This is a genomic window from Pseudomonas sp. Z2-11 (assembly GCF_054161305.1).
The window spans coordinates 3,244,576-3,302,085 of record NZ_CP096395.1; the positions used below are offsets into that span (position 1 = coordinate 3,244,576).

The window sequence follows — 57,510 nt, forward strand, 5'->3', positions numbered from 1 at the left end:
GGATCTCCTTGAACTGTGTGCCCGGCACGCTGAGCAACTTGACCACATCGGTCGGCCCCTGGGCATTGGCAATGCCGTTGCCGCCGTAGAACAGGCTTTCGCCGTAGATCAGGCTGTGGCGTCCAAGACGCGCCACGCCTTGGGAGTCCTCCCCGAGGTCTCCGCGCAGGAACACGAAGGCATCGAGAATCTCAGCGTCGCGTCCATGCAGCTCGCGGGTTTCGCTGAGGAAATGTGGCTGCTCGCTGCTGTCGGTGTCCTGGTTGTAGATATCGTCGTACCAGGCCGCGCCGCTGACCCGCAGCCCGTAGTTTTGCCGGCTGAGGTCCATTTCGGAAAACAGGTCGAGACGGTTGGAGACCAGGCCGCGACTGAAGTTCTTGTCGCCCTGGCTCTGGATCGAGGGGTACAGGCCATTGGCGGTCGGCGCGTTGACCAGACGGCTGTCCTGTCCGTGCAGGCGCCAGGCCTGGCTGTACTTGATCGTGTTGTCCCAGCGCAGTTTCCAGTCGGAGTCACCCAGGTCCATTTGCATGGCCTCGGCCCTCTCGCCCATCACACCGCTGCTGCAAAGCGCCAGGAATAGCGCGCAATGCTTGAAACCAAAGCTGTCTTTGAGGTTGTCCATGGGGTGCTCTCATTATTGTTATTGTTTGGCATGGCTTTGCTGCAACCCGCTCGGGTGGCGGCTTGGGTTCTCAAACGTAGGTGGAGGCCAATCCACCATCGACGGGCAGGTTGACGCCGTTGATCCAGCGCGACTCGTCGGCACACAGGAAGGCGATCACCGCCGCTACCTCATCGGCGTAGGCGGGACGTTTCATGCGATGGGCATCGGCCTGGGTCCGAGCCTCGCCGAGCATGCTCACGAAGTCTTCGAGAATGGGCGTGAAGACCGGCCCCGGCGCGACACAGTTCATGCGCACCGAATGCTCCAGGAACCAGGGTTGGGCCTGCAGGTAGGTCCAGACGATCAAGGCTTCCTTGAAATACTGGTAGCAGGTCTGGTCCGGCACCGGGTAATCAGCCAGCCAGGCTTGCCCGGCGGCAAACCCTTCGCTGCGCGCCAGCGCCTTGTGCTGCTCTACGCGTAGCGGCCATTCGGCGCCAAGGATCGAGGCGATATTGACGATGCTGCCGCCCGCATTGATGCGTGGCAGCAACGCCTGGCTGAAGTGGCGCAACCCGAGGTAGTTGACCCGCGCCAACAGTTGCGGACTGGCGGTGCCCGGCACCCCGGCAATATTGCACAGGCTATCGAACCGTGCGGGTAGCTGCGGCAGCAGGCGGTCGATGTGCTCGGCGCTGCTCAGGTCACCCTGTATAAAACCGTCCAGGGTCTGGTGCGGCGCCTTGAGGTCCACGCCGATCACCTGGGCGCCGTGGGCACGCAGCAGGCTCGCCGTGGCGGCACCGATGCCCGACGAGACGCCGGTCACCAGCACAATCTTGTTGTCGAGTTTCATGTTGAGTCCTCTTGTTATTTTTATCTGCCCCGTTGAAACCGACCGGTCAGAACGGATAGACAGGCGCCTTGTCCTTGACCGTGACCCACTGCCACTGGGTGTACTCGTCCCAGTCCGCCGGGCCGCCGACGCTGCCGCCATTGCCCGAAGCGCCGCGCCCACCGAACGGGTTGATGCACTCGTCGGCGACAGTCTGGTCGTTGATGTGCAGCATGCCGCACTGCAATCGCTCGCCAATGGCCATGGCCCGGCCCACCGAGGGTGAAATGACCGCCGCCGACAGGCCATACTCGCTGCGATTGGCCAGCTCGATGGCTTCCTCGTCGCTGGCGAAACTGACCACGCTCGCCACCGGACCGAAGACTTCATCCTCGAAGGCACGCATGCCCGGCTTCACGCCGCTGAGCACCGTCGGTTGATAAAACAAACGGTCGTAGTTACCGCCGGTTTCCAGCCTCGCCCCCGCGCGCACGCTGTCATTGACGATGTCGTGCACGCGCTGCAACTGGCGTTGGTTGATCAACGGCCCCAGCGCGGCTTCCTCGCGGGCGGCGTTGCCGACGGTCAACGCCTGGGCTTTATCCACCAGTTTCTGAATGAGGGCCTGAGCAATCGACTCGTGGGCGAGGATCAACCCGGTGGCCATGCAGATCTGCCCCTGATGCAACCAGGCGCCCCAGGCCGCATTGCGGGCCGCGAGGTCCAGGTCGGCGTCTTCGAGGACAATCAAGGGGTTTTTGCCGCCCAGCTCCAGCGCGACTTTCTTGAGGTTGCGCCCGGCCACTTCGGCCACCTTGCGACCGGCGCCGGTGGAACCGGTGAAGGCGATCATCTTGACGTTGGGATCACGGCACAGCGCTTCCCCGGCGTCGGCCGCACCGGGCAATACCTGCAACAAGCCCTTGGGCAGGCCCGCGGCTTCGAAGAGACGGGCAATCAGAAAACCGCCACTGACCGGCGTTTGCGGATCCGGCTTGAGCACCACCGCATTGCCCGCCGCCAGGGCCGGCGCCACGGAGCGCATCGACAATACCAGGGGAAAGTTGAACGGCGAGATCACCCCGATTACCCCATGGGGCAAGCGCCGCGCATAAGACAGGCGCCCTGCCTCGCTGGGCAGAACCACGCCATGGGCCTGAGACAGCATGCCGGCGGCCTGATGCAACAGCACGATCGCCTCGCGCACCTCGTGTTGGCCCTTGAACAATGCCGCGCCGGTTTCCCGTGCGACGTACAGCGCCAGTTCTGCGAAGGAGCGTTCGGCGACGTCAGCCGCCTTGCGAAAGATCGCCGCCCGTTCCCGTGGACCGAGGGCGGCCCAGGCCGGTTGCGCCAGGGCCGCATCGCGACTGGCCTTGGCGATATCGGCAGCATCGGCCGAAGCACTGCGCATCAGCGCCTCACCGGTGGCCGGCTCGATGATGGTCAGCAACGGGCCCGAGGCAGGCACCCAATTCCCGTTGAAGACACATTCGGACGCGATCATCTGGGCTAGCAGGTGGTTTTCGGATGCAGACATTTAAAGCTCCCGGCTCTTTGTTGTTGTCATCGTTTGCCACGCCTTGCCGACGCTGGCGCAAACGCCGTAGGAGTGGCTGAGCAAGCCGTGTGCCGTATTCACCCGCGGTCCTGCACAAACTTGGCGCAAGGCTCTGGATCAAGGCTCTCAGGCTGGCAAAGGGCAACGTTGCTGGCGTCGAACCAGCCGCTGGCCGATCGCCACTTGTTCATTTGATAAAGTTATGCTTAATAACTATCTGGCCAGGTGTTCATTTCGACTACCACCATCAGGGGCAATAACAATGAATAATCCCCACTGTCCGCTGCCGGAGCGGATCGCTGCCGAGCCGTTTCGTCCACGCGGCGACAGCAAGGAACTGAGCGACAGCAGCTCGCCAACCCCGGCAGAACTGACCAACTGCCTGTTTTTCTCCCCCGATGACGGGCGTATCTGGCTCAACGACCAACGCATGTTGCTGCTGCATAGCTCATCCTTCGGTGCACTGCGTCGAGAGATCATCGAGCGCCAGGGACTGGAGCAGGCCCGGGGCATGCTCACCCGCACCGGCTATTGCTCCGGCGCCCGCGACGCCCGGCTGATTCGTGAACGCTGGCCGCACGCCGATGCCGCGGCGGTGTTTCGCGCAGGCACGCACCTGCATACTCTCGAAGGCATGACCAAGGTCGAGCCGCTGCATTTCAAGTTCGATGCGGAATCGGGGTTCTACGAGGGGGAATTTCTCTGGCACCACTCCTGCGAAGCCGACGAACATATCGCCGCCTATGGCACCGGGCAGGATCCGGTGTGCTGGACCGAGCTGGGGTACGCGATCGGCTTCGTCAGCGGGTTGTTCGGGCAACTGGTGGTCTTTCGCGAAGTGGAATGCCGGGGCATGGGGCATGAGCGCTGCCGTGTCGTCGGCAAGACCGCCGAACAATGGGGGGACATCGAGCGCGACCTGAGCTACCTCAATGCCTCACAACCGTTGGCGGCCCAGCCATCCGGCGCGAGGCCTGACCCCATGACTGCCAGCGACCCGTTGCCGGACAGCGAGCAACCGCTGATTGGCGCCAGTGCGGCGTTCAACGCGGCGACGCTGGCTCTGCAGCGGGTCGCCTTGACACCGGCCACTGTGCTGGTCACCGGCGAGTCTGGCGTGGGCAAGGAAATGTTCGCCCGCCAGTTGCATCAGCTGAGCCGTCGCCGCCAGGGGCCGTTCATCGCCCTCAACTGCGCGGCGATACCCGACAACCTGATCGAAGCCGAACTGTTCGGCGTCGAGCGCGGCGCTTATACCGGCGCCACCCATTCGCGCCCCGGCCGTTTCGAGCGGGCCGATGGCGGTACGTTGTTCCTCGATGAAATCACCTGCCTGAGCCTGGCCGGCCAAGGCAAGCTTTTGCGCGCGTTGCAGGAGCGGGAAATCGAACGGGTCGGTGGCGGCCATGCCATCAAGGTCGACGTGCGAGTGGTCGCGGCGACCAACCTCGATCTGCGCAAAGCCGTGGCCCAAGGCGAGTTTCGCGAAGACTTGTTCTATCGGCTTAATGTCTACCCCATCGCTCTCCCGCCCTTGCGCGATCGCCGCGATGACATACCGTTGTTGATCAATGCCTTTCTCAAGCGCTTCTGCCTGGAATACGGCCGTACACCGGTGGGCCTGACCATGCGCGCCTTGAAGATGCTGCTGCGCTATGACTTCCCGGGCAACGTGCGGGAACTGCAGAACCTCATCGAACGCGGCTTGATTGCCAGCGAAGAAGGCCAGGCCATCGACCTGATGCATCTGTTTCGCGACGAGCGATTGCCAGCGGATGCGTATTCGGTGGACGGCAATGGCGGGCTCACGTCATTGGCGCTGACAGCGAGCGACGCTACGGCGAAGGCGCCGTTGTTGCCGTCCCTCAGTCAATGGGACGCGGACTTCTCCATCGACGGCCTGGAGTCGCGCCTGATCAACGAAGCCCTGCAACTGAACAGCGGCAACCTGGCGGCGGCAGCCAGGTCGCTGGGCTTGAGCCGGGCGCAGTTCGCCTATCGGTTGAAGAAACACCAACGCAATATCGACGAATAAACACAGAACCCGTGGGAGCGAGCCTGCTCGCGAAGACCTCGGCCACCACAAACCCCGTGGCGAGGGAGCTTGCTCCCGCTGGCCTGCGCAGCAGGCCCCTGCATTTCTTCAGGCAGACCGCAGGAGCCTGTTTACGACTGCTGCGCAGCCGAGCGGGAGCAAGCTCCCTCGCCACGGTTTTTTTGTCAGTCCGATACTGCCCAGCTCTGGAAGCGCTCAATCCGTCGTGCTCGCCGTCAACACACCCAGGGACCGGCGCTCGGGATTCCAGATGCTCAGGCACCACACGCCCCACCACTCCAGGCCATCATCGAAATAGTCGCTCCAGGGATCCCTGGCGGGATCGGGCTCGTCGCTGGCCAATGCATTGAAGTTGAAGTTGTCAACCCAGTCCAACACCACCACGCCGCCAACCGGCACAAGCCCGAGCAGCTCAAGCCACTCTTTGAACAGCGCCTGGGGCGTGTCGTTGATGAAGCGGGTGCCGTAGGGCGGGTCGCAAAACGCGTCGTACAAGGCATAGGATCGGGGATTGCGTTCAGTCTTCCCCGTCTGCATCAGCCGAATGATCTGATCCTGCCCCAGCGCCTTGGGAATGGCCTTGGTCAGGTCCCAGTGCATGCTCGGCGGGATGATATCGACATAGCGCGGATCAAGGCGCAGTTGGCGGTCTCGCTCGAGCCATTGCCCCTCGATGTGCTGGAACAGTCGGTCCACGGCCTCGCGGTGCAACGACTGATCGACGATTTCATCCGCCTCGGGAGCAAGCACCAGGAATTCGAAGGCGCAACCGGCCGCCTCCATTCGCTGGCGCAACGCTTCACTGGCTGCCTGCTCGACGATGCTCAACATGCTCGCTCCGCTAACCTTTCACACAGACGACCTGGCGCAGGGTATGCAGCACTTCGACAAGTTCACGTTGTGCATGCATTACCTTGTCTATGTCTTTGTATGCCATCGGGATTTCATCAATCACCGCGGCGTCCTTCCGGCATTCCACATGGGCGGTCGCGCGGACCTGATCCTCGACGCTGAAACGCTTTTTCGCCTCGGTCCGGCTCATGACCCGGCCGGCACCGTGGCTGCACGAACAAAACGATTGCTCGTTGCCCAGGCCGCGCACGATAAAACTTCTGGCGCCCATCGAACCGGGGATGATACCCAACTCGCCTTTCCTGGCCGACACCGCGCCCTTGCGCGTCACCAGTACGTCGTGTCCGAAGTGTCGCTCCTTCTGCACATAGTTGTGATGACAATTCACCGCTTCCAGCGCCACTTCGAACGGTTTGCCGATGACCTGCCGGGCGGCGCGTATCACCGCGTCCATCATCAAAGCCCGATTCTGCCGGGCGAAATCCTGGGCCCAGCCCACCGCTTCGACATAATCGTCGAAATGCCGGCTGCCCTCCTCGAAGTAGGCCAGGTCACGGTCCGGCAGATTGGCGAGGTGCTGGCGCATGTCGGCCTGGGCCAACTGGATGAACAGATTGCCGATGGCATTGCCCACGCCCCGGGAGCCGCTGTGCAACATGAACCAGACCCGGTTGGCCTCATCCAGGCACACTTCGATGAAATGATTACCGCTGCCCAGCGTACCCAGATGCTGCCGGTTGTTGGTCCGGGCCAGCTTCGGGTATTTGTCGGTAATCGCCTTGAAGCGCGCGGCCAGCGCGACCCACGCCTGGTCAGCCTCGCGTGGGACATTGCTCCAGGCGCCCTTGTCGCGTCCGCCATGGCTGAGACTGCGCCCATGGGGCACGGCTTTTTCGATAGCGCTGCGCAGGGCCTGGAGGCTGTCCGGCAAATCAGCGGCATCGAGCGAAGTGCGCGCGGCGATCATGCCGCAACCAATATCCACCCCCACCGCCGCCGGAATGATCGCGCCTACGGTGGGGATGACACTGCCGATGGTCGAGCCCTTGCCCAGGTGCACATCGGGCATCACCGCCAGGTGTTTGAAAATGAACGGCATTTTTGCCGTGTTCAGCAATTGCTGGCGGGCTTCGGCCTCCACCGGCACGCCCTGGGTCCAGAGTTTGATGGGCTTGCCGCTGGCGACTTCCAGCAGTTCGTAGGTTTTCTCGTGCATGGTCGCGGTTCTGTTCAATGACGAGCCGCGCTTGATTGCCGGCTCACAATTTCGACACTGGGCATGAACGCAGATTCAGCGAGGATTTGTCGAATGCGGTTGCGTGTCTGGATGTGGCGAGCCGGAAATAAGACGATGGAATGGACCTATTCGCCTGAAAATTGATCCCACTACGTGAGGAGCGTCCCGAACGGTACCAAACGGTGCCGTCCAAGGGATTTCAAGAGAGCGTGAATACCGTTGCCCCAGCGGGGCAAAAATTGCGCATCATAGGCGCCGTCCGCTCAAGGGAGATTTACATGCGTGCGATTTTTTCCGTCATGCGTCTTGCCGCGCTGTCGCTGGGGCTGACGTTCGCCGTCAGTGCGGTAGCCACCGAAGAGACGAAACTGGTCGAGTCCATCAACCTCTACCGCAGCCAGTCCCAGAGCTGCGCCGGCCAGGCGTCCCTGGAGCTGCCGCCGCTGGCGATGGATTCGCGGTTGATCCTGTCGGCCAATGGCATCGGCGATCTGCAACAGGCGTTGGCCCGGGCGGCCTATCCGATGGTCAACGTGCAAGCGATCAGCCTGTCCGGGCCGCGCGACGCGCAAGCGGCGATGAAGGCCGTGCAGGAAAGTTTCTGCCAGGTCGTGCTGGACCCGCAGTTCATTGACGTCGGTGTCAGCCGACTGGACCGCGAATGGCGCATCGTGCTGGCTCGCCCGCTGTTGTCGGCACGACTGGGCGATTGGCAAGCCGAAGGCCAGAAACTGCTCAAACTCATCAACAGCGCCCGCGCGCAACCGCGCCGCTGCGGCACCGAGGCCTACACCGCGACCACTCCGCTGGCCTGGAACGCCACCCTGGCCCTGGCGGCGGTGAATCACACGCGCGCCATGGCCAACAACAACTTCTTCGACCACAAGGACCGCGATGGCCGCACACCCGGCGACCGCGCCGAACTGGCCGGCTACCTGGGCCAGACCATCGGCGAAAACATCGCCGCCGGGCAAGACACGGCTTTGAAAGTGGTGGACGGCTGGCTGGCCAGCCCCGGGCATTGCGCCAACCTGATGAACCCGCAATTTCGCGAACTGGGAGCCGGGTATGCGGTGGACCCGAAAAGTGATGCGGGGATCTACTGGACGGCGATGTTTGGTACTCAATGACCGGTGCTGACCGGGCTTGCGCCTTCGCGAGCAGGCTCGCTCCCACAGAAGAGCCCCTGAAGCGTCATTCGGGTACGCCGCGATCAATGTGGGAGCGCGAAGGCGGCAGACCGCCCCACATCAAGCGCCCGCCTCATCCTCCCGCAAAACCCGCCGCACATGTCCCATGAACTGGCTCAACGACGGCGATTGTGCCACCGGCTTGCGCTGCAACAGCCCGATCGAGCGCTTGGCCGGCTGATCGATTGGGGTTACAGCGCACTGTTCGCCGATGTTGAACACCGCCGTGCAACTGGCCGGCAATAAAGAAAATCCCAGCCCCTCCCGTACCAGCGCCGTGGCCGTGCTCATATGCGCCACCTCCCAGGCTGGGACTGCATCCACGTTCAAATAGCGCAGCGCCGCGTCAGCCAAAGGCCGGATACTCGTGTCAGGCGTCAGGGCAATGTAGGGCTGGTGCGTCCACTCCTCCTGGCCGTCACCCTGCGAGTGCTTGTGGCTCAGCAGTACCAGATTGTCATCCAATAGGCGCTCGAAGCTCAGCCCAGACAGGTCGTCAGGCAGCGAACTGATGCCGGCGTCTACCTCGCCGCGCTGCACCCAGCCGAGGATTTCTCCGGCGCGGCCATCCAGCAAGCTCACCGTCACACCGGGGTTTTCACGCTGGAAAGCAGCCATGGCGATCGGCAGAAACGACGCGGCAGCCGTGGGCAAGGCCGCGAGCCGAAGCGTGCCGCGACTCAGGCTCAAGGTGTCGCGAGCATCGCGCACGGCATCGTCCATGTCCCGCAGCATGCGCCTGGCCTGGGGCAGGAAATGCTCGCCGGCTGGCGTCAACTCGACGCTGCGGGTATTACGCGCAAGCAGCTGCAACCCCATGCTCTCTTCCAGTTTGCGGATGCTGTAGCTCAGCGCCGGTTGTGACAGGTGCAGCTGTTCCGCGGTGCGGGTGAAGCTTGAAGTCTCGGCGATGAGGATGAAGGCGCGAAGCTGTCGGAAAGAAACGTTCATGACCGGCTCATAAAATTACTGGATCAATTGATTCTATCTTTAAAATTCACAGATTAATTCTGTCTCTCCACTATGGGGCCACCCTTCAGTGGAACACGAACATGACAAAAACAATTCTCGTCGGGTGTGGCGCAGGTTTTGCCAATGATCGGCCCGACGCCGCGCTACGCCTGGCCCAGGACCTGGCGCAACGCAGCGGCCAGCGCTACATCATGCTGGAGCTGCTGGCTGAACGGACCCTCGCCGAGGCGCAATTGCGCAAGCGCCTCGATCCACGGTCGGGCTACTCCGCGCGCCTGTTCGACTTCCTCGAACCCATGCTGGACATTTGCATCGAAGCCGGCATTGCGATCATCACCAACGGCGGCGCAGCCAACCCCAGGGCCGCCGCGCAACGGTTGCGCGACGAATTGGCCGGCCGTTTCCCGGCGCTGAAAATCGCCTGCGTACTGGGCGACGACCTGCTCGAAGAAACGCCTCCGCGCTATGAACGATGGCTGTCGTCGAGTGCCGATGAACGGCCTGTTTCGGTGAACGTCTACACCGGGGCCGACGGCATCGTCCAGGCACTGGCCGAGGGCGCCGGCATCGTGCTGTGTGGCCGGGTTGCGGATCCGTCCCTGGCGGTAGGCGCGATCCGCCATGGATTGGGTTGGAAGGCCGACGATTGGCAAAAAATGGCCGTCGCGACCGCCGCCGGACATCTGCTGGAATGCTGCGCCCAGGTCACTGGCGGCTATTTCGCCCATCCCGGAATGAAGGACATCCCGGATCCGGCCAACCTTGGCTGCCCGATCGCCGAAATTCACCAGGACGGCCGCTTGATCATCGGCAAGACGCGCAACAGCGGCGGACGAGTCAGCGAGCAGACCGTCAAGGAGCAATTGCTTTACGAAGTCCATGACCCGCGACGTTATCTGACGCCGGACGTCGTGCTGGATCTGGGCGCGGCCTACGTACAGGACCTGGGGAACGACCGGGTGGAAATCACTGGCGTGATCGGCCATCCGCGCCCCGACACCCTCAAGGGCTTGGCGGGTATGCGCGGACTCTGGTTCGGCGAGGCCGAGATTTCCTATGCAGGCCCCGGTGCCGTGGCGCGTGCCGCCCTGGCGCGCGACATCCTGCTGCAGCGTTTCGATCGTTTGGCGCCAGGTGTACAGCCCTGGATCGACCTGTCGGGAGTCGCCAGCCTGTTCAACGACCAGGGTGGCCGTTATCTGCAAAAACACCTGGCCCAGGCGCCTTTGCTGGAGGACGTGCGGGTGCGTATCGGCCTGACCCACACCGACCGATCGCTGCTCGAAACCCTCCTGGCAGAAGTCGAGTCGCTCTACACCAACGGACCGGCTGGCGGCGGTGGCGTCCGGCGCCACCTCGCGGAAGCCGTTACCACCCGCAGCTTCCTGCTGCCGCGTGATGAAATCCATACAGCCCTGGAGTGGTACTGATGAGCCTGGTCACCCTAGCCGACTTTGCCCACGCCCGTGCCGGCGACAAAGGCAATATCCTCAGCATCGCGGTATTTCCCCACGACCCGGCCCATTATCCCTGGCTGCTTCGGGTGCTGAGCTGCGAGCTCGTCGCCGAGCAGTTCGCGACGCGCCAGCCCTCCAGGGTGCATCGCTATGAACTGCCGAACCTGAAGGCGTTGAACTTTGTGCTCGAGGACGCCCTGGAAGGCGGCGTGAATCGAAGCTGCGGTCTCGACCGCCATGGAAAAAGCCTGAGCTACCTGCTCCTGGCCTTGCGCCTGCCGGGACCGGAAGACTGACCGATTCGCCGCCTGCAACACCATCCGACAACAATAAAAAGAGAGGCTGCAACATGATTACAACCCTGGGTTTCCTGATGATGCTTGCCATTATCGGACTGATATTGCTGCGCCGGATCAGTCCGGTGGTGGCGTTCACCACCCTTCCCGTGGTCGTCTGCCTGCTCGCCGGCTTCAATCTCGCGCAGATCGGCGAGTTCATCAAGGCCGGCCTGGTCACCGTCGCGCCGACCGCCGCGCTGTTTCTGTTTGCCATCCTGTTCTTCGGCATCATGCGCGACCGTGGGCTGTTCGATCCTCTGGTCAACCTGTTGATCCGCAGCACGGGCGGCAAGCCCCTGGCGGTGGCGCTGGTTACCGTTCTGGTGACTTCAGTGGTGCATCTGGACGGCGTCGGCGCCGCGACGTTCCTGCTGACGATCCCGGCACTGCTGCCCTTGTACAAGCGCCTGAACATGAGCCCGACGATGCTGTTGTGCCTGGTGGGTACCACGGCCGGGGTCATCAACATGGTGCCCTGGGGCGGGACGACTGCGCGGGCCGCTGCCGTGTCGGGGCTCGATGCCACCGAGCTGTGGCTGGGGTTGCTGCCGGTGCAGATGGTGGGCCTGGTGTGCATGCTCGGGGTGGCGACGATACTGGGGTCGCGCGCCCAGCGGCGCCAACCGATGTCGCTGGGCGCGGCCGCGACGCGTGACATGGACGACCTGCAAATGCAAAGCCGCGAATTCAGTCTGTCTCCCCGGCAGCTGCGCTACTGGCTGAATGTGGCCCTGACCGGCGGCATTCTGCTGTGCCTGTTCACCGGTATCTTTCCGCTGTACGCCTGTTTCATGGTGGGATTGGGCATCGCCCTGCCCTTGAACTTCCCATCCCTCGACGCCCAGGCCGAACGCCTCAAGGCCCATGCGTCCGATGCGTTGCAGATGGTTCTGGTGATGATGGCCGCCGCCGTGCTGCTGGGCGTGCTCTCCGGAGCGAAGATGTCAGACGGCATGGCCTTGGCGCTGATCGACATCCTGCCCGCCGGTGCTGCCCAATACCTGCATGTGATTGTCGGGTTCTTCGGCGTCCCCCTTGGAATGATCTTCTCGCCGGACGCCTACTATTTCGCCCTGCTGCCGGTGATCAAGGACGTCGCCATCGCCGCTGGCGTTCCTCTCGAAGCGGTGGCCCGGGCCATGCTGATCGGTGAGAACACCGGCTTCTCCATCAGCCCGGTGGTACCCAGCGTGTATCTGGCCCTGGCACTGTCCGGCGTAGAGTTGCGCAAGCACATGGCCTACACGTTTTTCTGGGCCTGGGGGGTCAGCCTGGTAATGCTCGCCTTTGCCGTGGCAACCGGGGCTGTTCAAGTGTGAAACTCAAGGGTGGGCTTGAAAGATCAGCGACCGATGTGCCCCCGAGCCCGCCCTCACCCCATCGCCAACGGCCAGCGCGACCGAACCGAACGGCATGGCCGCATCGCCGCAGGCAAATATGCCCGGCACGCTGGTTTCCCGGGTCATCGGGTCGCTCTGGATGAACGCGCCAAGCGGACCCTCTTCAAACACGCAGCCCAGGGCTGCCGCGAGTGGACTGGCAACCCGCGTACGCGGCAAGACGAACAGGCCGTCGATGGCGACCACCCGACCGTTGGCCAGTACCACGTCGGCCCGCTCGCCTTCGATACGCGCCACTCGCTCGGTCACCACGGTGACGCCACGCTGATCGAGGCTCGCCTGTTGCTCCGGATCAAGCTCCAGCACGCCATTGGTGAAGAACGTCGTCGGCCCCCAGTCAGGCAGCATCAGGGCGTGGTGCAGTGACATCGGCGAGGTTGCGAGAACGCCGATCGGCCCTTGGTCCAACTCGTAGCCGTGGCAATACGGGCAGTGGAAGACGCTTTTTCCCCAGCGCTCAGTCAGCCCGTGCACGTCGGGCAAGTCATCAATCACGCCTGTGGCCAGCAACAGCCGGCGAGAACGGTAACGCAGGCCGTTTGCGGTCTCGACAATAAAAGCTTCGGCATCCCTGCTGGCTTGGGTCGCGGTGTCGCGAACCCATTCAACTGTCGGGTACGCCATGAGCTGAACATGGGCGTCGCCAGCTATATCGTCCGGGGCACGACCGTCCTGCCCGAGAAAACCATGGGATGTCGCGGCGAAGCGGTTGCGACGCTCGCCCGCATCGATCACCAGCACCTTGCGCCGGGCGCGGGCCAGTTGCAAACCCGCGGACATACCGGCATAGCTGCCGCCTGTAATGATGACGTCGTATTCCATGGGCGATCTCCAAGGGTGGTTTCGATGGCAGGGCAAGTCTCGACACATCGTAAGTTTCTTGAAAAGCCGCTGTCAACAGTCTCGTAACTTTTGCGATTACGGGTAATACTCCCACCTGCCCCAGCCATGGAATCTGTCAGTCCGATGAGAAACGATACACGCCTGTCCCGCATGCTCCATGTATTGATCCACATGGACCGCCACCAGCAATCCGCCACCTCCGACACCCTCGCGCAGATGCTCGGCACCAACCCGGTGGTGGTGCGCCGGACCATGGCATTGCTCAAGGAACAAGGTTACGTCACGTCGGAAAAAGGCCATCGCGGTGGTTGGGCCCTGGCCAAGCCGCTCTCGGAGATGACGCTGCTGGATATTCATCAAGCGTTGGGCAGCACATCGATCTTTGCGCTTGGCCTGTCGACCGACCACCCGCAATGCCTGGTGGAACAAGCAGTGAACGCGGCGCTGACGGACGCCTTCGACGAGGCCCAGGCGTTGCTGCTCAAGCGTCTGGGCAGCATTACCCTGGCGCAGTTGGCCGAGGATTTTGATGCGCGGTTTCGGGGCGCCCACGAGGTCGAGCCTCACCACTGATCCCTGTGGGAGCGAGCCTGCTCGCGAAGACGGCAGCACATTCGACATTTAAGCAAACTGACACAACGCTTTCGCGAGCAGGCTCGCTCCCACAGGGGGGTCTAGCCTGCAAATGAAAACGCCGCTCAATGAGCGGCGTTTTTGTACCTCACCAGACAGCGTCCGGTTTACAGCGCCATGTCGGCCGCTGGGTTGGCCTCGCGAGGAGCAGCCGGTTGGGCCGGTGCTACCGCGGTGCCTGGCTTGCCGACAGCCGGTGGCGGATCCAGTTGCAGGACTTCGCTGGTGTAGGCCCATTCCTGTGCGACGCGCTCAGGATTGTCGTTCAGCTTGGTGCCGTAGCTCGGTACGATCTGGCGCAGTTTTTCCTGCCAGGCCGGGGTGGCTACCTTGTCCTTGAAGACCTTCTCAAGCACGCTCAGCATGATCGGTGCAGCGGTCGAGGCGCCTGGCGAGGCACCCAGCAGACCGGCGATGCTGCCGTCCTGGGAAGCGACGACTTCGGTACCGAGTTTCAGCACGCCGCCCTTCTCTTCGTCACGCTTGATGATCTGCACGCGCTGGCCGGCTTGCCACAGGCGCCAGTCTTCCTGCTTGGCGTCCGGGAAGTATTCCTTCAGCGCGTTGAAGCGGTCCTCATCCGACAGCATCAGCTGGCCGGCAAGGTATTCAACCAGTGGGTACTGTTCGATACCGACCTTGGTCATCGGCCACACGTTGTGGGTCGTGGTGCTGGTCAGCAGGTCGAAGTACGAACCGTTCTTCAGGAACTTGGTGGAGAACGTGGCGAATGGGCCAAACAGGATCACGCGCTTGCCGTCGAGCACGCGGGTGTCCAGGTGCGGAACCGACATCGGTGGCGCGCCAACCGAAGCCTTGCCGTACGCCTTGGCCAGGTGCATCTGGGCGACGGTCGGGTTTTCGGTTACCAGGAACGAACCGCCCACTGGGAAACCGGCGTATTCACGAGCCTCCGGAATGTCCGACATCTGCAGCAGGTGCAGCGCGCCGCCACCGGCACCGATGAACACGAACTTGGCGTCGGTCTCGGTTTCGGTACCGTCTTTCAGGTTCTTGTACGAAACGCGCCAGGAGCCATCCTCGTTGCGAGTGATGTTTTCCACTTCGCTGGACAGCTTGAGCGAGAAGTTCGGCTTGGTTTGCAGGTGAGCAGCGAACTGGCGGGTGATTTCGCCGAAGTTCACGTCAGTACCCAGCGGGCTCCAGGTAGCCGCGACTTTCTGGCTCGGGTCACGCCCTTGCATCATCAGTGGAACCCACTTGCTGATCTGCGCAGGGTCTTCGGAATACTGCATGCCGGCGAACAGCGGACTGGCCTGGAGAGCGTCGTAGCGCTTCTTCAGGAAGGCGATGTTCTCGTCACCCCACAGGAAACTCATGTGCGGGGTGGAGTTGATGAACGAGCGCGGATTCTTCAGCACGCCGTTCTTGACCTGCCAGGACCAGAACTGACGGGAAATCTGGAAGGCTTCGTTGATTTCGATAGCCTTGGAGATGTCGACCTTGCCGTTCTTGTCTTCCGGCGTGTAGTTCAACTCGGCCAGGGCGGAGTGCCCGGTACCGGCGTTGTTCCAGCCATTGGAGCTCTCTTCGGCAACACCGTCCAGGCGCTCGACCATTTCCATGGTCCAGCCCGGCTCCAGCTCATTGAGCCAGACGCCGAGGGTCGAACTCATGATGCCGCCGCCAATGAGCAAGACATCCACTTTTTTCGGCTCGGCGGCGTGCGTGGTCGCAAGACCCATCGCCATCGCCAGGCCCAGCAGCGCCGTATGTGTTTTCTTCAACATGTGTGTATCCCTAGGGTGGAACGCCATTCCGTCCCCCAATCCTGTTCAAGCAGGGTCCGCACCCATGCTGGCATGGCCAGCGGGCGGGGATCGATGGACTGGAGGAAGGACCTACAGGGGCCGAGCAATATCGGCCTCACATTTATGTCTCTCCGGCGCTGACTTCTTGTAGGTCTTGGCTTCAGCTGGGTGAGGGACACTGCAAAACGGTCTGGATCGGGCCTGCGAAGGCCGTGCCCGATTGTCGCAGCGGGGGGAGTTTACAGAAGGAAATAAGCAGACCGAAGCGCATTTTTGCATTCGAGGTAAAAACGCCGACCAAATGACGGCGTTTTAATGGCTCGGTTGCGCGCCGTGGATACGCGCTCCGCCCCGAAATCAGAGGTACTTGAGGATCGCGATGTCGCGCCGACGTTGTTTCAACGCTGCGAACCAACGCGTTGGAAAAAACAGGACGACGCTCAACAACACGCTCCACAACCAGACCATCGGCAAGTGATCGAAGCCGAAATAAGCGCCCTGATTGGTGCCCCAGATAAACACTGCCACCAGATACATGGCCTTCAGCACGTACAGGTGCAGCAGGTAGAAGAACATCGGCGCGCCGCCATAAATGGCCAGAATCGCGATGCCGCCCTTCTCCTGGGCTTTTTCGAAAAGCGCCAGCAGGATCAGGCCCACCGCCAGCGTCGGCATCAGGAACATCAGTGACGGCGGGTACTTGGTCGCGCTCATGAAACTCATGAAGGTGCGCAGTGCATCTCCGGTCTGGACCCAGGGTTTGTCACCGTAGACGTTGAGATAACGGATAAACACGAACGCCACCAGCAAGCCGATGCCGACCTTGAGCAGGCGCCGCACTCGCGTGGCCGCTTCGATGTCCTTGCCGAACCATGGCCCGATCGCCCAACCCAGCAGGATCACGCCGATCCATGGCAACACCGGGTAGGTGGTGCGTGCCCGGGTGAACTCGGTGATCTCGATGAACGACCGCTGATGAAGAATCGACCACGGCACAAAAAACGGCGAGTCCGGCCCCAGCACCACACCATCCAGCAGGTTATGCCCGGCAACGATGGCCACGCCCAGCACGATCAGCCAGCTGCGTTTGAAGTGCAGCAACGCCGCCAGGGCGATCATGCAGATGCCGATGCACCAGATGACCTGCAGCCACAAAGTCTTCGGCGGAAACTCGGCGTTCCAGGCGAAACAGACGAACGTGAGCTCCAGGAACACCAGGAACAGACCACGCTTGAGCAGGAACACCGAAGTCTCGCTGGCGGTGTGTTTCTGGCTGTAGAGCCAGGCCGACAAACCGGTAAGGAAGATGAACACTGGCGCACAGAACGTGCTGAGCAAACGAGTGAAAAACAGGTCCGGGGTCACGCTCAATGCATCGATCGGGTCAGTGACCTGGCGGTGCAGCAGGAACGTTTCGCGGACGTGGTCGACCAGCATCAGCAACATGACAAAACCCCGCAAGGCATCGATGGCGAGCAGGCGCGTCGCGGTTGTTGCGGTACTGGAAGCGAGGGTTGGAGCGATGACAGCGGACGGGCTTGTCGCGCTTGGGGATAGGCTCATGGCGATACTCAGGAGTCGGGGGCTTTGCAGGATCAGGAATGAGAATTCCTGCCAAAAGAAAGGGGATAACATAACATATGCGACCGATAAGCTGAACCCTGTGGGAGCGAGCCTGCTCGCGAAAGCGGCGTGTCAGCGAAATAAGTCCAGCTGATCCAACGGCTTCGCGAGCAGGCTCGCTCCCACAGGGCTTTGTGTGCGGACTGATTACCCCAGCAACTGGCTCAACACCGCCCGCAACTTGCCCGGCTTGACCGGTTTGTTGAGCAGCGGCGCATTCAGCTTGCGCAAGGCACGGCGGCACTGGTCGCTGCGGTCGGCAGTGATGATCACAGCGGGGATCGCCTGCTGGAATTGTTCGCGCAGGTGCTTGACCACCTCGCAGCCGACCACCCCATGGTCGAGGTGAAAATCCGCCAGGATCAGCTCCGGTGCGCGGCCTTGCAGCACATCGAAGGCGCCCGCTTCGTCGGTGGCGGTCAGCACTTCGCACCCCCACTGCCCGAGCAGTGCCGCCATGCTCTGCAAAATGCTCAGCTCATTGTCGATGACCAGTAACCGGCGCCCAGGCAACGGGTTCCCGGCGACGGCCTGAGCAGGCGCGTGGGCCAGGGGCAGTGGCTTTTCGGCAGACAATGGCACCTCGATGCTGAACACCGAGCCGCGTCCCGGCCGCGAACGCACCCGCACCCGGTAGCCGAGGATATGAGCGATACGCTCGACGATCGCCAGCCCCAGGCCGACGCCCTTGCGGTCCGCCGCGCGACCGACATCCAGTTGGTTGAACTCGAGGAAAATCGATTCCAGACAATCGGCGGCAATGCCTCTGCCCGTGTCCCAGACCTCCAGGCTCAAGCGCCCTCCCCGTCGCCGCGCCGCCAGGAGGATGCCGCCCTGGTCGGTGTAGCGACAGGCGTTGCTCAGCAGATTGCGCAGGATGCGGGTCATCAACCGCAGGTCAGTCAGGACCGCTTCATCGGCGAATCGCACGCGCAATTCCAGGCCCGCGGCGCCGGCCACCGATTGGAATTCCGACACCAGTGGCGCGAGCAGCTCATCCAGCCGATACGGCGCCGGGTCGGGTTTGACGGCGGCCTGGTCGAGCCGGGAAATATCCAGCAGGTCGGTGAGCAGGTCCTCGGCGCCCTCGAGCGCCTGGTGCGTGCGTTCTACCAGCAGATGCTCGGCGGCTGGCATCTGGCGTTCACGCAATGTAGCAATCAGCAACCGCGCGGCGTTGAGCGGTTGCAGCAGATCGTGGCTGGCGGCGGCCAGGTATTTGTCCTTGCTGCGATTGGCGGCCTGGGCGGCGTCCCGGGCATCGCGCAGCTGTTGCTCGACCAACTCGCGCTGGGCGATCTGCTGTTGCAGGTGGTGGTTGGCCTCCAGCAGCGCATCGGTGCGCTCCGTTACCCGTTGCTCCAGTTGGTCGTTGAGTTGCTGCAGATGCTGGCGGGCCTGCTCCAGTTCGGCGAGACGCGCCGCCAGCTCCGGGTAATGGCTCTTGCGCGTCGAATGATTGCCCAGTCCCAGCAGCCCGGCGAGGGCCTTTTGCTGTTCGTCAGAGGGCTTCGCCATAGACGACCTCGACATCCCGCTGGCTCGACTCCCGTGGATTGGTAAGGATGCACGGGTCATGCATGGCGTGTTGCGACAGGAACGGAATGTCCGAGGTACTCACCCCGTGCAAGCCGAGGGTTTCGTGGAAACCGATGGTGTGCTTGAGGGCAATCAGGTGTTCCACCAGCCGCGTGCGGATCTGTCGATGGTTGAGCCCGCGACAATCGATGCCCAGGGTTTCGGCAATCACCTTGAAACGCTCCGGCGCCGAGTTGTAGTTGAACGCCACCACATGCTCCACCAGCACTGCGTTGCACAAGCCATGGGGCAGGTCGAGGAAGCCACCGAGGCTGTGGGACATGGCATGCACCGCGCCGAGGATCGCGTTGGAAAACGCCAGCCCGGCCTGCATGCTGCCGAGCATGATTTTCTCGCGCAAGGCGACGTCGGCCGGGTTGGCGATCATCTGCACCAGGTGGGTGTTGATCAGGCGCATCGCCTCCAGCGCGTGAGGATCGGTCAACGGCCCGTGGCCGGTGGAGACGAACGCCTCGATGGCATGCACCAGCGCGTCGATGCCGGTACAGGCCGAGAGGAACGGGTCCATGCTCAGGGTCGTCTCCGGATCGATCAACGACACATCCGGCACCGCCGCCTTGCTGACGATGGAAAACTTCATGCGCTCCTGCTGGTTCGAGATGATCACGAACTGCGACACATCGGCCGAGGTACCGGCCGTGGTCGGGATCAGGATCAGCGGCGGGCTGGGTACCTGCAGGGTGTCGACGCCTTCGAATTCGAGGATGCTGCGACCGTGGGCGACAACGATGCCGATCGCCTTGCCGCAGTCCATCGGGCTGCCACCACCGACCGCGACGATCACGTCACAGTGGTTTTCACGGTACGTCTCGGCGCCGAGCATGACTTCCTCGACCCGTGGGTTGGGCGAAACGTCGCTATAGATGCAGTAATCGATGCCCAGGGCTTGCAGGCTGGCTTCGACATCACCGACCCAACCGGCGGCGATGACCCCGGGGTCAGTGACCACCAGCACCTTGCGGGCGCCGAAGGTCTTGGCGTAGTTGCCGACATTGTGCCGGCAGCCGGCACCGAACATGATTTCAGGAGAAACGAACTTGCGCAGCGGGCTGAGGCTCATTTTTTCAGGGGGGCTCATCGGTAAGCCTGTTGTTATTGTCGTGGGATACCTTGAGCCTAAAGCATCGCGCCGTGAATGCAATCCGACCAATGGGTAGCCCGGCCCGAACGCGTCAGGCCGGGCCGGCACTCATCGGTTGGCGAAGTACATCGTCACTTCAAAGCCGATACGCAGGTCGGTGTACGCGGGTTTAGTCCACATGGGTCTTTCCTCTTCTTGTACCGGGCGATTCCGGCAGGTTCATTAATGCACGGGGGCGGCCTGGGGCCGAATGCTACTTTCGAAGGAGTGCACGGGGTGCGTTGGTATTAGCAACAGCGATTACCGTGGCGAGGGAGCTTGCTCCCGCTGGGCTGCGCAGCAGCCCCAAAAATAGCCGCTACACAGTCAATGCTTTGCCTTGAAGAAGGGGGCCGCTTACGCGGCCCAGCGGGAGCAAGCTCCCTCGCCACAGGGCTCAGTCAATGGATGCGGCGAGGATCAGAAGAACCCCAACGGATTGACGTCATAGCTCACCAGCAGGTTCTTGGTCTGCTGATAATGATCGAGCATCATCTTGTGCGTCTCACGCCCGACGCCGGACTTCTTGTAGCCACCAAACGCGGCATGCGCCGGGTAAAGGTGGTAGCAGTTGGTCCAGACGCGTCCGGCCTTGATTGCCCGGCCCATGCGGTAGGCGCGGTTGATGTCGCGGGTCCAGAGGCCGGCGCCGAGGCCGAACTCGGTGTCGTTGGCGATGGCCAGGGCTTCGGCTTCGTCCTTGAAGGTGGTCACGCCCACCACCGGCCCGAAGATTTCTTCCTGGAACACGCGCATCTTGTTGTGACCCTTGAGCAGGGTCGGCTGGATGTAATAGCCGCTCGACAGGTCGCCTTCAAGGCGTTCCGCCGCGCCGCCGGTGAGCAATTCGGCGCCCTCTTCCCGGGCGATGTCCAGGTACGAAAGAATCTTGTCGTACTGCTGCTCGGACGCCTGGGCGCCGACCATGGTTTCGGTGTCCAGCGGGTTGCCGCGCTTGATCTGCTGGATCTTCTTCAGCACTACTTGCATGAATTCGTCATAGATCGACTCCTGGACCAACGCCCGGGATGGGCAGGTGCAGACTTCACCCTGGTTGAAGAACGCCAGCACCAGGCCTTCGGCAGCTTTTTCGATGAACGCCGGTTCGGCCTGCATGATGTCTTCGAAGAAGATGTTCGGCGACTTGCCGCCCAGTTCCACGGTGGACGGGATGATGTTTTCGGCGGCGCATTTCATGATGTGCGAGCCGACCGGGGTGGAACCGGTGAAGGCGATCTTGGCGATGCGCTTGCTGGTGGCCAGGGCTTCACCGGCTTCGCGGCCGAAGCCGTGGACGATGTTCAGGACGCCGGCTGGCAGCAGGTCGGCGATCAGCTCGGCGAACACGGTGATCGACAGCGGCGTCTGCTCCGCCGGCTTGAGCACGATGCAGTTGCCGGCGGCCAGGGCCGGGGCGAGTTTCCAGGCGGCCATCAACAACGGGAAGTTCCACGGGATGATCTGCCCGACCACGCCCAGCGGTTCATGGAAATGGTAGGCCGTGGTCAGTTCGTTGATTTCGGCGGCCCCGCCTTCCTGGGCGCGGATGCAGCCGGCGAAATAACGGAAATGGTCAGCCGCGAGCGGTACGTCGGCACTGAGGGTTTCGCGCACAGCCTTGCCGTTGTCCCAGGTCTCGCTGACCGCGAGGAGCTCCAGGTTTTGCTCGATACGGTCGGCGATTTTCAACAGCACCAGGGAGCGATCCTGGACCGAGGTTTTGCCCCAGGCGTCGGCAGCGGCATGGGCGGCGTCGAGGGCCTTGTCGATGTCGGCGGCGCTGGAGCGCGGAAACTCGCCGATGACTTCGCCGTTGACCGGCGACGTGTTGGTGAAGTACTCAGCGTGGACCGGCGGAACGAATTCGCCGCCGATGAAATTGCCATAGCGCGGTTTGAAGGAAACGACGGCGCCTGGGGTTCCGGGTTGTGCGTAAATCATGATGGGCCTCTGCCTGGTCGATGCCTGTCGCGGGACAGGCGATAGGCCGATGGTAGAGAGCCCCGCGCGATGGACGAATGCGTCATTGGCAGGGGGCGCTCTCGTTATTTGGTCGTAGGTTTGTAGGAGCGAGCCTGCTCGCGAAGGCGGCGGATCAGTCAACATCAATGCAGGATGTTCTGGCCCCTTCGCGAGCAGGCTCGCTCCCACAGGATCTACATCTGCCAAAGTTGGCTCAGCGCTTGGCCACCAATTCTTTCGGCAACTTGAACGTCCAGAGCATGCCGCCCTGGTTGAAGTCCTTCACGCGCTTGGCCACTTCGCCGCCCCACAGCGGTACCGCGCCGCCCCAGCCGGAGACCACCGAGACGTACTGCTCGCCGTCCATCTCCCAGGTAATCGGAGAGCCGAGCACGCCTGAACCGGTCTGGAACTCCCAGACTTTTTCCCCGGTCTTCGCATTGAAGGCTTGCAGGAAACCTTCAGGCGTACCGGTGAATACCAGGTTGCCCTTGGTGGTCAGCACCCCGCCCCACAGCGGCGCGAAGTTCTTGTGGCGCCAGACTTCCTTGCCGGTCTTCGGGTCGATGGCCCGCAGCACGCCGATGTAATCCTCGTTCAATGGCCTGATGGTGAACCCGGCCCCGAGGAACGCCGCGCCTTTCTTGTAGGCGATGCCCTCGTTCCAGATGTCCATGCCCCACTCGTTGGACGGCACGTAGAACAGACCGGTGTCCTGGTTATAGGCCATCGGCATCCAGTTCTTCGCGCCGAGGAACGCCGGGGCGACAAACACCGAACTGCCCTTGGCTTCGCTACCCGGTGCGCCCGGACGGCTCGACTCCACGTAGATCGGTCGCCCGTCCTTGTCCAGGCCGGAGGCCCAGGTGATTTTGTCCACGAACGGGAAACCACGGATGAACTTGCCGTTGGTGCGGTCGAGGACGTAAAAGAAACCATTACGGTCGGCAGTCGCCGCCGCCTTGATGTCCTTGCCACCCTCTTTGTAGTTGAACGAAATCAGTTCATTGACGCCGTCGTAGTCCCAACCATCATGTGGCGTGCTCTGGAAGTGCCACTTGATGGTGCCGTCGTCCGGGTTCAGCGCCAGGCGCGACGAGGAATAGAGATTGTCGCCAGGGCGCAGGTGTGAGTTCCACGGTGCCGGGTTGCCGGTACCGAACAATAGGAGATTGGTTTCCGGATCGTAGTAACCGCCCAGCCAAGGCGCGGCCCCGCCGGTTTTCCACAGATCGCCGGGCCAGGTCTTGCCGGCCTCGCCGCCGGAGATACCATTCTCCACGGCCTTGCCGTCCTTGTAGACGTAGCCCATGTGGCCTTCCACGGTCGGCCGCGTCCAGAGCAGTTCGCCGTTTTTCGGGTCGAAGGCGCTGATCTGCCCAACCACGCCGAACTCGCCGCCCGCCACGCCAGTGATGAGCTTGCCATTGACGACCATGGGCGCGGCGCTGATGGAATAACCTTCCTTGTGGTCGGCGACTTTTTTGCTCCACACCACCTTGCCGGTGTCCTTGTTCAAGGCCACCAGCTTGGCGTCCAGCGTGCCGAAGAACACCAGGTCGCCGTACAGCGCCACGCCACGGTTGATCACGTCGCAGCAGGGACGGATGTCATCGGGCAGGCGCGCATCGTATTGCCAGAGTTTCTTGCCGGTGCGTGCGTCCACCGCGAACACCCGTGAATAGGAGCCGGTGAGGTACATCACCCCGTCCTTGATCATCGGCTGGGCCTGCTGGCCGCGCTGCTTTTCGCCGCCGAAGGAAAACGCCCAGACCGGCCGCAGGTCCTTGACGTTGTTCACGTTGAGGGTGTCGAGCGGGCTATAGCGCTGGCCCTGCACACCGAGGCCGTTGGTCACGATTTGCTGTGGGTTTTTCGGGTCCTGGAGAATTTCCTGGTCGGTCACGGCGGCCAAGGCCGAGCCGGACAGCAGCATGGCACCGAGCAGCAGGCTCACGGCGAAGGATTGGCGACGTGCGGGATGAGTCATGACGGCTACCTCTGCGGTTATTGTTATACCCGGGAAATTTTCCCGGTCTGCCACAGATTCTTGGGCTCGGGGCCGTCGCCAACAATTGCCCGCAATGTTGAGTTTTCTAGTTCCTTGGTACATGTGGAGGTAAGCAAATACCCCCGTGGCGAGGGAGCTTGCTCCCGCTGGGGCGCGCAGCGGCCCTAAGATAGCCGGTCAACATTGATAATCAGGGTGACAACAGAAGGGCTGCTGCGCAGCCCAGCGGGAGCAAGCTCCCTCGCCACGGTGATAAGTGATCAGTCAGGGTTCTGGGTGTCCACCCGCCTCATCGCCGCCCGCTCATAACGCGGGTAAAGATGGCTGACGCTGCGAATCAACTCATACCGGCTCAGGCTGATCGCGGCGAAGCGTTCGGGGATGGGGCTGCGGATCATCTCGGCCATGTCGTCGCCCCGGGCCGCGCCGTCGCGCATCAGTTGGTCGAGCCAGCCGAGGTAGTCGCGCATCTGCGCGAATGGCCGGGCATCCGCCGTCACCGGACCATGTCCGGGCACGATCTGCTTCCATGGCAGGCCCTCCAACATATCCAGATCCTTGAGCCATACCTCAAGGCCGGGGCTGTTCGGGGTGGTCAGCGCTCGCTCATAAAACACCAGGTCGCCGGCGAACAGCACGCCCGTGGTTTCATCAAGGATCGCCAGATCCGCCCCGGTATGCCCGGCCAGCGCCAGCAAGCGCAACGAATGCTCACCCACCTGCAGAGTGCCGGGGCTCAACGCCTGCGTCGGCAGCACCACCTCGGTGCCGCGCATCCAGTCGCCCACCAGCCGGTACATGTTTTCCGCCATCGCGTCGCCCTGCTGTCGCAGCAGATCGGTGGTACCGGGCAGCGCCCCGATGGGCACATCGCTGAAGGCCTGGTTGCCTAACACATGGTCAGGGTGATGATGAGTCAGCAGCACCTGAGCCACCGGCTTGTCAGTCGTTGCGGCGATGGCCTGGCGCAGCGCCTCGCCGTAGCGCTTTGACGGTCCGGTGTCGATGACCACCACGCCGGCCTCGGTGACGATGAACGCGGTATTGACGATATTGCCGCCGTTGGCCTTGGCAAAATTATCCGTGCTGCCTTCCAGCAGCCACGTGCCCTCGGCGATCTGCCGTGGCTTGAGCGAATACTCGGTGGCGGACCAGGCCGGCAGGCACAGCCCAAGACAGATCAGCAACAACCAGCGCATGGCGTGCTCCTTGTGGTCAGGGAATGGCAGCTTCGAACTCGTTGCCGCTGTTGTCGCGCAGCAACAGGCGGGTCTGTCCCGGGCCCTGGATGTCGAAGCCCAGGGAGGGGTTTTCGCTGACCGCCGGAAACAGCTCCAGGCGCGCCAACAGCTTGCCGTCGGCATCCAGCAGCCGAGCCTGGTTGATGAAAAACTCCGGGATGCCGCTGACCAGGCCGTTGTCCATGGGGTGGGCAACCTGCAGACGCAGGCGACTCGAATCGCCCCGCGGGTAGCGACCGCCCAGCACTTCGCCCAAGTGCTTCTCCCAACCCGGTTGGGTGCGCACGACGCTGGGCGCGGTGCAGCCGCCACCCGCCGCGTCGATCAGCGTCGAACCGACGTGCCACAGCCCGTCGCGGGTCTGCACTGCCGCACGCAATGGAGTGGCTTGCTCGATGCGAATACGGATCGACAGCCAGGGCAGCACCCGTTCCGTGGGCTGGAAGTCGACAATCTTCGGCAGCGGGTTCAATTCGGCCCAGGCCAATATACGCACGACGTCGCCGGTAAAGGCGCGGGCATCGATTTCCAGCGGCACCTGGCGCGCGTCTTCGGCAAACGGTGGCGCCAGCAGCCGGACTCGCTCGTCGAACACGAACGGCGCGTCCGCCAGCAGTTGCTTGTGATAGAAAGCCCACATCACGGAAGGCACCGGGTCCTTTCCCGGCTCGATCGCGCTCGCCATCAACGGCAGGCAACACCACAGCAGGCCCCACGCTCGCCAGTTCATCGCTGCGCTCCTATTGATACATGTCCGGCACTTCGTAGCGCAGGCCATAGCGGGCATACACGGCCTTGAGGCTGCCGTCGCGGATCAACGCTTCCAAGGCTTCCTCCACCGCATAGGCCAGTTGCCTATTGCTTTCGTGCACGGCCATGCCGATTTCCCAGCGCTGCTTGCCCATGTTCGGATAGGCGTTCTCTGCCAGGGCCAATTGCGGATCAGCCGTCCGGTGCACTTGCCAGTCGATTTCCCCGCGCATCGCCATGACGGCATCGACCTCCCCGGCCTGCATGGCGCCGAAGGCCTTGGCAACGCTGGGGTAATGGCGAGTCTGGGCACTGAGCATGCCGTTGAACACGGACGTCAGGTAGAACGACGGCACGCTGTCGACTTCAACGCCAATCGGGTGTTGCTGGAACACCGCAACGCTGCCCACCGAGTCCAGTCGACGCCGGTCGTACGCCACTTGCCAGCATTCCTGCTGATACGGACCGAACATCACGACCTGGGCGTTCTCCAGCTCGCCAACGTCGTTGCGCCTTTGCACATAGTCATGGTCATAAGGCACTCGCATCATCAGATCGGCCAGTTGTCGATCGTGCAGCGGACTGCTGCGCCAGATGTAGTCGCGCAAGTCGTCGTCGAGCTTTTCGCCGGGCGGTGCCCAGAGCAATTTCAGCCGTACGCCCAGGGCCTTGGCCAGGGCCTGCGCCAGCTCCACGTCAACGCCCCGCGGCTGGCCCTGGTCTTCAAAGCTGTAGGGAGCGAAGTCCTTGTAGACCGCGACCTTCAATTCACCGGCGGCAATCATCTGGTCATAGCTGCGCACCTGCGCCTGCACCGCCTGGCCACATAACAGCAGGCTGCACATCACCCACGCGAACAGGCGCATGACAATCACTCCTCGACGTGCACGCTGTCCAGGTAGGTACGCACCGCCCACAGCGCTTCCTGGCTCAGGTAATCGGCCATTTTTGGCATATACACCCGGCCATCGCGCACCGCGCCATGGCGCACGCGTTCGACAAACCATTCATCGCCAGCCTCGGCGGCGTCGAGCATGCGCAAGTCCGGGGCGATACCGCCGGACTTGGCCTCAAGGCCATGGCAGGCCGCGCAGTTCTGGTTGTAGGCCGAGGCGCCGATTTCCACGGCTTTTTCGCGTTCGGGAGAATTGCGATAGGGGTTTTGTGCCGCCCAGCCGTCGGCATCCAACGGCAGGTTGGTGTCCTTGATCGGGGTCAGCCCTTGGGTTTCCACTGCCTGGGGCACTACGTTGCCATGGGCCCATGCCGAGCCTGCGCCAGTCAGCCCTATCAGCAATGCGCTAGCGATGATGGCGTTGCGTTTTGTTGTCATTGTTATGCCCTCGAAATTGCACGCAAGACCTCTTCACAGAGGCCGTGCCGTCATCTTAGGAAGCGCCCGCCGCCGGCCGAATGCTGCTTTGGTGGCCGGGGTCTAGTTCCTTGGTAGCGGGCCATACGACGCAAGTCGCAAAGACAGGCGCTTTGGGAAGTCTTCCCGGCAAGGGCGGGACTTTTTCCGTATCGGACAAAGCTTGCGAGACCGACCCTAGTCAGGCCAAAACCTCACTGGGAAATCCCACCATGACAATAAAAACGCTACCTGCCCTCTCCTCCCTGAGCGTTGCCTTGCTGCTCGCCGGCGGCCTGTCCCTGGGGCCGCAGGCGCACGCCGCCGTGACCTGGGAAGACATTGCCAACGATCACCTGACGACGAAGGACGTGCTGCAGTACGGCATGGGCACCAACGCCCAGCGCTGGAGTCCGCTGGCCCAGGTCAACGACAAGAACGTGTTCAAGCTCACCCCGGCCTGGTCCTACTCGTTCGGTGACGAAAAACAACGCGGCCAGGAATCCCAGGCGATCGTCAGCGACGGCGTGGTGTATGTCACCGGCTCCTACTCCCGGGTGTTCGCCCTCGACGCCCGGACCGGCAAACGCCTGTGGACCTACAACCACCGCCTGCCGGACAACATCCGGCCCTGCTGCGATGTAGTGAACCGTGGTGCGGCCATTTATGGCGACAAGATCTACTTCGGGACTCTGGACGCACGGGTGGTTGCCCTGGACAAGAACACCGGCAAGGTGGTCTGGAACAAGAAATTCGGCGACCACGCCGGCGGCTACACCATGACCGGCGCCCCGGTGCTGATCAAGGACAAGGCCAGCGGCAAGGTCCTGCTGATCCACGGCAGCTCCGGCGACGAGTTCGGTGTCGTCGGGCAACTGTTCGCCCGCGACCCGGACACCGGTGAAGAAGTCTGGATGCGGCCGTTTGTCGAAGGCCACATGGGCCGCCTCAACGGCAAGGACAGCACGCCGACCGGCGACGTCAAGGCGCCCTCCTGGCCTGACGACAAAACCACCGAGACCGGCAAGGTCGAGGCCTGGAGCCACGGTGGCGGCGCGCCTTGGCAGAGCGCCAGTTTCGACCCCGAGACCAACACCATCATCGTCGGCGCGGGCAACCCCGGCCCGTGGAACACCTGGGCGCGCACCGCCAAGGACGGCAACCCGCATGACTACGACAGTCTCTACACTTCGGGCCAGGTGGGAGTTGATCCAAGCACTGGCGAAGTGAAGTGGTTCTACCAGCACACGCCCAATGACGCCTGGGATTTCTCCGGCAACAACGAGCTGGTGCTGTTCGACTACAAGGACAAGGACGGCAAACAGGTGAAGGCCACCGCCCACGCCGACCGCAACGGTTTTTTCTACGTGGTGGATCGCAACAACGGCAAGCTGCAGAACGCTTTCCCCTTCGTCGACAACATCACTTGGGCCAGCCACATCGACCTGAAGACCGGTCGGCCCGTGGAAAACCCCGGCCAACGTCCGGCCAAGCCGTTGCCAGGCGAAACCAAGGGTAAACCGGTGGAGGTTTCGCCGCCGTTCCTCGGTGGCAAGAACTGGAACCCCATGGCGTACAGCCAGGACACCGGGCTGTTCTATGTGCCCGGCAACCAGTGGAAGGAGGAGTACTGGACCGAGGAGGTCAGCTACAAAAAAGGCTCGGCCTACCTGGGCATGGGTTTTCGCATCAAGCGCATGTACGACGATCACGTCGGCAGCCTGCGGGCGATGAACCCCACCACTGGCAAGGTGGTGTGGGAACACCAGGAGCCGCTGCCGCTGTGGGCCGGTGTGCTGGCGACCAAGGGCAACCTGGTGTTCACCGGCACCGGTGACGGCTTCTTCAAGGCCTTCGACGCGAAAACCGGCAAGGAGCTGTGGAAGTTCCAGACCGGCAGCGGCATCGTCTCCCCGCCCATCACCTGGGAGCAGGACGGCGAGCAGTACATCGGCGTGACCGTCGGTTATGGCGGCGCCGTGCCGTTGTGGGGCGGCGACATGGCCGAACTGACCAAACCGGTGGCCCAGGGCGGGTCGTTCTGGGTGTTCAAGATTCCGAGTTGGGATAAAGCGACGGCGCAGAAATAACCCTGAGCCAACCTGAGCCCTGCCCCCACCACAACCCCTGTGGGAGCGAGCTTGCTCGCGATGGCGGTCGTTCAGTCGATATTTATGTTGACTGACACTGCGCTATCGCGAGCAAGCTCGCTCCCACACTTGCCCGAGTGTAGGCCATGAAACCACTGCCCTTGCTGCTTCTGCTCCTCGCCGCCGGTGCCAACGCCGACGACACCCCTCTGACCATCAACGGCTGCCTCATCGCCGAATCCAGCCAATGCCCCGGCGCCAACCTGCGGGGCGCCAACCTGGCGAGCCAGGACCTGCGCAAGATGAATCTCGCCGGTGCCGACTTGCGCGATGCCGACCTGCGTCATGCGCGGCTGGACCTGGCCAACCTTGAAAAGGCGCAGCTCCAGGGCGCCAACCTGAACCGTGCCAGCCTGCAACAGAGCAACCTGCGCCTGGCGGATTTCAGCGGCGCCACGCTCAAGGCGATCCAGGGTTGGGGGCTGTTTGCCCAGGGCGCGCAATTCCAGCGGGCCGACTTGAGCGGTGCCTACCTTCAATTCGCCCGTTTGTCCGGGGCTCGCCTGCACGAGGCCAACCTGCAAGCCGCCGACCTGGAGATGGCCTGGCTGAGCAAGGCCGACCTCAAGGGCGCCGACCTGCGCGATGCCAACCTGCAAGAGGTCAAGCTCGCTGAAAGCAACCTGGAACAGGCCAACCTGAGTGGCTCGCGCCAGCATTACGGGAATTTCCAGGATGCGAATATGCAAGACTGCAAGGGGTGCCCCACGAGTTGGGATCACTGAGACCGTGGCGAGGGAGCTTGCTCCCGCTGGGGTGCGAAGCGCCCCCAAAACCAGACACCTCGGAATGTCAGGTTCATTGAATCGAGCTTGTTGGGGCTGCTTCGCAGCCCAGCGGGAGCAAGCTCCCTCGCCACGGATCAGCATTTCACCCCGCCACGCGCACCACGCCCATATCGATTCCCAGGTGGACCAGTTCGGCATGGGAGCTGACCTGCAGCTTGCTCTTGAGCAGCGTCAGATGGTTGGACACGGTTTTGGCGCTGATGCACAGCTGTTCGGCGATGGTCCGCGCCGGGGTGCCCCTGGCGAGCATGACGAAGATCTCCAGTTCGCGTTGGGTCATCGATTGCAGGCGCGGGTCCGCATCGGGCCGGGTGCTGGCGCAGGCCAATTGGGTCGCCAGGGTCTGCTCGATATAGGCATGGCCGGCCAGCACCCGGCGCACCGCCTCCAGCAATATCTGCGGTGCCGAGTTTTTGGTCAGGTAACCCGCTGCGCCGGCGTCCAGCGCCTGGCGCACCAATGGCAGTTCGTCGTGCATGCTGAAAAACAGCACCCGCAGTTGCGGCAAGCGTTGACGCAGGCGGCGGGTGGTTTCCAGGCCGCTGATGCCCGGCAGGCTGAAGTCCATGATCACCAGGTTCGGCACCTGTTCCTGCACCTGGCTCAACGCTTCTTCGCCGGAGGCCGCTTCGCGCACCAGCAGTTCCGGCATCAGCGCTCGCAACAGGCTGGCGTAACCTTGCCGAACCACAGCGTGATCGTCCACCAACAAGATGTTCATGAAGCCTCCAGGGGAATGTTCAAGGCCAGCGCCCACCCGGCGCCGGGCTGGCTGATGATGCGCAGCTCACCGCCGAGGCTGCGGGCCCGTTCGGCCATCGAATGCAGGCCAACACCCGCCCGGGCCGGTTGCTGCGCGCCACGTCCGTTATCGCGCACCAGCAGGCGCAGGCGGCCGCTGCGGTGCTGCAAGCGAATCCGTACCTGACTGGCGTTGGCATGCCGGGCGATGTTGGTCAGTGCTTCCTGCAACAGGCGATAGAGGTGTGCCTTGTCAGGCCCGGTTATCGACGGCGACGCTCCATCGACTCGCAACTGACAGGCGATCCCGTGTCTGTCCTGCCACTGCCTCGCGAGCAGCCCGATTGCCTCGCACAATGGCAGGTGCTGCAACACCACCGGATACAAGTCGTGGACCAACGCGCGAAAGCCTTGTTGCAGGTGATCGCAGTGTTCTTCCAGTTCGTTTGCCGTCTGCTCCAAGGCTGGCGGCTGATGGATGAGCAGGCGCAGCAGACAGGCCCGTGCGCGAATACCGGCCACATATTGGCCAAGGTCATCGTGCAGCGTCTGCGCCAGGCGCGTGCGCTCCTGTTCCTGCACGGCCAGCAGTGCCTGGGTCAGCCGGGCGTTGTCCGCGCGGGTCTGGGCCAGCGCGGCGGTCATCCGATTGAAATGCTCCGCCAACTGCTGGGCTTCCGAAACGCCTTCGGTGCGCAGGCTGACCTGCAAGTCCCCGGCGGACACCTGGCGCATCGCGTGGAGCAATTCATCCAGCAAACGCACGCCCCGGCGCACCGCCCAGCGAATCACCAGCAAACTGACGAAGAGTGCCATCAGGCAGACGCCGAACAGTTGCGCCAGGGAATCGAGAATCTCGTCAATTTCATCCCGTGGATCAACAGCGATCCAGGCCCGACGTCCATCCTGCAGGACCACCATCTGCGCAGCCGGGCCGTCGGCCAACAATTGGCGACCCAGCCAGGCCTGCAACCCCGGATCGTTCGCCGGGGCGTTCTCCCCAGGCGCCAGCCAATGCACCCGCACGTGACGCAGGCTGCCGGTGAGCCGCGATTGCAGGCTGGTCGGGTCGCGCTCGGCGGTTTCGCGCAGGTAATGCACCACCGACTCGGCCGATTGCAGTTCGCGCTGCACATCGGCGGTGGCCTGGTGCAGCAGCAGCGTTGCGCAGGCTACGGCGACCAGGGCAAAGAACACCGTGACCCAGAGGTTGATTCGCCAGAGGGCGGACATGCTCAGCGCCCCGATCCCTGGTCTATACCGGGCCCTTGCGGGACACCGGCCCCCTGTGGGAGCGAGCTTGCTCGCGATGACGGCGGCACATCCAACATCAAGGTCGGCTGAACCACCGCTATCGCGAGCAAGCTCGCTCCCACAGGGATGGTCTTATGCCTGTCAACCCCGATCAGGCTCAGGATCAGCAACAACGGCAACAGCAGCGTCTTGAGTATCCGCACGATCCGTCCGCTCCCTGATGAATGACGATATCGCCATCCTAAAACCCCGACGCCCGCGCCGAGCTACTACCTTGGTACTGCCCCGGCGGTACTTTCTGCATATTTCCCCGCGCTCGTGGCCTTCCTATGCTGGCGCTACCTGCAATGGAGGATGTCATGCGCCGGCTCGCACGTTTTGCCCTGGTTTATCTGCTGGCTACGACCACCGCTCAGGCCGGCGATGCCGTGGCGTTGCAAGTGCGCATCGGCTACCTGGGTTATCGTCCCGATCCCGGCCCGCTGCTGTCCAATGTGATTGCCGAACCCACCGATGCCGGGCTGCGCGGCGCCGAGCTGGCGATTGTCGACAGCAACAGCACCGGACGTTTTCTCAAGCACGACTACCGCCTCGAAAGCGCCAGCGTAGACAGCCCCGAAGCGCTGCTCCAGGCCGCCCGCGCCCAGCACGATCGGGGCCTGCGGCTGTTCGTGGTGAATGCACCCGCTACCAGCCTGCGCCAGCTCAGCGCCGCCCTGCCCGACAGCCTGCTGTTCAACGCAGGCAGCCCCGACGACAGCCTGCGCACCAGCGACTGCCTGGGCAACGTGCTGCACACCCTGCCTGATCGGGCGACACTCGCCGATGCGCTGATCCAGTTCAGCGTTGTGCGCAAATGGCAGCGCGCCTTGCTGATCGTCGGCCAGACACCCGCGGACCAGGCCTACGCCGCCGCACTGCGCCGGGCCATGAAGCGTTTCGGCATGAAGATCGTCGCCGAGAAACCCTGGCAGTTCGACAACGACCAGCGCCGCAGTGCCCAGGCCGACATGCCGCTGTTCACCCAGACCGCCGAATACGACGTGGTGCTGGTGGCCGACGAGCGCGGCGATTTTGGCGAGTACGTGCCCTACCAGACGTGGTACCCGCGCCCCGTAGCCGGCACCCAGGGACTGACCCCGACCGGCTGGCACAAGACCGTCGAGACCTACGGTGCGGCGCAGTTGCAAAAACGCTTCGAAGCCTTGGCCGGGCGCTGGATGAACGACCGCGACTTCGCCGCCTGGATCGCCGTGCGCAGCATCGCCGCCGCCGTCGGCAAACTGCGTCACGATGAGCCGTTCGCCATCCGCCAACTGGCCCTCAGCGACCAACTGCCGCTCGACGGTTTCAAGGGCCGCAAGCTCAGCTATCGCCCCTGGAACGGCCAATTGCGTCAACCGATTGCGCTGGTCCAGCCACGCGCCCTGGTCAGTACCTCGCCCCAGGACGGGTTCCTGCACCCCAGCAACGAAATGGACAGCCTGGGCTACGACCAGCCCGAAGTCAGCTGCCGCTACCCCTGATCAATAACAACAACAAGGAAAACGCCATGCGCCGCTCCCTGCTTTGCCAGATCCTCGCCTTCGGCGCTGCGTTGATCGCGGCGGGCCCTGCCGTCGCCGCCATCGCCTGGGTCTCCAACGAGAAAGACAACAGCCTGAGCCTGATCGATATGCAGAGCCTGGAAGTCGTCGACACCCTGCCGGTGGGCCAGCGCCCTCGGGGTCTGCTGCTGTCCCATGACAATCGCCTGCTGTACATCTGCGCCAGCGATTCGGATCGCGTCCAGGTGATGGACGTTGCCACCCGCAAGATCATCAAGGAGTTGCCCTCCGGCAAGGACCCCGAACAGTTCGCCCTGCATCCCAACGATCGTTGGCTCTATGTCTCCAACGAAGACGATGCCCTGGTCACGGTGATCGACACCGAAACCTCCGAAGTACTCGGCCAGATCGCTGTGGGCGTCGAGCCCGAAGGCATGGCCGTCAGTCCCGATGGCAAGTGGGCGGTCAACACCAGCGAGACCACCAATATGCTGCACTGGATCGACACCAGCACCCAGACATTGGCCGACAACACCCTGGTGGACCAGCGGCCGCGCTTCGTCGAATTCAACCGCGACGGTACGCAGCTCTGGGCCTCGGCCGAGATCGGCGGCACCTTGAGCATTCTCGACGTCGCCACCCGCCAGGTACTCAAGACCCTGACCTTCCAGATCAAGGGCGTGCACCCGGACAAGGTCCAACCGGTGGGCATCAAGCTCAGCGCCGACGGCAAGCTGGCATTCGTCGCCCTGGGCCCGGCCAACCATGTCGCGGTGATCGACGCGCAAACCTTCGAAGTGCTGGATTACCTGCTGGTGGGTCGACGGGTCTGGCAGTTGACATTCACCCCGGACCAGAAGCAACTGCTGGCAACCAATGGCGTCAGCGGCGATGTCTCGGTGATCGACGTGCAGAGCCGCAAGGTGCTCAAGTCAGTGAAAGTCGGACGTTATCCGTGGGGCGTGGTGGTCACGCCATGAACGCCTTGGAGGTCAGCGACCTGAGCTTCGCCTACGGCGCGCGCGAAGCCCTGCGCCAGATCAGTTTCAGCCTGCCCGCCGGACGCTTCGCCGCGCTGCTCGGGCCCAACGGTGCCGGCAAGTCGACGCTGATTGCCTTGCTGACGCGCCTGTACGACGTGCAACGCGGGGAGATCCGGGTCGGCGGTCACTCGTTGCAGGGTGCGCCACGCCAGGCCTTGCGCCAGTTGGGGGTGGTGTTCCAGCAAAGCACCCTGGACCTGGACCTGAGCGTCGAACAGAACCTGCGTTATCACCTCGCGCTGCACGGCTTTGCCCGGCGCCAGGCTGACGTCCGGATTGAGCTCGAACTGGCTCGCCAGCACCTGACCGAACGGCGTCACGAGCGGGTGCGCAACCTCAACGGCGGGCATCGGCGCCGGGTGGAAATTGCCCGCGCGCTGCTGCACGAGCCGCGCCTGTTATTGCTCGATGAGCCGAGTGTCGGCCTCGATCCGGCCAGCCGTCAGGCCCTTGGAGAGCATATCCGCCAACTGTGCCGCGAACAGGGCATCAGCGTGCTCTGGACCACGCACCTGCTGGACGAAGTGCAGCCTCGCGATGACTTGCTGATCGTGCATCAGGGGCGGCTGGTCGCCAGCGGTCGCGCCGAGGCGGTTAGCCTGGAACATGGCGGCAGCCTCGGCTCGGCCTTCCATCGATTGACCGCCTCGGGAGTGGCCGCATGAATGCGTATTGGCAATGTTTCAGCGGCATCGTGATGCGCGAATGGCTGCGCTTCGTGTTGCAACGCACGCGGTTGCTCAGTGCCCTGGTACGGCCGTTGTTATGGTTGCTGGTGTTCGCCGCCGGCTTCCGGGCCGCCCTGGGCATTGCGATCATCGCGCCCTACGACACCTACATTCCTTATGAGGTGTACATCGTGCCGGGGCTGGCCTGCATGATCCTGCTGTTCAACGGCATGCAGGGCTCACTGTCGATGGTCTATGACCGGGAAATGGGCAGCATGCGCGTACTGCTCACCAGCCCCCTGCCCCGGGCCTTCCTGTTGGCGAGCAAGTTGCTCGCGACTTCGCTGATCTCGCTGTTGCAGGTCTATGCCTTTCTCGCCATCGCCTGGTTGTATGGCGTCCAGCCTCCGGCCACCGGCCTGCTGCTGGCGCTTCCGGCATTGCTGCTGGTGGCCCTGATGCTCAGTGCCCTCGGCTTGTTGCTGTCCAATGCGATCCGCCAGCTGGAGAACTTCGCCGGGGTGATGAACTTCGTCATCTTCCCGATGTTTTTCCTGTCTTCGGCGCTGTACCCGCTGTGGAAAATGCTCGAGGCCAGTCCGTGGTTGTACTGGCTGTGCGCGGTGAACCCGTTCACCCACGGCGTGGAGCTGGTGCGCTTCGCCCTGTATGGGCAATTCAACCTGCTGGCAATGTCGGTGTGCGTGGGTCTGAGCCTGGTGTTTGCGTTGCTGGCGGTGTGGACGTTCAATCCGCAGCATGCGGCATTGCGCAAGGCGAATTAAAGCTACTGGCAAATATCCCTGTGGGAGCGAGCCTGCTCGCGAAGGCGGTGGATCAGATACATCAATGGCGGCTGGATGACCGCTTTCGCGAGCAGGCTCGCTCCCACAAGGGATTGGTGTGTACGTCCATAATTGGGAAATTACTACTTTAGTACCGGTTTTCCTGTCTATGGTCGCATTCACAAGACCTCGACCGTGACATGTAATGGGCGCATAACAAGAAGGATAAAACCTATGCCCCGTTTGCTCGCGATCGTCTTGCTGGGCCTGTCGCTGAATGTCGCGCAGGCCGACACCTCGCTGTTTTCCCCGCAGGGCTTTCGCATCACTCAATACCGCAGCCCGACGCCCGCCTCCGCAGACAGCGCGCAAACCGTCGACACCGAAGCCTTGCAGCGCCTGCTAAAGCAAACGCCCGCGCCAGTGCTGATCGACGTCTACCGCCGGCCCTGGGTCCAGGGCCGGTTCATCGACACCGAACCCCATGCCAACCTGCCCGGCAGCTTGTGGCTCGCCAACACCGGCGACGGCGAACTGGACGCGACCTGGCAGGACTACTTCACGTTTTACCTGCGCAAAGCCACCGCCGGCCAGGCTGATCAACCGCTGGTCTTTTACTGCCGCTCCGATTGCTGGTTGAGCTGGAACGCGGTAAAACGCGCCGCCGCCTTGGGCTATAAACATCTGTATTGGTACCGCGACGGCCTGGATGCCTGGGAAGCGGCCAACCTGCCCCTGCAAGCGGCCCGCCCCGAACCCTTGCCCTGAATGGCCGAGAGCCGTGCAACTGCCCCAACACGACAATAACGAGGTGAATGGCCATGTATAAAATCCTGATAGCCGACGATCACCCACTGTTTCGCGAAGCCATCCACAACGTCATCAGCGACGGTTTCGCCGGGAGCGAGGTGATGGAAACCGCTGACCTGGACAGCGCCCTGGCGCTGACTCGCGAACACGATGACCTCGACCTGATCCTGCTCGACCTGAACATGCCCGGCATGCACGGCCTCAATGGCCTGATCAATTTGCGCAACGAGGCACCGACCATCCCGGTGGTGATCGTGTCCGCCGAGCAGGACAAGCAGATCGTCCTGCAGGCCATCACCTATGGCGCGGTGGGTTTCATCACCAAGTCGTCGCCACGCGCGCAGATGACCGACGCCATCGAGCAGATCCTCAACGGCAACGTGTACCTGCCGCCAGACATCATCCGCACCCAGAAGAGCCCGACGGGCCGGCGCCTGAACGAGACCCCGGCGTTCCCGCCCGAACTGCTCCAGGCCCTGACCCGCAAGCAACTGCTGGTGCTCGAACGCATGACCAAAGGCGAGTCGAACAAGCAGATCGCCTACACGCTGGACATCGCCGAAACCACGGTCAAGGCCCACGTCTCGGCGATCCTGCGCAAGCTCAACGTGCATAACCGGGTGCAGGCGATTCTCAGTGCGGGGGATATTGATTTCGGGGCTTACCTGCGGCGTTGAACCGCGCTCTGGAGAAGATCGCCCGTGGCGAGGGAGCTTGCTCCCGCTGGGCTGCGCAGCGGCCCCAAACCCAGGCAACGCGGTGTGTCAGTCTGGTTGAGTTGAATGGATGGGAGCTGCTGCGCAGCCCAGCGGGAGCAAGCTCCCTCGCCACAAAAAGCGGTTCTTCTCAACGGCTGGTTGCCTGGCCCAACAAATGACTCATCGCAATCTTCAGCTTCATCGGCCGCACCGGCTTATGCATCAGCGTGTGCCCGCGCTCGCGGATCTGCTGCTTGAGTTCGTTGCTGTAGTTGGCCGTGATCATCATGGCCGGGATCGGTGAGGTGCGGCAGGCGTTGATCCGGGCCACCGCGTCCATGCCATTCTGATCGTGGTCCAGGTGATAGTCGGCAACCAGCAAATCCGCCTCGGCGCGGTAATTGTCCACCTGGCGTGCCAGGTCCTGTTCCGACAGTGCAGTCACCACGCGGCAGCCCCAACCTTCGAGCAAGGTGCGCATGCCGGCACAGATCGCCGCGTCGTTGTCCAGCACCCAGACCCGCGCGCCACGCAGGCGTTCGAGCATCGGCTCGCTCATATCCAGGCACGCCAGCGGCTTGGGTGCGGTAGCGCTGAGCGGCACCTCGATGGCGAACACCGAGCCCTGGCCCGGCCAGGAGCGGACCTTGATCGGATGCCCGAGAATCCCGGCGATCTTCTCGACGATCGCCAATCCCAGGCCGAGTCCGCGATCCTGGTCAGGGCGCTGGACGTCCCCACGCTTGAACTCCTGGAAGATTTCCTCCAGCCGATCCTGGGCAATGCCGATACCGGAATCCCAGACTTCGATCGAGACACGGTTACCGTGACGCCGGCAACCCAGGACCACCCGCCCGCTGGGGGTGTAGCGAATGGCGTTGCTCAACAGGTTGCGCAGGATCCGCGCCAGCAACTGAATGTCGCTGCGCACCAGCACCGAACAAGGCACGAAGCGCAACGCCAGGCCCTCGCTACGCGCAACCTGAAGGTATTCGGCGGCCAGGGTGTCGAGCAGCTCACTGAGGGCGAACGGCGCCACATCGGCCTTGATCACCCCGGCATCCAGCTTGGAAATATCGACCAGGGTGCCCAACAGGTTTTCCACGTCCTGCAGCGAATTGCTGACGTTGCGCACCAGTTGGGCGTTCGCCACCGGTTCGCGGCGTTCGAGCAAGGCGCTGGTGAACAGCCGCGCCGCGTTCAACGGTTGCAGCAGGTCATGGCTGACCGCCGCGAGAAATTTGGTTTTCGACAGGTTGGCCCGCTCGGCCTCGCGCTTGGCTTCGCGCAGGCGCAGCTCGACTCGGCTGCGTTCGTCGATCTCGCGTAGCAACTGGTCGTTGAGCGTGGTCAGCTCGGCCGTGCGCTCCTGCACGCGCTGCTCCAGGTTCTGGTAGGCCTGGTGCAGGGCCTCGGCGGTGCGGCGACGTTCGGTGATGTCGCGGATCAGCACGAAGATGCCCACCACCTCGCCGTTGGCCAGCCGATTGGGCACGTAGGAGCGCAGCATGTAGCGCTCCTGGTTGTTGATGTTGGTCTCGGCGAATTCGAAGGTCACGCTCTCCCCGGCCAACGCTCGGGCTACGTAGGCTTCCAGGCGCTGGTAATGCTGCTCGCTGTGGGCTTCGCGCAGGCTTTGGCCGAGCATCACGCCCCGCGGCCAGCAATACCACTGCTCATAGACCTTGTTGGTGAATTCGTAGACCAGGTCGGCGTTGAGGTAGGCGATCAGTGCCGGTACGTGATCTGTGATCAAGCGGATCCAGCGCTCGCTTTCGCTCAGTGCCTCGGCATGCTGGTAGCGCTCGGTAATGTCAGTGAAGGTATTGACGTAGCCGCCGGTCGGCAGCGGATGAGTCCGGATCTCCAGGACCCGGCCATCGGACAGGCGCTGTTCGCACTCCTGGATCAACCGCCCATTGCCGTCGCGACTGGCCGGCGTCAGCAGTTGCAGCTCACTGTCGGCGATCACCTCGTTGAATGGCCGATGAGCCGCCACCGGCGCCAGGCCGCTGAGCTCCAGAAAACGCCGGTTCCACAATTCCAGTACGCCCTGGGCATTGACCATCGCTACGCCCTGGGACAGGTTGTCCACCGCGCGCTGCAGCAAGTGGGATTTCTGCGCGATGGCTTGCTCACGGCGTACGGTTTCGCTGAGTTTGACGTCAGTGATATCGGTAAACAGGAACACCCGCCCGCCTTCCTGGGTCGGCCGTTCGCTGACCTGCAGCCAGCGGCCGTTCTGCAATCGGTACAGCACCGGCTCATCGGGCTGGCCGCGGGTTTCTTCGCTGAACAGACCATTGGCGGTCATCAGGCGCTTGACCTCGCCAAGGCGCATCCCCGCGATGATCCGCACCCGGCTGTGAGCCCAGAACGCCTTGAAACGGCTGTTGAAGAGGACGATGCGTTGCTGTTCGTCGAACAGCACGAACGCATCGGAAATGCTCTCGATCGCATCGATCAGATGGCGATGGGCGGTTTCCGCCCGCAGCCGGGCTTCGCCCAGCAGATGGTTGCCGGCCTTGAGCTCGGCCATCGCCTGGTTCAAGGCGTCGGTGCGCTCGCGGACCTGTTCGGCCAGCACCACCGAATGCTGGAACGCTGCGTACGGGTCGCTGCCACGGGTCACGCCGGATTCGACCCGCTCGATCAGCGCCGCATTGATGCGCCGCAGCTTGTGGTTGTCGTGTTGCAAGGCGGCGATCTGTGCCTGCAGTTCAGCGATGACCGGGGACGCGATGACGGGCAATGGCAACTCCGGTGAAGGTCTGGTTGATGTGCATGCCATTGAACTGTTCTCCATAGGTGTTGAACCCCATCACCCGTTGTTCGCGCAGGAACTGGCCGATCTGCTCCAGGCCAGCGCTGTCTTCCAGCTCAAGGCGCCTGAGGAAGCAGTCGCAGCCGATGGTCAACAACAAGTCACCCAGGCGCTCCTGCAAGCCGTCAAACAACGCTTGCAGGTTTTGCAGCAGAGGCCCCGGGCGCATGGCCGTGAGCACGATGCCGTTCTCTACGGCGCAATAAAAAGTCAGGCTCAGGTCCGAGTGGACCTGCTGGATCGCCCGCACGTAGTACTGATCGTTGATGCGCACGGCCAGTGGGTGGGCGGCAAATATCCGGTAATCCAGCGCGCTGACCGGCACACCGATATGCCGGGCGTATTCTTCGGCGGCGGGTTCGGCATTGAGTTCGTAGACCCGTCGCGAGGCGCTGTCGGCGCCGGTCACCACCAGCTTCTCCTGACGAGGCAGGATGTGATGGGTGGTGAACACCTCGAACTCCAGCCAGGTATTGATCAGCACCACCACGGCGGCGCCGCTGTGGAACTGGCCTTCAAAGTAGACGTGGGTGTGGGTCAGGTAATTGTCATCGCCGGCCGAGCCACCGAAATGCGGGATGTCGCCCAAGGCTGCGCTCAACGCGGCCAGTACCATTTCCTCGCGACTGGACAGGCCGTCGAGCAAGGTCAAGGCAAAACTGTGGCCCTTGATCGGCGCCAGGACGTTGCTGCGACAGCCACCGGCCAGTCGCTCGACCATCTGCTGGGCGTCGATCAGGCTGAAGTGCTCCATCTCGCCGATCAGCTCGGCGGCAATGGAAAAATGCCGATGATCGAACCCCACCGCCGTCACGCAGTTGCGACCGTAGCCCTGCGGGGTGATTTCCCCGGCGCTGGTGCAACCGACCAGGCGAATCCCGCCGAAACTGCGTGACAGCGCCTGGCCCAGGGCCGGCAAGTTGTATTCGGCGGAACAGAAAAACAGCACGAAACCCAGGTACGGGTGCAACAGCTGTCGCGCCAGTTCCTGGGCCACTTGCTCGACGTCCGTTGCCTGGGACATGGCGCTGACCACACCTTCGCTCTGGGCCTGCTGCATCTGCGCCTCCGACGGTGCGTGATAGAGCCCTGAGTGTACGAACCCGCGCCCGGCGGACGAATGCTACTTGGGTAGCGGGTGGACACTTCCATGGGAGGAGAACCGTGGCGGCCCCGACCGCGATGCGCACGGCAGGGGCTGCCACGAAAACCTGGATTGATGTTTTTGTGGCGAGGGAGCTTGCTCCCGCTGGGGTGCGAAGCAGCCCCGAAAATCTGACTGAATGAGCCTGATATACCTCAATCCCAGTTCAAGGGGCTGCTGCGCACCCCAGCGGGAGCAAGCTCCCTCGCCACGTGCCTTACCAGGTCAGCACAGCCCCCACCGCGAAGGTGTCGGTGTCTTCGTTCTGCGCGCTGGTGTCGTGGCCGTTGATTTCGAACTGGTTGTATTCGGCGACGAGCTTGAGGTTGTCGTTGATGTCATGAAACAGCGCGACACCGCGGGTCTCGTAGTCGGCGCCACTGCCGACCACTCCGTTGCCGTCGTCCTCGGTCTTGCCGTAGGACAGCGCCAGGCGATTCTTGCCGAGCTTGTAGGAACCCTGCAGCAGATATCCCTTGCTATCGACGTTGCGCAGCGTGGCCTCGCCGGCGTTGTTGGTGAAAAACGGGTTGATGCCCTTGGCCTGGAACCCGGAGCCGGTGAGCGAGAGCCCGCCCATCTTCGCTTGCACGCCATAACCCAGGCCTTTTGAGGTGACCGATTCGACACGAGTATCGGTGTTATCCGAGGTCTGGTAGCTGCCGTTCAGCCAGCTGTAGATCTTCGCGCCGCCGAGATCGAACTGGTAGGTGACCTCGCTCTCGGTACGCGGGTTTTCCTGGTAGGCCTTGCCGGTGGCGCTGCTGTCGTTGGTGTCCACCGGGTCCATGATGCCCACCGCCACACGCAACCCGTCCATCACCGGAGTGCGATAGGTGATCTGCGAAGTCGGGAACGGGTATGGGTAGCCGCTGCCGATATTGCCGAACGACACCCCGCCGCCATCCACCAGGCCGAGGGTGTCGCTGACCTGGCCGTAACCGGCGAGCAACTCATCAAGCAAGATGTTGGAACGGGCAAACAGGCCGAAGTCCTTGCCGATCAGCACCTCGCCCCACTCCGGATTGGCGACGGTGCCGTAGAACTGCCGCACGTCGATGGCGGTGTCGGTGCCGTTGGTTTCGCTGTCATTGATGGTCACCCAGAACGAGGCGCGGGCGCCGAGCTTGAGGTCATCGACCTGCTTGCCCATATTGAAGCCCAGGTAGTTGGGCAAAAAGCCCATCTTGACCCGCGACTGGCGCCGGTCGAACTGCTCCCCGGCCCGGTCCACGTCGCTGTTGACATAGAAGGCGTTGATATAGCCGTCGGTGGAAAAAGTGGTCTGGTCCTTGTCGTACAGCATGATTTCGGCTTGCGCCCAGGGCGTCAGGCCCAGGCTCGACAGGCCGGCGATGACCGCAGGCAAAAAACGCAGGCAGGTATTCTTATTGTTGTGCATGGCGCGCTCCGCAACAGGGGACGGGATGTCGGAGGCGATTATCGAAAGGCAACCGGGCGGGTCATACGCTGCCTTGGAGGGGATTACCGGCTGCTTTGGCAGCGCCGGCCCGGCGCGGCAGTTTGGGTGTAAGACGGCGAGGCTGGCGGGCGCGGTACTTTGGGTGGGGGCCGCTGGGTGGTCTGGGAGATCAGTTCATTGGGCAATGGTACCGAGTTGTCTGGTCTAGGGGCTGCTACGCCGCCCAGCGGGAGCAAGCTCCCTCGCCACGGGATTGCTCCCGTCCTCAAGATTGAAGCCATACCCAGCTCTTGTGGCGAGGGAGCTTGCTCCCGCTGGCCTGCGCAGCAGGCCCCCTTGGGAAATGTTAGAACCGCGGTTTGACCGTGGTCCAGTCCGGCCGGTAGCGCCGCATCTGCCGCACATCGTCGCGCTGGCGAATGCCGCAACTGAGGAACTGCTCATGCAGCTTGCCCAGTTGATCGCGGTCCAGCTCCAGGCCAAGGCCCGGCGCCCGGGTGATCTTCACGCAACCGTCGACAAATGCCAGCTTGCCGCCCTTGATCACCTCTTCATCCGGTTCCTGCCAGGGGTAATGGGTATCGCAGGCGTAATCCAGGTTCGGCACCGAAGCCGCCACGTGGGCCATGGCCATGAGGCTGATGCCCAGGTGCGAGTTGGAGTGCATGGACACGCCCAAACCAAAGGTCTCGCACATTTTCGCCAGCATTTGCGTATCGCGCAGCCCGCCCCAGTAATGGTGGTCGGCCAGGACAATCTGCACGCTGTCCTGCGCCACGCTGCGGCGGAACTCGTCGAAGTCGGTGACCACCATGTTGGTCGCCAGCGGCAATCCCGTGCGCTTGTGCAGCGCGGCCATCCCTTCGAGCCCGGGCGTGGGGTCCTCGTAATATTGCAGGTCATCACCGAGCAGCTCGGCCATGCGGATAGAGGTCTCCAGCGACCAGTTGCCATTGGGATCGATGCGCAGCGGCAAGCCAGGAAAAGCCTGTTTCAAGGCCTTGATGCAGGCCACTTCATGCTCCGGCTCCAATGCCCCGGCCTTGAGCTTGATGCTCTTGAAACCGTACTCCTCGATCATCCGTCGGGCCTGGGCGACGATCTGCTGCTCGTTCAGCGCTTCACCCCAACTGTCCGCGGGATACGGTGAATCGATATGCTCGGCGTATTTGAAAAACAGGTAGGCGCTGAACGGCACTTCGTCGCGGATCGCACCGCCCAGCAAATCCACCAGCGGCACATTCAGGTAATGCGCCTGCAAGTCCAGGCAAGCGACTTCGAAAGCGGAATAGGCATTGCTCACTGCCTTGCTCGCGTGGGAGCCCGGCGCCAGTTCCGCCCCGGCGACGCTCGCCGGTTTGTGGGCAGCCACGGTGGCCTGGACGATAGCGCGCAACTGGTTGAGATTGAACGGATCCAGGCCAATCAACTGGCTCTGCACCTGCTGCTGGATCGCCAGGGCCGGCGCATCGCCGTAGCTCTCGCCGAGGCCGATGTAACCGTTGTCGCTTTCGATCTCGATGATCGAGCGCAGCGCGAACGGCTCATGAATGCCGCTGGCGTTGAGCAAAGGTGGATCGCGAAAAGCGATGGGGGTCACGGTAACGCGTTTGATCTTCATGCAGCGGCTCCCGATGGGCCAGGTTTCAGGGCTTGAGATTTGTTCAGCAGGTCAGCTTCGACCGAGTGTTCAGGCTGGCCGGACAGCGCGTCAGGTTTGCCGCGCCCCGGTTGGGTCCGGGCGAAAAAGATCACCACGGCAGCAACCAGCGAGGTGATCGCCAACCCATACAGGCCGCCTTCGATGGAACCGGTGGTCTGCTCCAGGAATCCGAAGGCCGTCGGGGCGACGAAGCCGCCGAGGTTGCCGATGGAATTGATCAAGGCAATCACCGCCGCCGCGATGCGGGCGTCGAGATAGCCTTGGGGGATCGGCCAGAACAGCGCCGAGGCGGCCTTGAAGCCGATGGCCGCGAAACAGATGGCGACGAAGGCGAAGATCGGCCCGCCGGTGGTGGACATGAACATGCCGAACGCGGCGATCACCAGCGTCACCGCGACCCAGGCCTGCTGGAACTTCCACTTGCCGGCCAGGGCAGCGAAGCCATACATCGCGACGATGGAGATGATCCACGGAATCGAGTTGAGCAAGCCGACCTGGAAATCCCCCAGGTTGCCCATCTTCTTGATCATGCTCGGCAGCCAGAACGTGGCGCCATAAATGGTCAGGGCAATGGAAAAATAAATGAAGCAGAACAGCGCGATCTGCCGGTCGGCGAGCAATTTGAACATTGAAGGCTTGATGACCTGGGCGGCTTCCCGCGCCCGCTGCTCTTCGGCGATGGCGGCGATCAACACGGTTTTTTCTTCAGCCGTCAGCCATTTGGCCTGGCTGGGGTGCGATTGCAGCCAGAACCAGACAAACCCGCACAGCACGATAGACGCGCCGCCTTCGATCAGGAACATCCATTGCCAGCCATGCAGGCCCAGCCCGCTGATGTGCAGCAAGGCGCCGGATACCGGCCCGGAAATCACCGAGGCGATTGCCGAACCGCTGAGGAAGATCGCCATCGCCTTGCCGCGCTCGTTGGCCGGCAACCATTGGGTGAAGTAATAGATGATGCCGGGGAAGAAGCCCGCTTCCGCCGCGCCCAGAATGAAGCGCAACACATAGAAACTGGTTTCGCCACGCACGAACGCCATGGCCATGGCGGCCGCGCCCCAGGTGAACATGATGCGCGTCAGCCAGGCCCGGGCGCCGTAGCGCTGCAAGAGCATGTTGGACGGCACCTCGAACAGCGCGTAGCCGATGAAGAACAGCCCGGCACCGAGGCCATAGGCTGCTGCGCCAATGCCCAGGTCGGTTTCCAGGTGGCTGCGGACGAAGCCGATGTTGACGCGGTCGATGTAGTTGACGATGAACATCACCACCACCAACGGCAGGACGTGACGTTTGACCTTGGCCGCGGCGGTGGCCAGGGTCGAGTCCGATACGTGATTCAAGGGTGCCTCCCAATCTTGTTTTTGTGGGGCTTTCTGCTTTTGCGAAGAGCGGATTGATGATGGACGCGAGGGATTGTTCCCGTCTAATCTAACTTGGCACTTGATTGATACCGGGATTGAATCAATGTTTGAACTGGCCCAACTGCGCTGCTTCACCACCGTGGCAACCGAACTGAATTTCCGCCGGGCCGCCGAACGCCTGAATATGACCCAGCCGCCCTTGAGTCGACAGATCCAGTTGCTGGAGCATCACCTCGGCGTCGAGCTGTTTACCCGCAGCACCCGCAGCGTCGCCCTCACCGCAGCCGGCCGGGCATTTTTCATCGAAGCGCAGAACCTGCTGCAACAGGCGCAACAAGCCGCCGAGGCCGCCAAGCGTTTTGCCCAGGGCGATATCGGCTCGGTCACCATCAGCTTCGTCGGCAGCGCGGTGTATGAATTCCTGCCCAAAGTCATTGCCGAGGCGCGGCTCAAACAGCCACAGGTCAAGATCGTTCTCGCGGAGATGAACACCTACCAGCAGCACGAAGCCTTGCGCGCCCGGCGCATCGACCTCGGCATCGTTCGTTCGCCGTTGTTGGAAACCGGCTACGCGACCGAATGCCTGGTACGCGAGCCGTTCGTCCTGGCCGTGCCGGCCGGCCATCCGCTGGCCAGCGCCGAGTCTGTCAGCGTGCAGGATCTGGACGGGCAACCGTTCCTCATGTACTCCCACTCCGCCTACCCGCCTTTCAACGAACTGCTCACCGGCATGCTGCGCTCGGCCCGCGTCGCCCCACAGTTCGTGCAATGGCTCGGTTCATCGCTGACCATCCTGGCACTGGTCAACGCCGGCATGGGCGTGGCGCTGGTGCCCCGGTGCGCGACCAGCGTGGTGTTCAAGCAGGTGGTGTTTCGCGAGATCGACCTGGGCGAAGGCGTGCAAAGCGAACTGCATCTGGTGTGGCGGGAGGATAACGACAATCCGGCGTTCACGATGCTGTTGGAGGGGATTCGCGGGGCGGTTCGGGAGGGGTTGTGAGGACGGAGCCAGATGCTCGCGCTATCGGCTGACTCCGCAATAGGAGCATGAACTCGAAAAGCGGCTCAGACCTTACGGTTAAGCGCATCGGCCATGGTTTCAATCTCCTGTCGCATCCATAACTTTTGCAACCAACCGGAGGGTATACCCTGTATTCCATAAAAGGCACCGGCCACTTGCCCGACAATGGCTGCGGTGGTGTCAGCGTCGTCGCCCAGGTTCGTTGCTGCCAGTACTGCATCAGCGAAACTGTCCGTGTGGAAAAAACACCACAGCGCCGCTTCCAAGGAAGCTACCGAATAGCCAGTGCCCGCCACTTCACTACGGGCCTTTCGCTGATACGTTCCTTGGGCGACCGCGATTACTTTGGCCTCGGTCAGTTGTTCGGACGACACACGCAACACGTCCGTCTTTGAATCACCACTCAACGCATTGCCGATAATATCGGCCAACACTTGGCAGCACTCCACCGCCTCGCTTGCCCCATGAGTCGTCCGTGAACTCAGCGCGGCGAATTCGTGAATACGGTTGCGATCCGGATAAAAGAACAGCACAACCGGTGCCAGGCGCATAAGCGAGCCATTGCCAGCCGTCTGTGGATCGGTGTTACCCGCGAATGGGTCGCCATGAGCTTGATAGCGCTCCAGTGCGTCGCGAACGGTCATGCCGATGTCGAAGCAAGCACCAGTGGAACTCAGGTAACCCCAGTGCCACCAATTAAGGTACCGACCCATCTGGTCAGCTGCATCAAAACCGCCCTTTTGCAACAGACTTTCCGCCAGACATAAAGCCATGGAGGTGTCATCGGTCCATTGACCTGGCCGGAGATTGAAGGGGCCGCCACCGACCATGTCGGTTACAGGTAGAAAGGAATTCCGTGGCTTGAACTCAACAGTAGTGCCAACGGCGTCGCCACACGCCAAGCCCAGCAGGCATCCGCGATAGCGGTCCAAAAGTGTCGGGGCCATTCTGATTCGTTCCATTTAGTTTCATTCGCGTCCAAGCAGCGCCAGTCGCCGAAATAATAACGGCTGGGCGCGTCCAAGTAACCTGACCGCAACCTTCTCTAGCAATTTATGACCTACTGCTACTTGGCTATTCACGCGCCGCCACTACACGTTGTACGATGACCGACGAGAGCTCACGCCTCGTTCCTGCATACCTACAACAACAAGGAAATTCTCATGAAAAAAGCGCTATCGGTCATCGGCTTCCTGTGCCTGTTCAGCGGCTACGCCGCAGCCGCCCCCGCCTCGGCTGAAAAAGAGGTTGCCGAAGCGGTCGACCACCTGACCCAGGCCATGCTGCACAAGGACATTCCCCAGCTTCAGGCGCTCGCCGCCGAGAACCTGACTTACGGCCATTCCAGCGGCAACATCCAGGACAAGAAGGCCTTCATCGCCGACATCGAAACCGGCAAAAGCGCGTTCAAGACCCTGGAGATGAAGAATCAGAAAATCACCCTGTCAGGCGATGTGGCCCTGGTGCGCAATCATTTTTCCGCGCAAGCACTCAAGGGCACCGAAGTGATCCCGACGGAAATCGAGAACTTCCAGATCTGGCAGAAGCAGAATGGGAAGTGGCTGCTGATCGGGCGTCAGGCGTTTCGGTTCTGATCGCGGGTAGCGTTATTTGAGGTAATGGTGATCCATGGTGGAGAGGGAGCTTGCTCCCTCTCCACGGGGAATCCGGCCAGGCCGGGGGATTGCTTTCAGCCCTCGGCCCATTGCTGCCGATACCCCAACAGAAAATCCACAAACGCCCGCACTCGCTGCGGCACGTAACGGCCGTGGGGGTACAGCAAGGTGAACGGGCGCGAGCGTCCCGCGAACGGCGCCAGCACTTCCGCCAGCTGCCCGTCCGCCAGTTCCTTTTCCACGATGAATCTGTAGGTCTGGAACAATCCCGCGCCATGCCTGGCCAGCGTTACGCCGCCCAGCACATCATCGGAGCAGCAATACCCGCCCTGCCCGAACACCTCCTTCTCCTTGCCCTCGACATTGAACAGCCAGGAAATACGCCGCCCGCTGCTGGGCAGTTCGAACTGGATGCATTCGTGTAAGTCGAGGTCTTCCAGGGTGAGCGGCGTGCCGGCCCGTTGCAGGTACTCCGGGGACGCAACCACCACCAACCCGGCGTCCTCCAGCAACCGGGCGATCATCGAAGAATCCGGCTGGGCGCGTACCCGTATCGCCAGGTCATAACCTTCGGCAACGAAGTCAATGTTGCGGTTGCTCAGGTGGACATCCACCGTGACCTGCGGGTACAACGCGCGAAATGCCGGCAGCAGCGGCAGGATGCGATGATGACCATAAGTCGTGGGCACGCTGATGCGCAGTTGCCCGGACGGCACCGTTTGCGCGCCCATCACTTCCTGTTGCGCCTCGACCAGTTGCGTCAACGCCTGGCGGCATTGCTCAAAAAAGGTCCGGCCGGCATCGGTCAGCCGGATGCTTCGAGTGGTACGCACGAACAACCGCGAACCCAGGCGCTCCTCCAGGCGAAAGATTGACCGGCTCACCGCCGCCGGAGTCACCCCGGCCACCTGGGCGGCCGCCGTGAAGCTGCCCGCCTCGGCCGCCAGGCAGAACAATTCGATGCTGCCCAACTGCAAATCTTCGAAATGCCGCTTCATGATTCATTACACCGCGTATCAACAGAAGATTCCCGATGCCTGTTTATCAGCCCGTGACGTATAAATACAGTGGTCATCGATTGCGCGGCATCTGCTGCGCACTTTCCTCAACTGGAGTGCATCATGCCTTTCGTCAATGTTCGTATCACCCGCGACGGCGTTACCCGCGAGCAGAAAGCCCAGGTCATCAGCGAAATCACCGAGACCCTGCAGCGCGTGCTGGGCAAGGACCCGCACCTGACCCATATCGTGATCGAGGAAGTCGACACGGATAACTGGGGTTACGCGGGCATGACGACAACCGAGTATCGAAGCAAGCCCAAGGAATGACGCTTCATCCCTGACGAGCCCGGTCCGAATGACCGGGCTTTTTTCTGCCCACAAATATCCAATTGTGGGAGCGGGCTTGCTCGCGAAAGCGGTGGGTCTGTCAAAGCGATGTTGGATATACCGCCGCCTTCGCGGGCAAGCCCGCTCCCACACAGGCTCGCTCCCACAGGGAAAGTTGCGCCAATCGCAGCCATTGATTACACCAAGTATCAACTCAAGTACCAGAACCCCCATTTATCAAACCCGAGCGCATCAATAACCTGATCTCAACCCCGCCAACCCAGGCGCAGCGGTTCTACCCCAACGTGATCAGGAGTCAACATCATGAGCAATCGGAAAACCGTCATCATCACCGGCGCGTCCAGCGGCATCGGCCTTGGCCTGGTCAAGGCGTTCCTCGCTCGCGGCTATAACGTGGTGGGCAATGCCCGCTCGCAATCGGGCCTGGATGACGCGGCCGGCCAACTCGGTCACCCGGCGAGCTTCATCGGCGTGGCCGGTGACATTGCCGCCCCGGCAACCTCTACCGCCCTCGTCGGCAAAGCCATCGAAGTCTTCGGCGCGGTGGACGGGCTGGTGAACAACGCCGGGTTCTTCCTGCCAAAACCCTTCATCGAATACAGCCCCCAAGACCTCGAATCGCTGTTGGACACCAACCTCAAGGGGCTCGTCTACGCCAGCCAGGCTGCTGCCGCACACATGATCAGCCGCCGCCAGGGTTTCATCATCAACATCTCCGCCTCGGTGGCCCTGCAACCGAACATCCAGGTGCCGGCAGCGCTGCCGGTGCTGATCAAGGGCGGTGTCAACCAGATGACCCGTGCCCTGGCGCTCGAACTGTCGCCGCACAACATCAAGGTCAACGCGGTAGCGCCAGGCATAGTCGACACGCCGATGCATGACCCGGCCAATCGTGACTTCCTCAACAACCTGGCCCCGGCCGGTCGGGTAGGCACCATCGACGAGATTGCCGAAGCGGTCCTGTACCTGGCCGGTGCCGATTTCACCACTGGCGCGATCCTGCCGGTGGACGGTGGGATGAGCACCGGCAAGTGGTAAAAAACAAAACCCCGAAGGCGAAACCTTCGGGGTTTTTCGTGCAGCTTGGCCTGGTCGCTACAGCGTGTAGGAAATACCTGCCTGCACGGTGCGCGGCGCGCCCGGATAGGCGTACACACCACCAAACGCGCCCTCCTCGTAATCCGCATCGAACAGGTTCTTGAGGTCGAGGTTGAGGCGAATGCGCTCGTTGACCTTGTAGTAGCCGAGCAGGTCAACCACCGTGTAATCGTCCATGGTGAAGGTGGTGGCCGCGGTGTTGCCGGCCCGCTCGTCGACGTACCTGGCGCCCAGGCCAAGGCCCAGTCCCTTGAGGCCGCCGTCCTGGAACTCGTAGACGTTCAACAGGCTGAAGGAGTTCTTCGGCACGTTGAGCAAGCGCGTACCCGTGGGGATGTTGACGTCCTTGGTCACTTCGGCATCCACATAGGCGTAGCCGCCAATCACGCGCCACTCCGGCGTCAGGTTGCCCGCCACGTTCAGGTCGAAACCACGGCTGCGCACCTCGCCGGCCGCCACGCTGAAGGTCGAATCCAGCGGATCGGGTGTCAGCACGTTGCGTTTTTCGATCTGGTATATCGCTGCATCGACGCTCAACTGACGATCCAGCGCCTCCCATTTGATGCCCATTTCGTAAGACTTGCCTTCCTCCGGCTTGAACCCGCCCCCTTCGCGGCTGGCGCCGTTGTTGGGTTTGAACGAACGGGCGGTGTTGGCATAGACGGCGACCGTGTCGGTCAGGTCATAGATCACGCCCAGGCGTGGGGTGACAGCGTTGTCGGTGACGTCCCAGTTGCGGCTGCCGGGACGCGCCTGGGGGACGAAGGTTTCGTACTCATGCTCGAACCGCTCGAAACGCGCACCGGCCAGCACCTTGAGACGCTCGGTCAACGCCACCTGGTCCTGGATGAAAAAGCCAAAGGTCTTGAGGTTTTCCTGGTCATTGGTGGGCGTGCGGGTCAACGCCGGGCGCGGCTGCCCATACACCGGATCGAAGATGTCGATCGGATACGCACCGGCACCGGCAGCAGAGCGCTGGATGATCGACTTATAGTCGTAGTCTTCATACTCGACGCCGGTCAACAGCGTGTGCTCGAACCCGCCGGTGGAGAAATGCCCGGTGAGATTGAGCTGGGTATCGCGGTCGGTCCATTCCAGTTTGCGATAGTTGAAGTTGCGCCCCAGGGTCCGCCCGTCAGCACCGATGCCGTTGGCTTCGACGGCGTTGCCCTGCAACGTGCCGTCGAGCCACTGGGTGCCGCCGGCGAGGGTCCAGTCGTCGTTGAGCATGTGCTCGAAACGCACCTGCAGCATGCTGTTGTCGTTGTGCAGCTTGCCGGCGTCTTTCTCACCGAAGAAGGTATCGCGGGACGCCGTGCCGCGCTGGCCGGGATAATGGGTCAAGCCACGGTCCAGCGGATGGTTGTTGCGCATGAAATCGCCTTCGAACGTCAGGCGCGTGGTGTCGTTGACCTGCCAGGTGACCACCGGGGCGATGCCATAACGCTCGGTCTCGACGTGATCGCGAAACGTATCGCCGCCCTCGCCGATCACGTTCAGGCGATAAGCCAGGCGCCCTTCTTCATCCAGCGGCCCCGACGCATCCAGGGTGCCGCGACGCATGCCCTGGTCAGTGACCTGGCTGCCCAGGGTCACCGTACGCTCGGCCAGCGGTTGCTTGGACACGATATTGAACGTGCCACCCGGGTCGCCACGGCCATAGAGCATCGTCGCCGGGCCGCGCAGTACCTCCAGCCGCTCGATGGTGTTGGCATCCGGCATGTTCGGATAGCCGCGGTTGATCGGAAAACCGTTGCGGTAGAACTCGCCCGTGGTAAAGCCGCGCACCGTAAAGGTGGTCAGGCCCTGGCCGCCGAAGTTGTTGGCCCTGCCGACGCCACCGGCATAATCAAGGGCATCCTGAAGACGCGTGGCGCTGAGGTCCTCCACCACATCGCGGGATACGACCGAGATCGATTGTGGGGTTTCATGAATCGCGGTGTCGGTACGCGTGGCACTGGCCGAACGGGTCGCGTGGTAGCCCTTCACCGGCCCCTGCGCGGTCTCGAAGTCCGAGGTGCCGACGATATCGGTGGCTTGCAGCTCCAAAGGCGCCCTGTCCGTCGTGCCGGGTTCTTCTGCCCAGGTGGAAATGGAATAAGCCTGAAGCACACACAGAGAAACGAGTATCCGACGCATCGACACACAATCCTAACGAAAGAACGCCAACCAGGAGGCCGGCAGGAATAGGTCGCGAAAGATACAGCAACTCATTCCTATTTGACATCTATTCCCATTAGCACTGCCGTTCCAACAGTCGATTCCTGTTCAATTTCGCGGAAAAAAGCCTGGGCACGAGCATCCTGGGAATACGCCACGTTCAGGCGCAACCAGTCACTGCCCTCCCCGTTCGGCAAGAACGTCGCCCCCTGGGACAACTGCACCTGCGATTGCTCGGCGATCCTTTGCACGCGCGCCGCCGGCACATGCCGGGGTCGCGCCCAGATGAACAGGCCACCCGAGGGCTCGGCAAACACTTCCCAAAGGGCCGGCTCAAGCTGGCGCAACGTGCTTGCCATCTGCTTGTTCAAACGCAGGCGCAAGCGCTGGATCAACTTGCGATAAGCGCCGTTGGCCAACAGCGTCGCCACGACGTTTTCCGCCAGCAATGAACAGCCGATGCCGGTCACCATCTTGATTTCAGCCAGGCGGTTGATGATTTCCGGCTGGGCCACTACGTAGCCGACGCGTAATGAACTGGACAAGGTCTTGGAAAAACTCGCCAGGTAGATCACCCGGTCCAGGGCATCGAGGGAAGCCAGGCGTGAGGTCGGACCGTTCTGGAAATCGGCGTAGATGTCGTCCTCGATAATGCGAAAGTCATGCAGCGTCGCCAGTTGCAGCAGGCGATAAGCAACGCTCGGCGCCAGGCTGGTGCCGGTGGGGTTCTGGTACATGCTGTTGACGAAGAAGTACTTCGGTTCATGCGCGCCGAGCAAGCGCTCCAGGCTCGCGACGTCCGGGCCCTGCGCGGTCCTCGGCACCGCCAACGTCTTGACCCCGTGCAGCTTCAACAGGTTGAACAGGTTGTAGTAACCGGGGCTTTCCACCAGTACCAGGTCGCCGGGTTTGAGCAACGTGCGCACCAGCAGGTCGAGGCCATGACTGGCGCCCTGGGTCGTGATGATTTGCGCCTGATCGACATGAATATCGATCAGGCCCAGGCGCTTCTGGATCTGCAGGCGCAGAGGAGCGGAGCCCAGCGGAGTGCTGTAGTTGAACAACGCGTGACTGTCGCAGCGCACCACTTGGCGGATCGCCTGGCCCAGGTCGCTATCGTCGCGCCAGGCGTCCGGCAGCCAGCCGCACCCCAGCTTGAGTTGGGTCGATGGGTTATCGAACAGTTTCCAGGCGACAGCTTCCTCGGCTTCCGGCGCCAACGCCTCGGGGCGGCGTTGCGCCACGAAAAAACCTGACCCATGCCGGGATTCCAACACACCGCTGGCGACCAGTTGGTCGTAGGCCTTGATCACGCTCGACAGACTCAAGCCATTTTCCGTCGCCAGTTGGCGGATCGAGGGCATGCGGGCGCCAGGGCGAATGCCGTGGGCGTTTATCCAGTCGCTGACGCTGGCGACGAGTTGCCGGACCAGGGACCCCGTAGCGTTGCGATTGATGTTCAGGTCCATGACACGGGCTCTCTGCGAGTGTTCTTGAATTTCGCGCAAACAGTTAAACATAAAAGGCGTCCGTCTGTTCCTTGTTTGCCTGCGGGACGGCCGCGATAGTTCGCCGAGACTCCGCACCCTCAAGGAACGCTCTTGAACGCATCGCAACGACACTCATGGGGCCTGGCATTCGGACTGTGCCTGATCACCCTGGCGGTCAATCTCCAGGCGCCGCTGTACACCACCTATGCGCAGCTTTCCGGCTACGGAGCCGGCGCCACGGCGGTGGCGTTCTCCGGTTATGTGCTGGGGGTGTTGCCGGTGCTGCTGGCCTTCGGCGGCTTGGCCGACCGGGTGGGCCGCAAACCGTTGATCATCGCGGCGCTTGCCCTGTCGATGCTGGCGACGCTGGTCACCGTGTTCTGGCCCAACCTGATCGCCCTGGGTGTGGCGCGCCTGATGATGGGGGTCGGGACCGGGCTGGCCTCGGCGACCGCGACCGCCTATATGACGGAACTGCTGGCAACCGCCGACAGCCGTTCACCGGCCAACCGGGTCACGGCCAGCACCTCCCTGGGTTTTGGCCTGGGCGCGGCGCTGACCAGCCTGTTTCTTTTCGCCTGTCCCAGCGTTACCCCTGGCAGTTTCTGGCTGCAGTTGGTGCTGGCTGGCCTGGCGCTGATCGTGGTCTGGCGGCTGCCCGACCCCGCCGTGCGAATCGAGCAGGCGCCGCTGCTGCGCCTGCCGCTGTTTCCCGCCGGGAGCCTGCCCTACAGCTTTTCCATGCTGCTGGCCTGGGCCACTTCCGGGCTGGTGATTGCGATCCTGCCGTCGGTGCTCGCCAGCCACGATTTGCAGCGTTGGTCGGGATTGTCGACGTTTACCGTCATCAGTTGCGGCCTGCTCTTCCAGCCCTGGGTGCGACGCATGCAGCCGGCCAGAGCCACCGGCTTGGGCTTGTTGGTCTTGCCGTTGAGCTATGCATTGCTCGCCTGGGGCGCGAGCATCGGCTCCCTGGCCGCGGTGCTGTTCGGGGCCCTGGGCGCCAGCAGTGCATGCTACGGCTTTTTGTACCTCGGCGGGTTGTCGGCCGTGACCGCCATGGCCGGTGCGCAGAAAGCCCGGGTCAGCGCCGGTTTTTTCCTGTTCGCCTACGTCGGGTTCAGCATCCCGGTGGTGGTGACCGGGTTGCTGGCCGATCGTTTCGGCGCTGACATGGCGCTGCTGGTGTTCGGCCTGGCACTGCTGGCGGGCGCAGCGGTCACCGGCTTGCTGATCGTTCGCAGCGAAGCTTTCATCGCCCAGCCATCCCATGGCTGACCTCGTCACACCAGCACTCGACATCGCCGCAGGCAAAGTCGTATACCATATCCCCAACTCAGCCCGAACGACCCGCCGCCGTGACATTATCCAAGTTCAACCTGCCCGACCTGGGCAACACCCCCTCCACTTCGGAAATCATCACCCGTCACCTGCGCGATGCCATTGTGGCCGGGCATTTTGCCGAAGACGAGCCGATTCGCCAGGACGACATCGCCCGGCAGTTCAATGTCAGCAAGATCCCCGTGCGCGAGGCGCTCAAGCGCCTGGAGGCCGAAGGCCTGGTGCTGTTCCAGCGCAACCGCGGGGCGATGGTCACGCGGATTTCCGAAGCGGAACTGGCGCAGATGTTCGAGGTGCGGATGCTGCTCGAAGACAAGGTCCTGCGCCTGGCCATCCCCAACATGACCGAAGCGACCTTCGCCCGAGCCGACAGCATCTGTCGCGAGTTCATCGGCGAAGATGACGTCGGCCGCTGGGCCGAGCTCAACTGGCAACTGCACGCCTGCCTTTACGAACCGGCGCAACGGCCGTTCATGGTCGGGCTGATCCGCTCGGTCCACGACAAGCTGGAACGTTACCTGCGCATGCAGATGAGCCTGTCGGCGGGCAAGGAGCGCGCCGACCACGAGCATCGGGAAATTCTCGACGCCTGCCGGGCCGGTGATGTCGAACGCGCGGTGAAGCTGCTGGACGAACACATCGCCGGAGTCTGCCAGACCCTGTTCGAATTCCTGCCGTCGAGCCGATGATGCCTTCGCGCTGTGCCGATTTCGTCACGAGCGACAGATAAAACCCTCAAGCCGCCAACCCTCGGCGCGGGCCACGCTTGCGTTCACTCACCTGAACGGACGTGGCGCCATGAAACGCATCACTGTGATCGACTCCCACACCGGCGGCGAACCGACCCGATTGGTCACCGCCGGTTTCCCTGACCTGGGCCAGGGCAGCATGGCCGAGCGCAGGCAACGCTTGGCCGAACAGCACGATGCCTGGCGCACCGCGTGCGTGCTGGAACCCAGAGGCAGCGATGTGCTGGTGGGCGCCCTGCTGTGTGAACCGGTGGACCCGTCGGCCTGTGCCGGAGTGATCTTTTTCAACAACAGCGGTTACCTGGGCATGTGCGGCCACGGCACCATCGGCCTGGTGGTGTCATTGGCCCACCTGGGCCGGATCGGCCCCGGCG

General features: G+C 62.6%; 50 protein-coding genes (2 of these 50 cut by a window edge). 21 read left to right on the forward strand and 29 right to left on the reverse strand.

The annotated features are described in order from the left end of the window. The 3 genes from M1E16_RS14335 to M1E16_RS14345 form a co-directional block, all read right to left on the reverse strand. Positions 1–628: the 5' portion of a DUF1302 domain-containing protein gene (locus tag M1E16_RS14335; protein WP_458127626.1), read on the reverse strand. It extends 1,022 nt beyond the left edge of the window; the window shows 628 of its 1,650 coding nt (coding positions 1–628); the start codon lies at positions 626–628; the stop codon falls past the left edge of the window. 70 nt (positions 629–698) lie between these two features. Then, positions 699–1,466 (reverse strand): coniferyl-alcohol dehydrogenase, encoded by a 768-nt coding sequence (locus M1E16_RS14340; protein WP_458127627.1) that lies wholly within the window; start codon positions 1,464–1,466, stop codon positions 699–701. A 46-nt stretch (positions 1,467–1,512) separates the two neighbouring features. Further along, positions 1,513–2,985: a benzaldehyde dehydrogenase gene (locus tag M1E16_RS14345; RefSeq protein ID WP_458127628.1), complete on the reverse strand. Its 1,473-nt coding sequence runs from the start codon at positions 2,983–2,985 to the stop codon at positions 1,513–1,515. 283 nt (positions 2,986–3,268) lie between these two features. Between M1E16_RS14345 and M1E16_RS14350 the strand changes: the two genes are divergently transcribed. After that, a complete protein-coding gene (locus M1E16_RS14350) occupies positions 3,269–5,041 on the forward strand; it encodes a sigma 54-interacting transcriptional regulator (RefSeq protein WP_458127629.1) in 1,773 nt (590 codons plus the stop codon). Positions 5,042–5,257: 216 nt separating this feature from the next. Here M1E16_RS14350 and M1E16_RS14355 read toward each other — a convergent pair whose 3' ends face one another. Together M1E16_RS14355 and M1E16_RS14360 are read right to left on the reverse strand one after the other, a co-directional pair. Next, the gene (locus M1E16_RS14355; protein WP_458127630.1) at positions 5,258–5,893 is read right to left on the reverse strand and encodes a hypothetical protein; all 636 of its coding nucleotides are present in this window, start codon (positions 5,891–5,893) and stop codon (positions 5,258–5,260) included. A 10-nt stretch (positions 5,894–5,903) separates the two neighbouring features. Beyond that, entirely contained in the window at positions 5,904–7,130 is a 1,227-nt protein-coding gene (locus M1E16_RS14360) for an RtcB family protein (protein ID WP_458127631.1), read from the reverse strand. 299 nt (positions 7,131–7,429) lie between these two features. On the opposite strand from M1E16_RS14360, the gene M1E16_RS14365 reads away from it, so the two are divergent. Beyond that, entirely contained in the window at positions 7,430–8,281 is an 852-nt protein-coding gene (locus M1E16_RS14365) for a CAP domain-containing protein (RefSeq protein ID WP_458127632.1), read from the forward strand. 120 nt (positions 8,282–8,401) lie between these two features. Here M1E16_RS14365 and M1E16_RS14370 read toward each other — a convergent pair whose 3' ends face one another. After that, positions 8,402–9,292, reverse strand: coding sequence for a LysR family transcriptional regulator (locus M1E16_RS14370; RefSeq protein ID WP_458127633.1), 891 nt, complete (start codon positions 9,290–9,292; stop codon positions 8,402–8,404). Between the two features lie 101 nt (positions 9,293–9,393). Here M1E16_RS14370 and M1E16_RS14375 point away from each other — a divergent pair, with 101 nt between their 5' ends. Genes M1E16_RS14375 through M1E16_RS14385 form a run of 3 tightly spaced genes read left to right on the forward strand, consistent with a single transcriptional unit; the run spans position 9,394 to position 12,427 of the window. Beyond that, positions 9,394–10,743, forward strand: a complete 1,350-nt coding sequence (locus M1E16_RS14375; RefSeq protein WP_458127634.1) for an acyclic terpene utilization AtuA family protein — start codon at positions 9,394–9,396, stop codon at positions 10,741–10,743. Continuing rightward, positions 10,743–11,066 carry an AtuA-related protein gene (locus tag M1E16_RS14380; protein WP_458127635.1) on the forward strand — a complete coding sequence of 108 codons (324 nt, stop codon included), beginning with the start codon at positions 10,743–10,745 and terminating at the stop codon, positions 11,064–11,066. Before M1E16_RS14375 ends, M1E16_RS14380 begins: the two co-directional genes overlap by 1 nt. Before the next feature lie 53 nt (positions 11,067–11,119). Beyond that, positions 11,120–12,427: a CitMHS family transporter gene (locus M1E16_RS14385; protein WP_434574031.1), complete on the forward strand. Its 1,308-nt coding sequence runs from the start codon at positions 11,120–11,122 to the stop codon at positions 12,425–12,427. 3 nt (positions 12,428–12,430) lie between these two features. Here the strand turns inward: M1E16_RS14385 and M1E16_RS14390 are convergent, their stop codons facing one another. Then, positions 12,431–13,330 carry an NAD(P)/FAD-dependent oxidoreductase gene (locus M1E16_RS14390; RefSeq protein WP_458127636.1) on the reverse strand — a complete coding sequence of 300 codons (900 nt, stop codon included), beginning with the start codon at positions 13,328–13,330 and terminating at the stop codon, positions 12,431–12,433. A gap of 144 nt (positions 13,331–13,474) precedes the next feature. Between M1E16_RS14390 and M1E16_RS14395 the strand changes: the two genes are divergently transcribed. Continuing rightward, complete coding sequence (locus M1E16_RS14395) at positions 13,475–13,924, forward strand: Rrf2 family transcriptional regulator (RefSeq protein WP_434574027.1); 450 nt, start codon at positions 13,475–13,477, stop codon at positions 13,922–13,924. Positions 13,925–14,091: 167 nt separating this feature from the next. Here M1E16_RS14395 and mqo read toward each other — a convergent pair whose 3' ends face one another. From mqo to pedF, 11 genes are all read right to left on the reverse strand, one after another. After that, positions 14,092–15,735, reverse strand: a complete 1,644-nt coding sequence (gene mqo / locus M1E16_RS14400) for a malate dehydrogenase (quinone) (protein WP_458127637.1) — start codon at positions 15,733–15,735, stop codon at positions 14,092–14,094. 378 nt (positions 15,736–16,113) lie between these two features. After that, positions 16,114–17,319, reverse strand: a complete 1,206-nt coding sequence (locus tag M1E16_RS14405) for a DUF1624 domain-containing protein (RefSeq protein WP_458127638.1) — start codon at positions 17,317–17,319, stop codon at positions 16,114–16,116. Positions 17,320–17,526: 207 nt separating this feature from the next. Beyond that, on the reverse strand, positions 17,527–18,897 hold the full coding sequence (locus M1E16_RS14410) for an ATP-binding response regulator (protein ID WP_458127639.1): 1,371 nt from the start codon (positions 18,895–18,897) through the stop codon (positions 17,527–17,529). Further along, complete coding sequence (gene ercA, locus M1E16_RS14415) at positions 18,881–20,038, reverse strand: alcohol dehydrogenase-like regulatory protein ErcA (protein ID WP_305501237.1); 1,158 nt, start codon at positions 20,036–20,038, stop codon at positions 18,881–18,883. The genes M1E16_RS14410 and ercA overlap by 17 nt, the downstream gene beginning before the upstream one ends. Positions 20,039–20,167: 129 nt before the next feature. After that, on the reverse strand, positions 20,168–20,239 hold the full coding sequence (pqqA, locus tag M1E16_RS14420; RefSeq protein WP_003243383.1) for a pyrroloquinoline quinone precursor peptide PqqA: 72 nt from the start codon (positions 20,237–20,239) through the stop codon (positions 20,168–20,170). A gap of 279 nt (positions 20,240–20,518) precedes the next feature. Continuing rightward, on the reverse strand, positions 20,519–22,039 hold the full coding sequence (gene exaC, locus M1E16_RS14425) for an acetaldehyde dehydrogenase ExaC (protein ID WP_458127640.1): 1,521 nt from the start codon (positions 22,037–22,039) through the stop codon (positions 20,519–20,521). Between the two features lie 235 nt (positions 22,040–22,274). Beyond that, positions 22,275–24,050, reverse strand: a complete 1,776-nt coding sequence (locus M1E16_RS14430; RefSeq protein ID WP_458127641.1) for a PQQ-dependent methanol/ethanol family dehydrogenase — start codon at positions 24,048–24,050, stop codon at positions 22,275–22,277. 281 nt (positions 24,051–24,331) lie between these two features. After that, positions 24,332–25,270 carry a quinoprotein relay system zinc metallohydrolase 1 gene (locus tag M1E16_RS14435; protein WP_458127642.1) on the reverse strand — a complete coding sequence of 313 codons (939 nt, stop codon included), beginning with the start codon at positions 25,268–25,270 and terminating at the stop codon, positions 24,332–24,334. A 16-nt stretch (positions 25,271–25,286) separates the two neighbouring features. Next, positions 25,287–26,042, reverse strand: a complete 756-nt coding sequence (locus M1E16_RS14440; protein ID WP_458127643.1) for a quinoprotein dehydrogenase-associated SoxYZ-like carrier — start codon at positions 26,040–26,042, stop codon at positions 25,287–25,289. A gap of 10 nt (positions 26,043–26,052) precedes the next feature. Beyond that, positions 26,053–26,928, reverse strand: a complete 876-nt coding sequence (locus tag M1E16_RS14445; RefSeq protein ID WP_434574014.1) for a substrate-binding periplasmic protein — start codon at positions 26,926–26,928, stop codon at positions 26,053–26,055. A 5-nt stretch (positions 26,929–26,933) separates the two neighbouring features. Continuing rightward, positions 26,934–27,395 carry a cytochrome c-550 PedF gene (gene pedF, locus M1E16_RS14450; RefSeq protein ID WP_434574013.1) on the reverse strand — a complete coding sequence of 154 codons (462 nt, stop codon included), beginning with the start codon at positions 27,393–27,395 and terminating at the stop codon, positions 26,934–26,936. A 251-nt stretch (positions 27,396–27,646) separates the two neighbouring features. On the opposite strand from pedF, the gene exaA reads away from it, so the two are divergent. Then, on the forward strand, positions 27,647–29,503 hold the full coding sequence (gene exaA / locus M1E16_RS14455; protein WP_458127644.1) for a quinoprotein ethanol dehydrogenase: 1,857 nt from the start codon (positions 27,647–27,649) through the stop codon (positions 29,501–29,503). 146 nt (positions 29,504–29,649) lie between these two features. After that, the gene (locus M1E16_RS14460) at positions 29,650–30,288 is read left to right on the forward strand and encodes a pentapeptide repeat-containing protein (protein WP_458127645.1); all 639 of its coding nucleotides are present in this window, start codon (positions 29,650–29,652) and stop codon (positions 30,286–30,288) included. 145 nt (positions 30,289–30,433) lie between these two features. Here the strand turns inward: M1E16_RS14460 and M1E16_RS14465 are convergent, their stop codons facing one another. Both M1E16_RS14465 and M1E16_RS14470 read right to left on the reverse strand, forming a co-directional pair. Then, complete coding sequence (locus M1E16_RS14465) at positions 30,434–31,072, reverse strand: response regulator (protein ID WP_434697621.1); 639 nt, start codon at positions 31,070–31,072, stop codon at positions 30,434–30,436. Beyond that, positions 31,069–32,325, reverse strand: a complete 1,257-nt coding sequence (locus M1E16_RS14470) for a histidine kinase (RefSeq protein WP_458127646.1) — start codon at positions 32,323–32,325, stop codon at positions 31,069–31,071. The genes M1E16_RS14465 and M1E16_RS14470 overlap by 4 nt, the downstream gene beginning before the upstream one ends. Positions 32,326–32,705: 380 nt before the next feature. Here M1E16_RS14470 and M1E16_RS14475 point away from each other — a divergent pair, with 380 nt between their 5' ends. The 6 genes from M1E16_RS14475 (at position 32,706) to M1E16_RS14500 (ending at position 37,876) form a co-directional block, all read left to right on the forward strand. After that, positions 32,706–33,872: an ABC transporter substrate-binding protein gene (locus M1E16_RS14475; RefSeq protein ID WP_458127647.1), complete on the forward strand. Its 1,167-nt coding sequence runs from the start codon at positions 32,706–32,708 to the stop codon at positions 33,870–33,872. A 26-nt stretch (positions 33,873–33,898) separates the two neighbouring features. Continuing rightward, on the forward strand, positions 33,899–34,873 hold the full coding sequence (locus M1E16_RS14480) for a YVTN family beta-propeller repeat protein (protein WP_458127648.1): 975 nt from the start codon (positions 33,899–33,901) through the stop codon (positions 34,871–34,873). Beyond that, entirely contained in the window at positions 34,870–35,601 is a 732-nt protein-coding gene (locus M1E16_RS14485) for an ABC transporter ATP-binding protein (protein ID WP_458127649.1), read from the forward strand. Before M1E16_RS14480 ends, M1E16_RS14485 begins: the two co-directional genes overlap by 4 nt. Further along, positions 35,598–36,389, forward strand: a complete 792-nt coding sequence (locus tag M1E16_RS14490; protein WP_458127650.1) for an ABC transporter permease — start codon at positions 35,598–35,600, stop codon at positions 36,387–36,389. Before M1E16_RS14485 ends, M1E16_RS14490 begins: the two co-directional genes overlap by 4 nt. A gap of 234 nt (positions 36,390–36,623) precedes the next feature. Next, the gene (locus M1E16_RS14495; RefSeq protein ID WP_434600884.1) at positions 36,624–37,157 is read left to right on the forward strand and encodes a PQQ-dependent catabolism-associated CXXCW motif protein; all 534 of its coding nucleotides are present in this window, start codon (positions 36,624–36,626) and stop codon (positions 37,155–37,157) included. A 53-nt stretch (positions 37,158–37,210) separates the two neighbouring features. Further along, entirely contained in the window at positions 37,211–37,876 is a 666-nt protein-coding gene (locus M1E16_RS14500; protein ID WP_305500841.1) for a response regulator transcription factor, read from the forward strand. A gap of 169 nt (positions 37,877–38,045) precedes the next feature. On the opposite strand, the gene nahK is transcribed toward M1E16_RS14500, so the two are convergent. The 5 genes from nahK to M1E16_RS14525 all read right to left on the reverse strand — a co-directional run bounded on the left by nahK (position 38,046) and on the right by M1E16_RS14525 (position 46,213). Beyond that, positions 38,046–40,688, reverse strand: coding sequence for a hybrid sensor histidine kinase/response regulator NahK/ErcS' (gene nahK / locus M1E16_RS14505; protein ID WP_458127651.1), 2,643 nt, complete (start codon positions 40,686–40,688; stop codon positions 38,046–38,048). Beyond that, positions 40,618–41,781 (reverse strand): nitric oxide-sensing protein NosP, encoded by a 1,164-nt coding sequence (gene nosP, locus M1E16_RS14510; RefSeq protein ID WP_458127652.1) that lies wholly within the window; start codon positions 41,779–41,781, stop codon positions 40,618–40,620. The genes nahK and nosP overlap by 71 nt, the downstream gene beginning before the upstream one ends. A 301-nt stretch (positions 41,782–42,082) precedes the next feature. Beyond that, on the reverse strand, positions 42,083–43,267 hold the full coding sequence (locus M1E16_RS14515; RefSeq protein ID WP_458127653.1) for a porin: 1,185 nt from the start codon (positions 43,265–43,267) through the stop codon (positions 42,083–42,085). Between the two features lie 367 nt (positions 43,268–43,634). Next, positions 43,635–44,909: a glucarate dehydratase family protein gene (locus M1E16_RS14520; protein WP_434573996.1), complete on the reverse strand. Its 1,275-nt coding sequence runs from the start codon at positions 44,907–44,909 to the stop codon at positions 43,635–43,637. Then, positions 44,906–46,213, reverse strand: a complete 1,308-nt coding sequence (locus M1E16_RS14525) for an MFS transporter (RefSeq protein ID WP_434631294.1) — start codon at positions 46,211–46,213, stop codon at positions 44,906–44,908. The genes M1E16_RS14520 and M1E16_RS14525 overlap by 4 nt, the downstream gene beginning before the upstream one ends. A 202-nt stretch (positions 46,214–46,415) precedes the next feature. On the opposite strand from M1E16_RS14525, the gene M1E16_RS14530 reads away from it, so the two are divergent. Next, on the forward strand, positions 46,416–47,312 hold the full coding sequence (locus M1E16_RS14530; RefSeq protein WP_434630777.1) for a LysR family transcriptional regulator: 897 nt from the start codon (positions 46,416–46,418) through the stop codon (positions 47,310–47,312). A 65-nt stretch (positions 47,313–47,377) separates the two neighbouring features. Here M1E16_RS14530 and M1E16_RS14535 read toward each other — a convergent pair whose 3' ends face one another. Further along, the gene (locus tag M1E16_RS14535) at positions 47,378–48,280 is read right to left on the reverse strand and encodes an ADP-ribosylglycohydrolase family protein (RefSeq protein WP_458130329.1); all 903 of its coding nucleotides are present in this window, start codon (positions 48,278–48,280) and stop codon (positions 47,378–47,380) included. 216 nt (positions 48,281–48,496) lie between these two features. Here M1E16_RS14535 and M1E16_RS14540 point away from each other — a divergent pair, with 216 nt between their 5' ends. Then, positions 48,497–48,928, forward strand: coding sequence for a nuclear transport factor 2 family protein (locus M1E16_RS14540; protein ID WP_305500832.1), 432 nt, complete (start codon positions 48,497–48,499; stop codon positions 48,926–48,928). A gap of 95 nt (positions 48,929–49,023) precedes the next feature. Here M1E16_RS14540 and M1E16_RS14545 read toward each other — a convergent pair whose 3' ends face one another. Next, complete coding sequence (locus tag M1E16_RS14545; RefSeq protein ID WP_458127654.1) at positions 49,024–49,947, reverse strand: LysR family transcriptional regulator; 924 nt, start codon at positions 49,945–49,947, stop codon at positions 49,024–49,026. Positions 49,948–50,070: 123 nt separating this feature from the next. On the opposite strand from M1E16_RS14545, the gene M1E16_RS14550 reads away from it, so the two are divergent. Both M1E16_RS14550 and M1E16_RS14555 read left to right on the forward strand, forming a co-directional pair. Further along, positions 50,071–50,277 (forward strand): tautomerase family protein, encoded by a 207-nt coding sequence (locus M1E16_RS14550; RefSeq protein ID WP_030140737.1) that lies wholly within the window; start codon positions 50,071–50,073, stop codon positions 50,275–50,277. A 324-nt stretch (positions 50,278–50,601) separates the two neighbouring features. Then, on the forward strand, positions 50,602–51,336 hold the full coding sequence (locus M1E16_RS14555; protein ID WP_458127655.1) for an SDR family NAD(P)-dependent oxidoreductase: 735 nt from the start codon (positions 50,602–50,604) through the stop codon (positions 51,334–51,336). Positions 51,337–51,393: 57 nt separating this feature from the next. On the opposite strand, the gene M1E16_RS14560 is transcribed toward M1E16_RS14555, so the two are convergent. Both M1E16_RS14560 and M1E16_RS14565 read right to left on the reverse strand, forming a co-directional pair. Further along, a complete protein-coding gene (locus M1E16_RS14560) occupies positions 51,394–53,535 on the reverse strand; it encodes a TonB-dependent siderophore receptor (protein ID WP_458127656.1) in 2,142 nt (713 codons plus the stop codon). A gap of 77 nt (positions 53,536–53,612) precedes the next feature. Next, a complete protein-coding gene (locus tag M1E16_RS14565; RefSeq protein WP_458127657.1) occupies positions 53,613–55,025 on the reverse strand; it encodes an aminotransferase-like domain-containing protein in 1,413 nt (470 codons plus the stop codon). A gap of 132 nt (positions 55,026–55,157) precedes the next feature. Between M1E16_RS14565 and M1E16_RS14570 the strand changes: the two genes are divergently transcribed. The 3 genes from M1E16_RS14570 to M1E16_RS14580 form a co-directional block, all read left to right on the forward strand. Further along, entirely contained in the window at positions 55,158–56,324 is a 1,167-nt protein-coding gene (locus M1E16_RS14570; RefSeq protein ID WP_458127658.1) for an MFS transporter, read from the forward strand. An 80-nt stretch (positions 56,325–56,404) separates the two neighbouring features. Next, on the forward strand, positions 56,405–57,076 hold the full coding sequence (locus tag M1E16_RS14575) for a GntR family transcriptional regulator (protein WP_434630758.1): 672 nt from the start codon (positions 56,405–56,407) through the stop codon (positions 57,074–57,076). A gap of 109 nt (positions 57,077–57,185) precedes the next feature. Next, a protein-coding gene (locus M1E16_RS14580; protein WP_458127659.1) for a 4-hydroxyproline epimerase crosses the window boundary here: on the forward strand, positions 57,186–57,510 show its beginning. Its footprint extends 608 nt past the window's final position; the window shows 325 of its 933 coding nt (coding positions 1–325); it begins with the start codon at positions 57,186–57,188; its stop codon lies off the right edge, out of view.

Bases quoted from the DNA above. Each gene is read 5' to 3' on its own strand.
- M1E16_RS14340 (WP_458127627.1), bottom strand. From the start codon at position 1,466: ATGAAACTCGACAACAAGATTGTGCTGGTGACCGGCGTCTCGTCGGGC.
- M1E16_RS14345 (WP_458127628.1), bottom strand. From the start codon at position 2,985: ATGTCTGCATCCGAAAACCACCTGCTAGCCCAGATGATCGCGTCCGAA.
- M1E16_RS14350 (WP_458127629.1), top strand. From the start codon at position 3,269: ATGAATAATCCCCACTGTCCGCTGCCGGAGCGGATCGCTGCCGAGCCG.
- M1E16_RS14355 (WP_458127630.1), bottom strand. From the start codon at position 5,893: ATGTTGAGCATCGTCGAGCAGGCAGCCAGTGAAGCGTTGCGCCAGCGA.
- M1E16_RS14360 (WP_458127631.1), bottom strand. From the start codon at position 7,130: ATGCACGAGAAAACCTACGAACTGCTGGAAGTCGCCAGCGGCAAGCCC.
- M1E16_RS14365 (WP_458127632.1), top strand. From the start codon at position 7,430: ATGCGTGCGATTTTTTCCGTCATGCGTCTTGCCGCGCTGTCGCTGGGG.
- M1E16_RS14370 (WP_458127633.1), bottom strand. From the start codon at position 9,292: ATGAACGTTTCTTTCCGACAGCTTCGCGCCTTCATCCTCATCGCCGAG.
- M1E16_RS14375 (WP_458127634.1), top strand. From the start codon at position 9,394: ATGACAAAAACAATTCTCGTCGGGTGTGGCGCAGGTTTTGCCAATGAT.
- M1E16_RS14380 (WP_458127635.1), top strand. From the start codon at position 10,743: ATGAGCCTGGTCACCCTAGCCGACTTTGCCCACGCCCGTGCCGGCGAC.
- M1E16_RS14385 (WP_434574031.1), top strand. From the start codon at position 11,120: ATGATTACAACCCTGGGTTTCCTGATGATGCTTGCCATTATCGGACTG.
- M1E16_RS14390 (WP_458127636.1), bottom strand. From the start codon at position 13,330: ATGGAATACGACGTCATCATTACAGGCGGCAGCTATGCCGGTATGTCC.
- M1E16_RS14395 (WP_434574027.1), top strand. From the start codon at position 13,475: ATGAGAAACGATACACGCCTGTCCCGCATGCTCCATGTATTGATCCAC.
- mqo (WP_458127637.1), bottom strand. From the start codon at position 15,735: ATGTTGAAGAAAACACATACGGCGCTGCTGGGCCTGGCGATGGCGATG.
- M1E16_RS14405 (WP_458127638.1), bottom strand. From the start codon at position 17,319: ATGAGCCTATCCCCAAGCGCGACAAGCCCGTCCGCTGTCATCGCTCCA.
- M1E16_RS14410 (WP_458127639.1), bottom strand. From the start codon at position 18,897: ATGGCGAAGCCCTCTGACGAACAGCAAAAGGCCCTCGCCGGGCTGCTG.
- ercA (WP_305501237.1), bottom strand. From the start codon at position 20,038: ATGAGCCTCAGCCCGCTGCGCAAGTTCGTTTCTCCTGAAATCATGTTC.
- exaC (WP_458127640.1), bottom strand. From the start codon at position 22,039: ATGATTTACGCACAACCCGGAACCCCAGGCGCCGTCGTTTCCTTCAAA.
- M1E16_RS14430 (WP_458127641.1), bottom strand. From the start codon at position 24,050: ATGACTCATCCCGCACGTCGCCAATCCTTCGCCGTGAGCCTGCTGCTC.
- M1E16_RS14435 (WP_458127642.1), bottom strand. From the start codon at position 25,270: ATGCGCTGGTTGTTGCTGATCTGTCTTGGGCTGTGCCTGCCGGCCTGG.
- M1E16_RS14440 (WP_458127643.1), bottom strand. From the start codon at position 26,042: ATGAACTGGCGAGCGTGGGGCCTGCTGTGGTGTTGCCTGCCGTTGATG.
- M1E16_RS14445 (WP_434574014.1), bottom strand. From the start codon at position 26,928: ATGCGCCTGTTCGCGTGGGTGATGTGCAGCCTGCTGTTATGTGGCCAG.
- pedF (WP_434574013.1), bottom strand. From the start codon at position 27,395: ATGACAACAAAACGCAACGCCATCATCGCTAGCGCATTGCTGATAGGG.
- exaA (WP_458127644.1), top strand. From the start codon at position 27,647: ATGACAATAAAAACGCTACCTGCCCTCTCCTCCCTGAGCGTTGCCTTG.
- M1E16_RS14460 (WP_458127645.1), top strand. From the start codon at position 29,650: ATGAAACCACTGCCCTTGCTGCTTCTGCTCCTCGCCGCCGGTGCCAAC.
- M1E16_RS14465 (WP_434697621.1), bottom strand. From the start codon at position 31,072: ATGAACATCTTGTTGGTGGACGATCACGCTGTGGTTCGGCAAGGTTAC.
- M1E16_RS14470 (WP_458127646.1), bottom strand. From the start codon at position 32,325: ATGTCCGCCCTCTGGCGAATCAACCTCTGGGTCACGGTGTTCTTTGCC.
- M1E16_RS14475 (WP_458127647.1), top strand. From the start codon at position 32,706: ATGCGCCGGCTCGCACGTTTTGCCCTGGTTTATCTGCTGGCTACGACC.
- M1E16_RS14480 (WP_458127648.1), top strand. From the start codon at position 33,899: ATGCGCCGCTCCCTGCTTTGCCAGATCCTCGCCTTCGGCGCTGCGTTG.
- M1E16_RS14485 (WP_458127649.1), top strand. From the start codon at position 34,870: ATGAACGCCTTGGAGGTCAGCGACCTGAGCTTCGCCTACGGCGCGCGC.
- M1E16_RS14490 (WP_458127650.1), top strand. From the start codon at position 35,598: ATGAATGCGTATTGGCAATGTTTCAGCGGCATCGTGATGCGCGAATGG.
- M1E16_RS14495 (WP_434600884.1), top strand. From the start codon at position 36,624: ATGCCCCGTTTGCTCGCGATCGTCTTGCTGGGCCTGTCGCTGAATGTC.
- M1E16_RS14500 (WP_305500841.1), top strand. From the start codon at position 37,211: ATGTATAAAATCCTGATAGCCGACGATCACCCACTGTTTCGCGAAGCC.
- nahK (WP_458127651.1), bottom strand. From the start codon at position 40,688: ATGGCATGCACATCAACCAGACCTTCACCGGAGTTGCCATTGCCCGTC.
- nosP (WP_458127652.1), bottom strand. From the start codon at position 41,781: ATGCAGCAGGCCCAGAGCGAAGGTGTGGTCAGCGCCATGTCCCAGGCA.
- M1E16_RS14515 (WP_458127653.1), bottom strand. From the start codon at position 43,267: ATGCACAACAATAAGAATACCTGCCTGCGTTTTTTGCCTGCGGTCATC.
- M1E16_RS14520 (WP_434573996.1), bottom strand. From the start codon at position 44,909: ATGAAGATCAAACGCGTTACCGTGACCCCCATCGCTTTTCGCGATCCA.
- M1E16_RS14525 (WP_434631294.1), bottom strand. From the start codon at position 46,213: ATGTTCATCGTCAACTACATCGACCGCGTCAACATCGGCTTCGTCCGC.
- M1E16_RS14530 (WP_434630777.1), top strand. From the start codon at position 46,416: ATGTTTGAACTGGCCCAACTGCGCTGCTTCACCACCGTGGCAACCGAA.
- M1E16_RS14535 (WP_458130329.1), bottom strand. From the start codon at position 48,280: ATGGCCCCGACACTTTTGGACCGCTATCGCGGATGCCTGCTGGGCTTG.
- M1E16_RS14540 (WP_305500832.1), top strand. From the start codon at position 48,497: ATGAAAAAAGCGCTATCGGTCATCGGCTTCCTGTGCCTGTTCAGCGGC.
- M1E16_RS14545 (WP_458127654.1), bottom strand. From the start codon at position 49,947: ATGAAGCGGCATTTCGAAGATTTGCAGTTGGGCAGCATCGAATTGTTC.
- M1E16_RS14550 (WP_030140737.1), top strand. From the start codon at position 50,071: ATGCCTTTCGTCAATGTTCGTATCACCCGCGACGGCGTTACCCGCGAG.
- M1E16_RS14555 (WP_458127655.1), top strand. From the start codon at position 50,602: ATGAGCAATCGGAAAACCGTCATCATCACCGGCGCGTCCAGCGGCATC.
- M1E16_RS14560 (WP_458127656.1), bottom strand. From the start codon at position 53,535: ATGCGTCGGATACTCGTTTCTCTGTGTGTGCTTCAGGCTTATTCCATT.
- M1E16_RS14565 (WP_458127657.1), bottom strand. From the start codon at position 55,025: ATGGACCTGAACATCAATCGCAACGCTACGGGGTCCCTGGTCCGGCAA.